Below are 56,542 nucleotides of genomic sequence, written 5' to 3' on the forward strand. Positions count from 1 at the left end.
CGGCTGCTCGTTTAGCAGCGTGCCGGCCCTCGGCACCTGCGCCGTGCCCGGCATCGGCACTTGCTGCGCCCACGCCGTGAGCGCGCTCGCACAGGCGATACTCGCGCCCGCCGCGCGCAGCACACGGCGCGGGCGCGTTGTCGCACGCGGGGAAGAAGATTCGGGTGTCATGGCGTCGTTCACTGCTGCATCCTCATCGGGCGGACCGGTTGCATCGGCTTTCAGCGCGCGACCGAGAGCCGCCAGTTGCCCATCAGATCGAAGGGCGCCCAGTAGAACGGATGGGCGAACTTGCTGTCGGCGAGCACGGCGAGCTGCGCGTCGCGCATCGCGTCGATGGCTTCCTCGCCCTTCGTGAGCGAGCCGTAGAACGTGCGCATGGTGAGCGCGGTCGATTCGTCGGCGACGGGCCACATCGACACGAGCAACGCCGACGCGCCCGCATAGAAGAACGCGCGCGTGAAGCCCATGATTTCGTCGCCGCGCTCTATGCGCCCGAGCGCCGTCTCGCACGCGGACAAGGTGACGAGCGCGACCGAATCGAACTTCAGGTTGTAGATGTCCTGCGCGAGCATCGGGTCGGGGCCATCGGCGGGCTGTTTCGCGGGCGCGAGCAGCACGCGCGAATGCAGCGGATCGATGGTGTCGGCCTGCGCATGCGTCGCCACGTGAACGATGCGGCCCCCGGGCGCGTTGTCGCTGAAGCTCTTGCGCGTGACGTCGCCTTGCAGAAAGGTCTCGCGTTGCGCGAAGAGCGGGCCGATCGAGCGGACTTCCGCCTCCGCGCCCGGCAGATCGAATTCCGGCGAGATGCGCGGATTGCCGAACGCGACGAGATTGCTCGCGATGCGCTGTTGCCGCCGCACGAGCTGCACCGCGATGCTCGCCGATGGCGCGAGCGCGAGCGCATGCCGCTGAATCAAAAATCCATCAGCATTCCTGAGCGCCTGAAACGGCATGTAATGCAGCGCGCCGTTGGGCACGATGACGAGCCGTTCTCCGGGACGCAGGCCGAGCGGCTGAACGAGCAGCGCATCGAGCTTCGCGCCGTAGGTGAGCGCCTGCGGACGGCCGCGGACGATGGCGTTGCGGAAATCGCTGACAGCGAGCGTCATGTCGCGACGCGGAATCGGCAGCGTGAAGCCCTGAATGCCGTCGCGCCGCACGACCCACGCGATCATCCTGTCGGGCAAACCGTGATATTCGACGATCGCCTCGCCGGGTTTGAGCGCGCTCGTCACGTCGTCGAGCGAGAGCGCGCGCCCGTTCAACTGCGTCTCGTCCACGCCCGACGCGAGCCGGTTGCGCACGACGTCGAGCAGCGCGCGGCTGCGGCTCTTCTCGGAGAGGCTCCACGCGAGCGCGTAGTCGCCGTCCTCGACGACGAGCGCGATCGTTTCCTCGAACACCGTCTGCGTATCGGAGAAAAGCCCGGTCTTGAACTCGTCGCTGCGAAAGCGCGCGCGGATGGTTTCCGAATCGTCGAGCGCGGCGAGCCACGCTTCGCGCGCGTGGCGCCGGTCGCCGAGCGCGAGGTACGCGCGGCCCATGCCCTCGTGCGCCCACAGGTTGTCGTAGCTCGCGTCCGAGCCGCCTTTGCCCGCGCTCGCGGAAAACGCGTCGAGCGCCGCCTGCGGCTTGTTTTCCGCGAGCAGCAGATTGCCTTCGATACGGCGGCGCAAGGGCGCGAGCAAGCTGTCCACCACGCCTGACGTCGTATCGAAGGTCGCGCGCGCGCCGGCCGCGTCGCCGGTTGCGATCTGCGCGTTGGTGATCGAGAGCAGCACCATCGGCCGATACCGCGCCGAGGCCACCGCGAGCGCCGCGCGATATTGCCCGAGCGCCGCCGCCGGATCGCCGCGCCGCGCCGCGATATCACCGAGCACCTTGTGCGCGGGCGCGAGCACTTGCTCCGGGCTCTTCTCGCCGGCCGCGATGGCTTCGTTCGCGTAGCGTTGGGCATCGTCGAGATCGCCGGCGTAGCTGTAGGCGATGGCGAGATCGCGGCGTGACAGCGCGCCGAGATGGGCGTCGTCCGTCTGCCGCGCGACGACGAGCGCCCGCGACGCCGCCTCGATGCTCTCGCGGAAATCGCCGCGCTCGGCCGCCGCCACCGACATGCTGCAGTACGCGTAGCCGTCGAGCTTGACCTGATCGCGCGCGAGCAACAGCCGCCCTTCCTGCGACAGCGTTGCGATGGTTTCCGCGTCGCGCACGCGGGCTTCGGCCTGGCGCGCGGCCGGCGTGAGCGCTTCATCCGGCGTGGCCGCGTGCTGCGCGGTCTGCGCGTGGACGCTCAAGGTTGCAACAAGCGCGAGCGCCGCGCATATCCACTCGATCGGTTTCACGGATGCCTCCTCGCAGGCCGTCGCCTCGCATCGGCGCAACTGAAGCGGCCGGCGCGGTGCCATCACTAGACGAAACACCGCGCGCGATTTGAAAAGCGCGGCGGCTTCGTTCGTCTGTTGCTGTGTACGAAGCCACACACGAAGCCACGCCCGATCCGATGATGGACAGCCCACGTCCGCGCTTATTTCCGTACCTTTGCGCGCTGCTGCTTTGCGCGCTCGCGGCGAGCGCCTGCAAGTCGCCGCCGCCGCCGCCCGCGCCGACGATCGTGCGTTTGAGCGTGACCGCGCTCGGCGGCGTCAACCCCGATCGCTCGGGCCGTCCGTCGCCGGTCGTCGTGCGCGTGTACGAACTCAAGACGACCGCCGCTTTCGACAGCGCCGATTTCTTCACGCTCTACGGCCGCGACCAGGCGACGCTCGGCGGCGATCTCAACGCGAAAAACGAATACGTGCTCAGGCCCGGCGACAGCCGCAGCGTCGAGCAGACCGTGCAGCCGGGCACGAAGTTCGTCGCGGTCGTGGCGGCGTATCGCGACATCGAGCGATCGCGCTGGCGGGCGAGCGCGCCCGTGCCGCCCAACCAGACGACGCTGATGAACGTGCGCATCGACGCCGCCGATGTATCGATCGCCGCGCAGCCCGCGCCGCCGCCATCGGGAAAGAAACAGGCCGCGAAGTGAAGGCGCGCGGGTTTGCAAATTCGCCGCGCTAAATCGTTCTTTGAGCGGAGCGTCCGGATTCGCCGGGCGTAAGCGCGACGCTATCGCCGCGAGCCCACGCCCACACGAGGCACCATGACCTGGCACCAACGCATGATCTGGTCCGAGGGGCTGTTCCTCGAACCGCAGCATTTTCAGCAGCACGACCGCTTCATCGAGCATCTCGTGCGCTCGCATACGCGCGCGACCGAGGCGTGGTCGTGGGGCTGGGCTGCCGTGATGCTCGACGAGATCGCGCTCGGGCTCGGCAAGATCGCGCTCGCGTCCGCGTTCGGCGTGCTGCCCGACGGCACCGCGTTCTCCTTTCCCGACGACGCGAGCGCGCCGCCGCCGCTCGACATTCCCGCCGACGCGCGCGACGAGATCGTGCTGCTCGCGCTGCCGCTCGCGCGCGCGGGCGCAAAGGAGTTCGACGCCGACGGCCGCATCGACGGTCCCATCGACGGCTTGCGCTTTCGCACGACCGACACCTCCGTCGCCGATGTGACGACGAGCACGGACCGCGTCGCGCAGATCCGCGTCGGCGCGCCGAACCTGCGGCTCATGCTCGCGCGCGACGCCACGGACGCCTTCGCGACCATCGGACTCGCGCGCGTGCTCGAACGGCGCGCGGACAATCGCGTGCTGCTCGATCCCGCCTACATCCCGCCGATGCTCCACGCGCACGCCGACCCGCGCCTGCTGGGTTACGCGCAGGAGCTTGCCGCGCTCGTGCATCAGCATGCCGACCGGCTGGCGAGCCGCCTCGCGAATCCGGGGCGCGGCGGCGTCGCGGAAATCGCCGATTTTCTGTTGCTGCAAACGCTCAATCGCTTCGAGCCGCAGTACGCGCATCTGCTGCAGGTGCCGCTCCTGCATCCCGAGCGCCTGTATCAGACGACGCTCGCGCTCGCCGGGGATCTCGCCGCGTTCGACGAGCGCCGCCGCGTGCTCGCGTATCCGCCCTATCGTCACGACGATCTCGCCACGTCGTTCGAGCCGCTCATGCGCGACGTGCGGCAACTGATCGGACAGGTGCGCGAACCCGATGCCGTCGCGATCGAATTGCAAAGCCGCAAGCCCGGCGTGCGCGTCGCGCTCATCAACGATCTGGAACTCGTGCGCAGCGCCGGCTTCGTGCTCGCCGCGAACGCGCAGATGCCGGGCGAAGCGCTGCGCACGCGCTTTCCGACGCAGGTGAAGATCGCGCCCGCGGAAAAGCTGCGCGATCTCGTCAATCTCGCGCTGCCGGGCATCGGCCTGCGCGCGATGCCGGTCGCGCCGCGCCAGATTCCGTTTCACGCGGGCTTCTCCTACTTCGAGCTGGATCGCGGCGGCGAGCTGTGGAAGGAGCTGGAGCAGACCGGCAACCTGGCGATGTATATCGCGGGCGATTTTCCGGCGCTCGAACTGGAGTTCTGGGCCATCCGGCGCTGAGGTCATTGAAGTCATTGAAGTCATTGAGGTCATCCAACGACATGACGAACCACGACGATCCCTTCGCCGGATTCGAATCCGACCAGACGATGATCAAGCCCAATCCCGGCGCGCGGCGGCGCGGCGCGGGCGGCGGGAGCACGCAAGGCCCGTTCGCGCCGGGCGCGGCGACCGGCTCCGATGCGCGCGCTTTCGACGCCGCCTTCGCGCCCGGCGGCGCGGTGAATCCGCTGGTCGCGGCGTGCGCGCCGCTCTTGCAACTCGCCGTTCGCATCCGCGCGATGAGCGCCTGCGCCGATCCCGCCGCGCTGCGCGATGCGCTCGCCGCGGGCGTGCGCCGTTTCGAGGACGAAGCGCGCACGAGCGGCGTCGCGGCGGAACAGGTGACGGCGGCGCGCTACATCGTCTGCACGATGATCGACGAAGCCGCCTCGGGCACGCCGTGGGGCGCGGGCGTCTGGGCGCGGCAAAGCCTGCTCGTGACGTTTCACAACGAGGCGTGGGGCGGCGAGAAGGTTTTCCAGTTGCTCGCGCGGCTCGCGCAGAAGCCCGCGCAACATCTGCATCTGCTGGAACTGGCGAGCATGGTGCTCGCGCTCGGCTTCGAGGGACGTTATCGCGTGGCCGCGCAAGGCAGACAAACGCTCGACGCGATCCGCGCGCGGCTTTATCAACTGATCCGCAAGGAGCGCGGCGAGCCCGAGCGCGCGCTGTCGCCGCACTGGCAAGGCGTGCCGACGGCGCGGCGCCGCGCGACCGACGTGCTGCCGGTGTGGGTCGTCGGCGCGTTCGCGCTGCTGCTGCTCGCGCTCGCCTGGCTCGCGATGAGCTTCCAGCTCGGCAGGCTGTCCGACCCGGCGTTCGACACGCTCGCGTCGATCCGCGCGGGCGCACAACGGCCGCTCGTCGTGACGCAGGCGGCGAAGCCCCGGCTGGCCGAATTCCTCGCGCAGGAAATCCGCGATGGCCTCGTCGCCGTCGATGACCGCGTCGATCGCTCGGTCGTCACGCTGCACGGCGACAACGTCTTCAGGCCCGGCAGCGCCGATGTCTCCGCACAGATGCGGCCGTTGCTGGCGCGCATCGCGGCGGCGCTGAACGCGGTGCCCGGCAACGTGCTCGTGACGGGCCACACCGACGACCGGCCGATCCGCTCGGCGCGCTTCCCGTCGAACTGGGAGCTTTCGCAGGAGCGCGCGGCGAACGTGCGCGATTTGCTCGCCGCGACGGTCGCGCCCGAACGCCTCAAGGCCGAAGGCAAAGGCGACGCCGATCCCGTCGCGCCGAACGACTCGCCCGCCGGCCGCGCGCGCAACCGGCGCGTCGAGGTGACGCTGTTCGCGAAGCCCGGGTCCTGACATGAAAAAGCTTTTCTCGATCCTCTTTCATCCGGTGCTGCTGCTGATCGTCGGGCTGCTGCTCGTTTCGGCCGCGATCTGGATCGCCGGGCCGCTGCTGTCGTTCGCGCATGGCTATCCGCTCGAATCGACGACGGCGCGCTTCATTGCGATCGGCTGCATCGTTCTTTTGTTCGTGCTGCGGCGGCTTTGGGCGGCGTGGCGCGCTCGGCAGACGCAGGCCGCGCTCAACGCCGGGCTCGCCGCGCCTCGCGAAGCGCCGCGCCGCGAAACCGCCGCGCCGAACGCGGGCGAAGCGGAAGTCGCGACGCTCGGCAAGCGTTTCGACGAAGCGTTGACAGTGCTGCGCGACGCGCGCATCGCCGCGTCCGGAAGAAAACCAGGCTGGCGCGACTGGGTCACGCTTTCGGGCCGGCAATATCTGTATCAGTTGCCGTGGTACATGTTCATCGGCGCGCCGGGCGCGGGCAAGACCACGGCGCTGGTGCATTCGGGCTTGCGCTTTCCGCTCGCGGAGCGTTTCGGCACCGACAAGATTCGCGGCGTCGGCGGCACGCGCAACTGCGACTGGTGGTTCACCGACGAAGCCGTGCTCATCGACACCGCCGGGCGCTACACGACTCACGAGAGCGACCGCGAGACGGATCAAACCGCGTGGCAAGGCTTTCTCGCGCTCCTTAAAAAGACGCGCCCGCGTCAGCCGATCAACGGCGTGCTGTTGACGCTCGCCGTCCCCGATCTGCTCGCCGCGACGCAAGCGAGTACCGGCGAGAGCGCGGCGATCTTGCGCGCGCGCATGCGCGAGTTGATGCAGGCGTTCGGCACGCGCTTTCCGGTCTATGTGCTCGTCACCAAGACGGATCTGCTCGCGGGTTTCACGGAGTTTTTCGCGGACATGTCGAAGGAAGAGCGCGCGCAGGTGTTCGGCTTCACGTTCCCGTACGATCCGAAACGCCCGCTCACCGAAGCCGATTTCGGCGCGCGTGTCGACGCCGAGCTTGACGCGCTCGAAGCGCGGCTCGTCGCGCGCCTGGCCGAGCGCCTGAACGCGGAAAGCGGACTCGCGCAGCGCGCCGCGATCATGAGTTTTCCGCAACAGTTCGCGGCGCTGAAACCGCTCGTCGCCGAGGCTCTGCGCGCGACCTTCGTCCAGTCGAAACACGACGATGCGCCGCTCCTGCGCGGCGTCTACTTCACGAGCGGCACGCAGGAAGGCACGCCGATCGATCGCGTGCTCGGCTCGCTCGCGCGCGCGTTCGGCATCGAGCGCGGCGTGCAGCCGCCGCGTCCGTCGAGCGGGCGCAGCTTCTTTCTGGAGCGGCTTCTGACGCAGGTCGTGTTCGCCGAACAAGGAATCGCCGGATCGAATCTGCAATGGGCGCGCAAAAAGCATCTGTGGCGGCTCGGCGCTTATGCGGCGATCGCGGCCGTGACGCTCGGCGCGCTCGCGCTCTGGGGCACGAGCTATCTGCGCAATCGCGCGTATGTGGCGGACGTCGGTCACACCGCGCACGCGGCGAAGGAAGCCGTGGCGGGAACCTCGGCGGCGGGCACGAATCTCGTCGCGCTGTTGCCGTTGCTGTCGGCGGTGCGCGCGCTTGCTTCGACGCCGCAAGTCGATGCGCACAATCCGCCGCTCGCGATGCAATGGGGCCTGTGGCAAGGCGCGAAACTCGACGCCGGCGCGACGGGCGCTTACGAGCGTCTTCTGACCGATCTGTTCCTGCCGAAGCTCGCGGCGCGCATCGAGGAACAGGCGCGCGGCGCGACGCCCGCGAATCCCGGCTACGCGTATGAAGCGCTCAAGGCGTATCTGATGCTGAACCAGCCCGATCATCAGGATGCCGATGCGCTCAAGGCATGGATTCTCACCGACTGGGACCGCTCGCTGCCGCGCGAGGTCGGCAACGAGGAACGCGCCGCGCTCAGCCGGCATCTCGATGCGCTGTTCGCGCGCGGCGTCGTGCATCCGAATCTGCCGTTCGACGAGCGTCTCGTCGCGCATCTGCGCGGCATGCTCGCCGCGAGCACGCTCGCGCAGCGCGTGTACGGGCGCGTGAAGCAGCAAGGCGTCGGCGCGGATTATCCGGAATTCACCGTGGCGCATGCGGGCGGACCGAACGCGTCGCTCGTCTTCACGCGTTCGAGCGGCGCGCCGCTCACGCGCGGCGTGCCGGGGCTCTATTCGTTCGACGGCTATCACAAGGCGTTCCTCAAAGCCGTCGATGAAACCGCCGCGCAACTTGCCGCCGACGAGCCGTGGGTGCTCGGCATCCGCGACCAGAGCGGCCTGCCGCGCGGCGATCCGGCGGCGATGCAGCGCCTCACCGAAGACGTGCGGCTGCTCTATCTTCAGGATTACGCGCGAATCTGGAACGACTTTCTGAACGATATCCGCGTCGTGCGCGCGGACACGCTTTCGCAGTCGGCGCAGATCGCGCGCATCCTGTCCGCGCCCGACTCGCCGCTCGCCGCGCTCGCGAAGGCGGCGTCGCGCGAGACGACGCTCGGCGCGAAGCCCGAAAGCGAAACGACCGTCGTCGATCGCGCCAACGACAAGATCGGCGCGGCGCGCGAGAAGCTGCTCAAGGTCATCCGCGGGTCCGATCCCACGCAGATCGCGCCGGTCGCGCCGGGCGCGCAACTGGAAAGCATCGTCGATGACCGGTTCACCGGCCTGCGCGCGCTCGTGACGAGTCCGGGCGCGGGGCAGGCCGCGCCGATCGCGCAGACGCTCGCTGTCATCAACGACGTCTACACGTATCTCAGCGCCACCGACGAAGCCCTGCAGCAGAAGACCGCGCCGCCGCCGTCGGACGCGCCGGCGAAGCTGCGCACGCAGGCCGCGCGCATGCCCGAGCCGATCCGCTCCGCGCTGCTCGATCTGGGCAGCCAGGGCGCGGCGCAGTCGCAGGAGGCGCGGCGCGTGAATTTGTCGGCGGATCTGAAGGAGTCGATCTCGGCGTTCTGCGTTCGCGCGGTGAGCGGGCGCTATCCGTTCAATCCGAATTCGGCGCGCGACGTGCTGCCCGAGGACTTCGGCACGCTGTTCGCGCCGGGCGGCAAGTTCGACGATTTCTTTCAGAAGAACCTCGCGCCCGACGTCGATGTTTCCGCGAAACCCTGGGCGTTCAAGAAGTCCGATTCGTCCGCGTCGCAGATCAGCCCGGCCGGACTCGCGCAGTTCGAGCGCGCCGCGACGATCCGCGGCGTGTTCTTTCGCGGCGGGGGCAAGACGCCCGCGCTCGCGTTGCAGTTCAAGCCGCTCGACATGGACCCGGCGATTCTCTCCTTCACGCTCGATGTCGACGGGCAGGTGCTCACCTACGCGCATGGCCCGCAGATCGCGACGGCGGTTCAGTGGCCCGGCACGCGCGGCTCGGGACGCGTGAGCCTGCAACTCACGCCGCCGCCGACGAGCGGCGCGAGCAATCTCGTGTTCGAGGGACCGTGGGCGCTGTTTCGCATGTTCGACCGGCTCGACGTGCAGCCGACCGAACAGCCGGAGCGCTTCATCGTCACGTTCGATGTCGAAGGGCGCAAGACGCGCTTCGAAGTGACGGCGAACAGCGTCGAGAATCCATTCCGGCTCGCCGATCTACGCGCGTTCTCGTGTCCGGAGCGGCTATGAACGACGCAGAAGGCGAAACGCTCGCGGACGGCGGCTCGGCGATCGCGGGCTGGTACGGCAAGCTGCCCTCGCTCGGCGATTTCGCGGCGCGGCGGCTCTCGGACGCGTTCGTCGCGCCGTGGGACGCGTGGCTCGCGGAGCGCGTCGCGCAAACGCAGCTCGCGCTCGGCGACGCATGGCTTTCGACGTATCTCACCTGCCCGGTGTGGCGCTTCTTCGCGATGCCGGGCGCCATCGCGCCGACGCTCGGGGCGTGCTGGACGGGCGTCGTGATGGCGTCGGTGGATCGCGTCGGGCGGCATTTTCCGTTGACCATTGCGGCCTCGCTGCCGGCGGCGCCATCGACGGGCGGTGAAATCGCCGCGCTCTGGCAATGGCTTTCGGCGATCGAAGGCGTGGCGCTCGCCGCGCTCGATTTCGATCACAGCATCGAGCGCCTTGACGCGCAACTCGCCACGCTGCCGGTGCCGCAGCCCGTGTGCGCCGGCACGCGCGCGGCCGTGTTGCACGAACCGTGGATCGCGCAGTCGGCCGCGACGCTGCCGGACGCGCTCGCGCGCACGCTCGCGCCGCTCTGGCAGACTGAAATCTACGGCATGAGCATGTGGACCTCCGCGCAGACGACGCCCGCTCCCGCCGATACCGCCAACGCGCAAGATCTCACGCCGCGTCCGTTCACGATCTGGCCGGTGTACGGCCTGCCCGACACGGCGCTTTTCACCACCCTGTTGCGGGACTTCGGATCATGAATGCGACGGGCGGGCTACCGGAAGAAGGCGGCGGCGCGACCGGCAACGGCGGCAAGACCGAAACCAATCCGGGCGACGCGGGCGACGACAAGACGGTGATCGTGAGCGGCGCGCGCGCGCCTTCGGCGGACGCGCCACCCGCGCACAGCGTCCTGCCGCCCGGCACGCGGCTCGGCGAGTTCGAGATCGTCCGGCTCATCGGCGAAGGCGGCTTCGGCATCGTCTATCTGGCGTTCGATACCTCGCTCGACCGCTACGTCGCGGTGAAGGAGTACATGCCGGCGGCGCTCGCCTCGCGCGTGGGCGTGACGCAGGTTCAGGTCAAATCCGGGCGCTACGAGCCGATGTTCCGCGCCGGGCTCAAGAGCTTCATCAACGACGAGGCGCGGCTGCTCGCGCGCTTCGATCATCAGTCGCTCGTGAAGGTGTACCGCTTCTGGGAAGCCAACGGCACTGCCTACATGGCGATGCCCTACTACAAGGGCGCGACGCTCAAGGACACGCTCAGGGCGATGAAAAAGCCGCCCGACGAAGCCTGGCTGCGCGCGCTGCTCACGCCGCTCATCGACGCGCTCGCGGTGCTGCACGCGTCCGATTGTTTTCATCGCGATATCGCGCCGGACAACATCATCCTGCTGGAGGAAAGTCATCGGCCGGTGCTGCTCGACTTTGGCGCGGCGCGGCGCGTGATCGGCGACATGACGCAGGCGCTCACCGTGATTCTCAAGCCCGGCTACGCGCCGATCGAACAGTACGCCGATGTGCCGTCGATGAGGCAAGGACCGTGGACCGATCACTACGCGCTCGCCGCGCTGGTGTATTTCGCGATCACAGGGAAAACGCCGCCGCCCTCGGTCGGGCGCGTGGTGAAGGACAGCTATCAGCCGCTCGCGAAACTGGCGGCGGGGCGTTATTCGGACCGCTTTCTGAAGGCCATCGATCATGCGCTCGCGGTCTCGCCCGCGCATCGGCCGCAGACCGACCGGCAGTTCGCCGCCGAACTCGGCATTTCGCTGGACGACGCGCAGGCCGCGCGCGCGAGCAGCGGCGCGCTCGCGAGGACGGCGCGGCGGCGCATCGGCTGGGCGCTCGGCGCGGCGTGTGTGCTCGCGCTGGCGGGCACGCTCGGCTGGCTCGCGCCGAAGTTCGGCTCACGCGTGCCTTCGGCGGATCGCGTTGCCAGCGAGACGAGCGCGGTGGCGGTTGTTGCTTCGACGGCTTCGGCAGCTTCGACGGCGTCGGCGCCTTCGGTCGTCGCGACCGAAGCGCCGCCCGCGCCCGCCGCGCTGCCGCCTTTCACGCCCGATGGCGAATTCGCGCGCATCGTTTCGCTCGCCGATCCGTCGTTCGACGTCAAGGTGGACGTGCCCGTCGCGCGCGCCGTCGTCGACCACGACCTGTTGCGCTTCGCGCTCACGAGCAATCGCGACGGCTATGTGTATGTCTTCGTCGTCGATCCCGCGAATCAATATCTCCAACTGTTTCCAAACGCGCTCGACAGCGACAACCGCATCGGCAGAAAAAAGCGTCTCGTGCTGCCGCGCCCGAACTGGCCGATGCAGGCGGGCGAGCCGGTCGGCGCGAATCATTTCGTGGCGATCGTGTCGGCCGCGCCGCGCGAATTCCCCGCGCTCGGCCTCGCGCACGATGCCGTCTTCGCCAGTCTCTCGACCGAGGCGCAGCACGCGGCGGCCGCGGAGCGCACGCTCACCGCATCGCCGTTCGCGGGCGTGCCGGCGTGCGACGTCAAAGCGCCGTCGTGTCCCGTCGCGTATGGCGCGGCGACCTTCAAAATCGACGTCGTCCGTTCGTCTAGATAGAGGATTTGAAGCGAAAGCGAAGCAGGCAGCGCTTCGGCCGCGAGACGAGGGCACCATGGCATCACGAACGAGCGGCGCCGCCGCGCAGCCGGGCACGACGTCCGGCGAATCCGTTGCAGAGCCGCCGGCGATCAATGCCGTGACGAGGCGCCCGCGCCCCGCCGTTGCCGCCTTTGCACTGGCCACGGCCGCGCTCGCCGGATGCGCCGGCTCACCGCCTTCACCCTCCACCCGAGCGAACGAAGCCGCCACCTCATCCACGGCGAGCGACGACGCGCGCATGGTCAGCGCGTCGGGCGGCGAGCCGGGCGTCGTCGCTCCGATGCCGGCGAGTCCATCCGCGTCGGTCGGCCTGAACGCCGCCCCTTTCGCGACAAAGAACGCGCTCTATACGCCGGTGCCTTTTTCCAGCTTGCCGGGCTGGGCGACCGACAACGTCGCCGAGTCGTGGGACGCGTTCCGGCGCAGTTGCGGCGTGCTGAGCGGCAAGCCGGCGTGGGCGGCGCCCTGCGCGGCTTCGCGCGGCGTGAATGCAGCCAACGCCGCCGCCGTGCGCCGCTTCTTCGAGGACAACTTCACGGTCTATCAGATACTCAACGTCGACAGAACCGCGCGCGGCGTCCTGACCGGCTATTACGAGCCGATTCTGAAGGGCAGCCGCGAACGCCGCGCGCCGTATCTCTATCCGGTCTACGGCGTGCCGACCGACATGCTGTTCCTCGACGCGCGCCGTCTTCCACCGGGCGCACGCGGCACGCCGGTCGCGGCGCGCATCGAGGGCCGCAGCGTGATTCCGCTCTCGACCGTTTCCATGAGCGGCAAGATCTATACGCTGCGCGTCGGCGACAGCGTGCCCGACATCCGCGACAAGAAGCTGCGGCTGCGTCGCGAGGGCGCGGATATCGTGCCCTACTACTCGCGCGCCGATATCGAGCGCGGTTTGAGCAAAGCGCCCGTGCTGGCCTATGTGGAAGACCCCGCGATGCTCTACTCTATGCAATTACAGGGCGCGGGAAAGATAGTCCTGCCCGACGGAAGGAGCGTCATCCGTCTCGCCTATGCCGAACAAAATGGCTTCGCGTTCAATCCGCCCGTTGCCAGCGCGGGAAGCAAGGGTCGCAAGATTCTGGTGCGCGGCGTGGAGCTCGATCTGGAAGAAGGCACCGTGAGCACGCAGAACGGAAGAAACGATGTCGGCGGCGCGGCTTCGGACGACGCGCCGCAGTCCTCGCTGCTGCGCGGCGCTCAGGATGCCGACGCGGATGACGCATCGGCGGCCGTCCACGGCGATGCCGGCGGGCCGCCCCAGTCACCGCTTCTGCGCGGCTTCACGCTCGCGAAGAGCGCCGCCGCGCCCGCCGCGCGTCCGGCGCGGGTGAGTGCGCCAACGACTGCGAGCGCAGGCATGACGCCGTCCGCCCGCGTCACGGACAAAGGCGCGACGCCATCGCTCGCGGGCGGCGCAGCACTCGGCTATACCTTCGCGGCATCGGACCCGAGCTACGTGTTTTTCCGCACGATTCCCGATTCGCCGAGCGGTCCCATCGGCGCACTCGGCGTGCCGCTTTCCCCGGGCCGCTCGGCGGCCATCGATCCGCGCACGACGCCGCTCGGCGCGCCGGTTTTCGTCAACGCGAGCGAGGGCGGACCGGCGGGCGCATCCGTCACGCGTCTTCTGATGGCGCAGGACGCGGGCGGCGCGATTCGCGGAGCCGTGCGCGCCGACTATTTCTTCGGCACCGGGCCACAGGCCCAGCAGCAGGCGAGCCGCATGAAGCAGCCCGCGCAGATGTGGGTGCTGTTGCCCAAGGGCCTGCGTATCTCCGCGAAGGAAACCGGCGTGCGCGTGCGAGGCGGTCCCGCGATGCCGCGCGCGGATTGCGTCGTGAGCGATCCCGACCTGTGTGTCGACGATGCGCAATGACCGACGCCAACGGATAAAAACATGAAGTTTCTCGTCGCCGATGACCACGAACTGATCCGCCAGGCCGTCAAGTCGCTCTTGCGCGGCATCGATCCCGACGCGCAGTTCGACGAAGCCGATACCTGGGAAACGCTCGCGGCCGCCGCGCGTCCGGAAGCGAATCACGATCTCGCGATCGTCGATCTGCACATGTCCGGCATGGAAAGCGCGGCGTCGCTCTCGGCGCTCCTGAAGGCGAATCCTGCGCTGCCGCTCGTGGTGCTGTCGGCGGAAGAATCCGTCGATGAGATGCGCGCGGTGCTGGCCGCGGGCGCGCTCGGTTTCGTGCCCAAGCGCGAACCCGCCAACGTGATGGTCAAGGCCATCGAACTCGTGCTCTCCGGCGGCGCGTATGTGCCGATCGAAGCGCTGAGCCTGATCGATCCGTCGCCTTCGCGGCTCGCGCGTCAGAGCGCCGCCGAGCGAGCGCGTCCGGTGACGAACATGCAGGCGACCGCGCTCGCGCCGCATCATCTGCACCTGATGGAAAACCTGTCGCCGCGCCAGCGCGAGATCATGCGGCTCGTGCATCGCGGCTGCACCAACAAGATGATCGCGCGCGAGTTGCAGGTGGCCGAAGGCACGGTCAAGGTCCATCTCTCGGTGATCTTTCGGGCGCTCGGCGTGCATAACCGTTCCTCGGCGATCGCGCTCATCAACGGCTGGCTGCAGAGCGGGCGCACGCTCTGAGCGGCGCGCTTCGCTCAGGCGGCTTCGTCCTGCCCGCGCGGCTGGAGCAGCATGTCGAGCGTGCGGCGCAGGCGCGTCGGCGTCACGGGCTTGTGCAGGACCGGCAAGCCGGCGGCCACGAGCGCGGCAAGCCCCGGCGAACCCATGTCGCCCGTGATCACCACGCTCGCGGGCTCGCCGTGTCCGCGCCGCCGCAATGCTTCGCGCACAGCCTGCAACACCTCCGCGCCGGTCTCGTGGCGATCGATCTGGTAATCGCATAGCAGCACGTCGGGCACGAAGCCCTCGGAGATCGCGCGCACCGCCGCCAGCTCGTCGCGGCAGCCGCGCACGCTGCATCCCCAGCGGGTGAGCAGCGCACCCAGCGCGTCGAGATTCGCGGGATCGTCGTCGACGCACAGCACGCGGCGTCCCTCGATACACCCGAGCACCGGAAGCGGCGCGCAAAGGCTCGACGTGATGAGGTTCTCATCGCCGATTCTGACGGGCACGCGCATTGTCGTGCCGCGTCCGGGCGACGAGCGCAGCGTCGGCTCCGAGCCGAGCAGCCGGCTGAGGCGTCGCACCGTCGCGAGACCGAGGCCGTGTCCCTCGCGAGGACCGTGATGATCCAGCGGCGCCTGATAGAAATCCTCGAAGACGAGCGTGTGCTCTTCGGGCGCGATGCCGATGCCCGAATCGCGCACCTCGACATGACAGCGTTGCGAATCGCCGCCGTGGCGCACGCCGATCCATATCGAGCCGCGCTCGGTGTAGCGCACCGCGTTCGACACCAGATTGCCGATCACGCGTTCGAGCAGCACGGGATCGGTAAAGGCGACGCACGGCGTCGGCGCGATGCGCAACGCCAGTCCCTTCGCGGCGGCGGCGGGCCGGAACTGCCGCTCGATGCGCGCGAGCAACTCCGAAAGACGGAAATGCTGCGGGATGACCTGCGTCACGCCGCTTTCGATACGCGCGAGATCCAGCACCTGATTGAAGAGCTGATTCAGCGCATCGACGTTGGCGATGATGTGCTGCGCGGATTCATCGCGCTCCTGCGCGCTCGCGCCGTTATCGGTCAGCGCCTGCGCGAGCAGGCCGATCGCGTGAAGCGGCTGGCGCAGATCGTGACTCGCGGCCGCGAAGAAACGCGTCTTGGCGAGGCTCGCTTCCTCGATCACGCTTTTCTGCAGCGCGATGGTGTGCGCGAGCCGCTCCTGCTCGACACGCGCCTTCACGATGCCGCGAAAAAGACCGCGATACTGCGAGCCGGACAGATGAATCGCGACGACGCACACGGCGAGCACGACGCCCAGCGCGAAGCGGCCATCGGCGGGCTGCATCAGGCTCAATACCGTGACGGGCAGAAGCAGCGTGAGCACCGCGCTCGACAGGTTGAGCAGATTCAATCCGTTCGCGCCGTATGCGAGCGCGGCCAGCGTGACGAGCAGAACCGCCTGCGCGGCGACGAAACCGGCCGATTCGTTCTCGAAAGCGAAGCAGATGGCGACGCCCGGCGCCGCGTGAAGCAGCACGTTTCGCAGCGCGTGCAGGCCGATCCAGCGACGCGCGCCGAAACGCAGCGGATCGCGGCGGCGCCAGGCCCAGAGACAGATCGAGACGCCATTAGCGATCCCATGAAAGATCGCGCAGCCTAGAACGAGCCACCCGGCGTGCGGACGCAAAACCAGCGCGGGATAGAGCAGCGCGATCGCGCAGCAATGCGCGATGAAAGACGCGGGGTCCGCCGCATAGAGCGCACTGGCGAGGTCCTCGTCGATCTCGCCATGCTCACGATCGCCATGCATCTGCCATCCCCTTGTTGCGTTGATTGCTTCGGGTTGGCTCCGGCACGCTGGCGACGTTGCGAAACATGCAACGGCTATTCCCCTGCCTGACCGGTTTACCCGAAAGTTCTAGTCGACGGATATGACTAACTTCATATTGGTCGTTTCATAGGAGAAAACCATACTCATCACGTTGCCACCGATTTGAGGGGATTGACACGTGGAGACCTTGATAATGAATCCCGTCGCAGAGACGGGTGCGCCCTCGATGCTCACCGACCTTTGGCGCCGGCGCACGCATCTGTCGCAGGACGAAATGGTTTCGATCTATAACCTCGTGAAAGGCGCGTTGCGCGGTTATCACCCGCCCGAATTGCAATCGCTCAGAGAAGACAAGGAGGAACTCGTCGCGCAGTTCATCTACGCGAAAGTGCTGCGGCTCGAACCGGGCCACGGCGAATCGCACGCGAGCGAGCACAGCGCGCCGTCGAGCGGTTATGCCGTATGTACGTATTTCAGGCGCTTTCTTATCGATTGCCTGCGCAGCGCGAGCAATCAGCGCGACGTGTCGATGGAGATCGACGGCATCGTTCAACAGATCGACGAGCACGCGCACGCCGCCGACGATCCCGTCGCCTCCGTCCTGATGCAATACGGCCTCGACGAAGCGCGCGTGCGCCGTCTCGCGCGCGGCTTCATCGAAGCTCTGGACAAGTACGAACAACTGGTTCTGGCGGGCACGCTGGGCTGGTGTTCGGAGGACAAAGGCGGCTTGTTCGGGCTGGCGACGCGGCATCACATCCCTTCGTACCACTATCGGGCGGTGAGGCTCGGCGTGACGCTCAAGAAGTCGGCGCAAAGCGCGGATTTCGCCGCGACGAAGATCGGCAGATGGATCGGCGGCACGCTCGGCATTCCGATCAGCGCCGACAATCAGGCCGCGATTCTGCTCGTGCTCAATCTGCTCGCGGTCGAATCGGCTCAGGGAATAACCTGATGGCGGGATGAAGCATCAGCGGTGGCCGGTCAGCGCGAATTCAGTCGTCTTCACGGCTTGCGCGAGATAGTCGACGAACGAGGCAATGCGCGCGGAGATCGCCGTGTTGCGATAGTAGACGGCGTTGATCGGCTGCCGCACTTCCTGCGTGTGACGCGCGAGAATCTGCACGAGCTTGCCATCGCGCCGGTCGCGCAGCGTCATGAAGTCAGACAGGCACACGATGCCCGCGCTTTCGAGCGCGAGATGCCGCAGCGTCTCGCCACTCGACGAAGCAATCGCCGGCGTGATCCGATAAGGTTCTTTATCGCGTCCCGCAAGCGGCCAGACGTTGAGCGATTCCGGCTGCGTGAAGCCGAGCAGCGAATGATTCGCCAGCTCGTCGACGCGCTTCGGATGGCCGCGCGTCTCCAGATAATGCGGCGTCGCGAGCACGCGAATCCGGCTGCTGCCGATCGGGCGGCTGTGCAGCGTCGAATCCTTCAGCTTGCCGATGCGGATCGCGACATCGGTGCGGCGCTCCAGTAGATCGATCACGCCTTCGTTGCTGTTCAGTTCCAGTTCGACATGCGGATAGCGCTCGCGATATCCCGCAACCAGCGGCACGATCACGTGCAGCATGAAGGGCGTCGCGGCATCGACGCGCAATAGGCCCGAAGGCCGCTCGCGGCGCGCGGCGATCTGCTCTTCGGCGCTTTCCACGGCATCGATGATCTCTCGCGCGCGCTGCAGAAAACTCTTGCCCTCCTCCGTCAGTTCCAGGCGTCGCGTGGTCCGGCGCAAAAGCGTTGTCTGCAGCTTTTCTTCGAGCCGACCGAGCGTTCGGCTCGCCCCCGAAACCGTCTGATCCAGTTGCTCCGCCGCCGCCGTGATCGAACCCGTGTCGACGACGGTCGCGAAGGTTTGAAGCTCGTCGAGAGTGACTTTCATAGTTGACTTCGATTCAAGAGTTCTTCGTTTATAAACCGCCATTTTCGCAAAAATAAAGCCGCCGTTCCGTGCCCGGAAAATACGCCTTCCACGACGATCTCCCGACGCGTCCCTAGGCTCTTTCGGCCAAAGCGTCGTTCGCATAAGACGCGCGGCTTGCCGAGTCGCCCGCAAGACACTAAGACATACTGAGTGAGTACTTTCGGCGTCACGAGGCAAAGGAAGGTGCATCATGAGCAAGAACATCGTTTTCTGCGCGGATGGAACCTGGAACGGTCCGAACACCGATCACGACAACGACGGCATTCCGGATACCACCAACGTATTCAAGGCGTTTCTGCTGTTATCCGGCGAGCCGGACCCCGCCTCCACGCTGCTCGCCTCCGAGCAGGAAATCGCGGAGCCGGGGCCGGAAGGACAGGTCGCCAAATATCTTCATGGCGTCGGCGATTCGCGCAACGTCATCACGAAACTGGTGGGCGGCGCGTTCGGCGACGGCCTCATCGCGCGCATCGTGCGCGGCTATACCTTCGTATCGCGCAACTACCAACCGGGCGACCGCATCATCCTGATGGGCTTCAGCCGCGGCGCGTACACGGTGCGCGCGCTCGGCGGAATGATCGCGAGCGTCGGCCTGCTCGATACGAGCCGCTACGACGCCGACGACAAGGCGCTCGCGTATCGCATGGGCATTCTCGCGTGGCGCAAGTATCGCGAGTCGAGGCCGCCGGCGCACGGCTCAGGCGGCCTGAAGGGTCTGCTGGAGAAGATCGTCAATTTCGAGCCGTCGCTCGCGTTCACGAGACTTCAGCCGGACGACACGGTGCCCGTCGATGAAATCCGCGCCATCGGCGTATGGGACACGGTGGGCGCGCTAGGCATTCCGCTTTATCTCGACAGCGAAGACTCGACGGTCGATCTGTTCCGCTTCGCCGACACCGCGCTCAGCCCGAAAGTGAAGTTCGGCATTCACGCGATCAGCCTCGACGAGCAGCGCGGCGATTTCACGCCGACGCTCTGGGATACGCGCGCAGGCATCACGCAGGTGTTGTTCGCGGGCGCTCACGCGGACGTGGGCGGCGGCTATCCGAATGGCGAATCGGGTCTGTCGGATATCGCCTGTGAATGGATGTTGAAGCGCCTGGCCGATCCCGCCATCGGCATGCGTCTCAAGACGCCGCCGTGGACCTTGCAGCCGGATTTTCTCGGCAAGGCGCATTCGCCGTGGACCGAAGCGCCCTTCTCGTTGCGTCCCTCGGGCCCGCGCGGTCCATTCGCCTTTCCGCAGGACATTGGCGCGCATGTTTCGGTCGCGCAGCGCCTGGGCCTCGTGATGGTGGCGGGCAGGCCGGTGCCGGTTCCGAATCCGTATCTGCCCGCCGTGCTCGGCACGCTCTTCACCACGCACACGAGTTGGATCACGTCCTGAAAAATTTTCGGGCCCGGGACTTTCGTACCCGGGCCCGCTTCGCTAGTGCCACTTCGCGCCCTTATGGCGATTTCGGCCAACGACGTCCCACAGCTTGCGCGCCTGTTTCTGCACCGACTTCGCGTGTTCCTCGTGGTGAGGCTCCGCGTCCCCGGGCGCAACCGTCGCGTCGCGTTTCGGCCGCTTGAACATATCGGCGAATCTCATCGCAACCTCCTTTTGCGGCAAGCACACCGCAAAAACAGTTTACTCCGGCTGGCGGCCCGCATCGCAAGGTTTCAGCGACGTTTCGCGAAGCGATCTTTCAAACCGCCGACGTCATGCCGCGCGGTTGCGTCAGCATCGCCGGCTGCAGGATTTCGTCGAGTTGCAACTGACTCAACAGCCCCTTTTCGATGACGATCTGCGCCACGCTTTTACCGGAAATGAGCGCTTCCTTCGCGACTTCCGTCGAGTGCGTGTAGCCGATATACGGATTGAGCGCCGTCACGATGCCGATAGAGTTTTCGATGATCGCGCGCAGCCGGTCGCGATTCGCGCTGATGCCATCGACGCATTTCGACGCGAGCGTGAGGCACCCCGCGCGCAAGTGGGCGATGCTTTTGAAAAGGCTATGCGCGATGATCGGTTCGAACGCGTTGAGCTGAAGCTGGCCCGCCTCGGCGGCGAAGCTCACGGTCACGTCGTTGCCGATAACTTCGAACGCGATCTGATTGACGACTTCCGGAATCACCGGATTCACCTTGCCCGGCATGATGCTCGATCCGGCCTGCACCGGCGGCAGGTTGATTTCGCCGAGTCCCGCGCGCGGCCCGCTCGAAAGCAGACGAAGATCGTTGCAGGTCTTCGACAGCTTGACCGCGACGCGCTTGAGCACGCCGGAAAGCTGCACGAAAGCGCCGACATCCTGTGTCGCTTCGACGAGATTCGGCGACGTCGAGAGCGCGATGCCGGTCACATCGCTCAAATGCCTGCACGCGAGCGGCGCGTATTGCGGATGCGTGTTGATGCCCGTGCCGATCGCGGTCGCGCCGAGATTGATTTCGCAGATCAGCATGGCCGCTTCCTTCAGACGCTCTTCGTCCTCGCCGAGCATCACGGCGAAGGTGCTGAACTCCTGGCCGAGCGTCATCGGCACGGCGTCCTGAAGCTGCGTGCGACCCATCTTCAGATCGTCGCGGAATTCCAGCGCCTTGCGTTCGAACGACGCGCGCAGCACGCCCATCGCGTCGATCAGTTGCATGATGCCCGCGTAGGTGGCGATCTTCAGCGCGGTCGGATAGACGTCGTTGGTGCTCTGCCCGAGGTTCACGTCTTCGTTCGGATGCAGCACGCCGTATTCGCCACGCGCATGTCCGAGATGTTCGAGCGCGAGATTGGCGATAACTTCATTCGCGTTCATGTTGGTCGAGGTGCCCGCGCCGCCCTGAATCACATCGACGACGAAGTGCTCGTGCGCCGTGCCCGAGCGCACTTGCCTGCATGCCTGCACGATGGCCTGCGTTTTCACTTCGCTCAGAAGACCGAGGTCGTGGTTCGCGAGCGCCGCCGCTTCCTTCACGCTCGCCAGCGCATTGATGAGATTCGGGTATGCGGAAATCGCGATGCCCGTGATGGGGAAATTCTGCAGCGCGCGCAGCGTGTGAACGCCGTAGTAGGCGTGGCCGGGCACGGCGAGATCGCCGAGCAGGTCGTGTTCGATACGTTCGGTGGGTGCAAGCATGGATTCCTCTCAGGTTCTATAAATGTCGATAGTTCGATGCGGACGTTCACTTCGCTTCGCTTTCCAACTGGCCGAACGAAGGCGCGTTCATGGCCGCGCGGCGTTCCAGCCGTGCGACGCGCTTGCCTTCCCACTTCGCGATGGCGGCCGTCGCGATGCTGTTGCCGATCACGTTGGTCGCGGTGCGCCCCATGTCGAGAATCTGGTCGATAGCGAGCACGAGCACGACGCCCGATGGCGGCAGATGGAACATCGGCGCGACGGCCGCGACGACCACCACCGAGCCGCGCGCGACACCGGCCATGCCCTTGCTGCTCAGCATGAGCACGAGCAGCATGACGATCTGCGTGCCGATCGGCATGTCGATGCCGAACGCCTGCGCGATGAAGATCGCGGCGAACGCCTGATACATCATCGAGCCGTCGAGATTGAACGCGTAGCCGAGCGGCAGCGTGAAGCCGACCACTTTCTTGTCGACACCGAACTCCTCCAGCTTCTCGGTCAGTCGCGGATACGCGGCCTCGCTGCTCGCCGTGGAGAAGGCGAGCATCGCCGGCTCGCGGATCGACTTGAGCAAGGTCCAGACGGGTTTGCCGAGGAACGCGTATCCGACGAGGATCAGCGCGGCCCACAGGAGCGCGAGCCCGGCATAGAAGCTCGCGACGAGCTTGCCGTAGGTGGTGAGCACATCGAGGCCATGCACCGTGATCGCCGATGCCAGCGCGCCGAACACGCCGAAGGGCGCGAGGCGCATCACGTAGTCGGTGAGCTTCAGCATCGCGGGCACGAGTCCTTCCACGCCGGCGATAAGCGGCGCGACGCGCGCATCCGACTTGATCACGCTCAGCACGATCCCGAGCAGCACGGAGAAAACGAGGATCTGAAGGATGTCGTTGCGCGCCATCGCATCGAGCAGGCTTGTGGGAAACGCGTGCGTCACGAAGTCCTTGAAGTTCAGGCCGGCGGTGTTGAGGCCGGTGGCGACGTCGGCGCTCGTCTGCGTCATGTGCAGGCCCGCGCCGGGTTGCAGCAGGTTCGCGAGCACGAGGCCGAGCGCGAGCGAAAACAACGACGCGCACACGAACCACGCGATCGAGCGCAGGCCGATTCTGCGCACGTCGCTCGTGCCTTCCATGCCCGCGAGTCCCGACACGAGCGTCGCGAAGACGAGCGGCGCGATGATCATCTTCACGAGCCGCAGGAAGATATCCGTGATGATGGAAAAGTAGTCCGCGATAACCTTGGCTTGCGCGGCATCCGCGGCCATGCGATGACAAACGTAGCCGACAGCCACGCCGAGCACCATGCCCGCGAGGATATAGAGGGTGAGCCGATTCTTCATGTGTCTCCGTCCTGGAATGGCGCACGAACGGTCGGTCGGAACCGGCGTGCGCTCGCTAATGGCAGGCGCATCGAAGTTCGACGCGCCGCTTTTTTGTGTCAGGACGGAATCTTATGGAAAGCAGAAAAAACGTGAATGCTAGTGCTGCATACCGCTATGCAAGTTTCGCATAACGTCTGAACGGCCTTGTTCGGCGGGGCGCGGAAAGGGAGGTTAGGCGCAATACGGTTGGCGAGCGGTTGGCTTCATCATGCGAGCCGCTCGCCTTCGGTTAGCTCACCGGGCGCAGGTAGGTGAGCAACATGTCGAGATGCATTGCGGAAATTGTTTGCTGACGGTCCGGCTCGGCGTAGTTGCGGCCCGTGAACATGTCGATGGTGAAGCGGTTGGACACGATGTAATAGCCCATGCCGACGAGCGTCACGTAAAAGTCCAGCGGATCGACGCCCTGACGGAACTGACCCGCCGCCGCACCACGTTCGAGCGCCGCGCGCAGCAGGTCGACCACCGGCGAGATGGTCTCGCGCAAGTGGCTCGAACGCTCCAGATAACGCCCTTCGTGCAGGTTCTCGTTATTGATAAGGCTCAGCCATTGAGGGTTTTCCCGCAGATGCGCCCAGATGGACTGGGCCAGTTCGCGAATCGCGTCGGCCGGTTGCAGGCCGGACAAATCGAGGCCTTGCTCGCGCTGCGAAAACTGCGCGTACATCGCTTCGAGCACGGCGACGTACAGCCCTTCCTTGCTCGCGAAGTAGTAGTAGAGCATGCGCTCGTTGGTGCCCGCCGCCGTGGCAATGGCGTCGACCCGGGCGCCAGCAAGGCCTAGCTTCGTGAACTGTTCCGTGGCGGCTTCGAGAATGCGCCGCCGTGTGCCTTCCGGGTCTCGTTTTACTCGTTGTTGTTCGCTCATATATTTGCGGGCTACGGATGGAATTGCGACTGTCATTGATGGTTGGCATTATGCCGACCGTCACGGGCCTGGACATAGATTCGAGTATACGTAATGTTGCCGCCTTGACGATGAGAAAATGAAGCATTAGTGGAATTACCGCGCCGGTAAATGACGCAAGCCGGTAGAGCGCCGCGTGCACGTTAGAACACTGGCTGCCGACGACCGCGCAGTCACACATAGAGATCCAGGAATGAACGCGACCCCGCCACTCAATCGAAGACTCGAACAGGCTCGACGCCTGCTCGCTCTCGCCCAGACGGGACTGCACTACACGACCGCCGTCTTCGACAAGGAACGCTACGAAGAAATCGCTACGATCGCGCATGAGCAGATCGCCGAAATCGCCTCGATGGAAGCGGGCGAGGTGGCCGATCTCTTCGCATTCGAGTCAGGTTATGCCAATCCGAAGCTCGACGTCAGGTGTGCGGTGTTCAACGCGTCCGGGCAAATTTTGCTCGTGCGCGAAGCGGCCGATGGACGATGGTCGCTTCCCGGAGGCTGGGCCGACGTCGGCTTGTCGCCTGCGGAGAACGCCGCCAAGGAAGTGCGCGAGGAAAGCGGTTATACGGTCGATATCGTCCGACTGCTTGCCGCGTGGGATACGGCGAAGCATCCGCATCCGCCGTCGGTCTTTCACATCTGGAAGCTCGTTTTTCTCGGTGAGATCGTGCAGACCGGCGATGTGATCGGCGTGGAAACCGATGCCGTCGAGTTCTTCAGGCTCGACGACCTTCCGCCGCTGTCGCTGGGCCGGATCATGCCCGCGCAAATCCGGCGTCTCGACACGCTGCGACGCGGCGGCGAGGTCGAATTCGACTGAAGCACTTCGAGCGCGCTTCGCTGTCGGCAGAATCGATGGCGAAGCTTTTGGTGCCGGTGCAAACGCAAGACGGTTAGTTGCATATGAAACGCGCTTAAATTAGTTGGTAATCCGATGCAATCCCTCTAGCCGATAACCGACGCTTCCTGATGCGCCTTCGTCAACTCCGCCATGCTGTTGAAGCGGAAGTCGATCTTCGGCTGAGCGCCCGGGTCCATCGTCGCGCCAAAGCCGGGCTGCGAATGACGACGATAAATCCAGCACGATGCAAGGCCGAAGCCGTTCGCCGGCCTGTGATCGTGGAAAAGGCTTTCGGCCGTATGCAGGATCGATTCTTTCCGGATGCCGCGTTCGCCCAGCTTTTCCAGCATGTATTCGAAATTGCGCGGCGAAGGTTTATACGATCCGACATCCTCCGCCGTAATGATGGCGTCGAATTCAACCTGTAGTCTCGCATTGCTATGGGCAAAGCTTTCGTTATCGACGTTAGAAAGAATCACGAGCTTGTAATGCTGTTTCAGATAGCGCAGCGCATCCGCGGAATCCGCGAACGCGGGCCAGTTGCGAATCGAACGTCCATAGGCAATGCATTCTTCCTGGGTGAAGGAAACGCCCCACTCTTCAGCGAGCCGCTTATACACGATAGCCAGCAACTCCTGATAGCGCTTGCCCGGCGTGTACTTCTGCTGCGACGACTCGTGACGCGCATGAGCTTCCAGAACTTGGTCGCGCGTCAACGGGGGCTCGACGCGATCCAGTAACGGGCGCAGTGCTTCGAAAATCCCGGTTTCCCAGTCGATCAGCGTGCCGTAGCAGTCGAAAGTCAGCGTGTCGAAGTCGGTCAGTTTCACAATCGCTCCTGTCAGTCGAAAAAAATGTTATGGATAACAGCGTCCCGTGCCGTGATGTTACATAACCGTGCGTTTTCGAGTATTCGTTACCCGGAGTTGGTGTATCGTCCGTTCACCGCTTCCGCTCAAACACGCTATACGCCAGTTTATGATCCTATGAAACTTCGGGTCGTCTTTGGCGATCGCGCGAGCATCGCATTCGAAGAGAAGACGCGAGCGCTCGCCGTGAGTTGCCGATCGATTCAATCAACCGCTTCACGCAATCGACCTCTTCAGATGCCCAACAACACACCCGAACCACAAGCCGTCTGTAATCCGATTTCCCGCAGCGCGATCTTCATCGTCGCCACCGTGGCGCGCGGCGAAGGAGCAGCCGATGTCGTGCGCTCATGGTGCGGCGACATCGCGGCGCTCGTGCGCGCGGTCGGCACGCGCGCGCCGACCGCGAACCTGTCCTGCGTATGCGGCTTCAGCGCCGATGCCTGGGACCTGCTCTTCGGCGCGCCCCGCCCCGCTTCGCTGCATCCGTTTCGCGAGTTCGGCTCGGGCGATCGCCGCGCGATCGGAACGCCCGGCGACATCCTCCTGCATATCCGCGCGGATCATATGGATCTGTGTTTCGAGCTCGCGTCGCAGATGCTCGACAAACTAGGCGATGCGGTCACGGTCGTCGATGAAGTGCATGGATTTCGTTACTTCGATCTGCGCGACATGGTGGGCTTCGTCGACGGCACCGAGAACCCGACAGGCAAGAGCGCGGCGCACTACACGATCGTCGATGACGAAGATCCCGGTTTCGCCGGAGGCAGCTATGTGATCGTGCAGAAGTATCTGCATAACCTGGGTGCGTGGAATGGCCTCACCGTCGAGCAACAGGAATTGATCATCGGACGCGAAAAGTTATCCGATGTCGAACTGGACGATTCTATCAAGCCATCCTGCTCGCATAGCTCGCTCACGACGATCGAGGAGAATGGCAAGGAAGTGAAGATCCTGCGGCATAACATGGCGTTCGGTCGTCCAGGTGCAAAGGAGTTCGGCACGTATTTCATCGGCTATGCGCGCACGCCCGCGCCAATCGAACAGATGCTCGAAAACATGTTCGTCGGCAGGCCGCCGGGAAATTACGACCGCTTGCTCGACTACAGCCGCGCGGTGACGGGCGGCCTGTTCTTTGTGCCGTCCACTGATTTGCTCGACGCGCTTCCCGACCGCGACCCAAATGCCGCGACATCTTCCGCCAGTGAGAACCCGCCTGAAGATGTCCGCGCAGGAACATTGAACATTGGCTCACTCAAAGGAAAATCACAAGATGAATAACTTGCATCGAGAGCTTGCGCCGATCTCGGGCGCGGCATGGTCGCAGATCGAAGCCGAAGTCGCGCGCACCTTCAAGCGCGCGCTCGCGGGGCGTCGCGTCGTCGACGTGAAGAGTCCGGGCGGCGCCGCGCTATCCGGTATCGGCACCGGACATCAGACGAGCGTCGCTTCGCCGAAGCAAGGCGTCGCGGCGAAGCTATACGAAGTGAAGCAACTCGTGCAACTCACCGTGCCGTTCACGCTGCAGCGCGAAGCGATCGACAGCGTGGAGCGCGGCTCGAACGACGGCGACTGGCAGCCCGCCAAGACCGCCGCGAACGAACTGGCGCTCGCGGAAGACAGCGCGATCTTCGACGGCTTCGCGGCCGCCGGCATCACGGGCATTCGCGAAGGCAGCTCGAATGCGCCGACGTTTCTGCCCACGGACGTCGCCGATTATCCCGCCGCCATTAGCCAGGCGCTCGAAAAGCTGCGGCTGGCCGGCGTCGACGGTCCCTACTCCGTGCTGCTCGGCGCGGATGCCTATACTGCACTCGCCGAAGCGAGCGATCAAGGTTATCCGGTCATCCAGCACATCAAGCGCATCGTGAGCGGCGATCTCGTATGGGCGCCCGCGCTTCAGGGCGGCTGCGTGCTCTCGACGCGTGGCGGCGATTTCGAACTGCATCTCGGGCAGGACTTGTCGATCGGTTATACGAGCCATACCGACACGGCCGTGCAGCTCTATCTGCGCGAAACGCTCACCTTCCTGATGCTGACGAGCGAGGCGTCCGTTTCCATCGCGGCGGGTGAATAGCAGCATCGGAAGACACATTTTCTTCATGGAGCACGATCATGCCCAGTCAATCAAGCGGCTTGAGCGACGAGTTCATCGCAAAGCAGCGCGAGCGTCTTCTCGCGCTGAAGCGCGAATTGCTCGCTGGCGAGGAAGGCACCGTCGCGAGCGAGCGTCGATTGCGGGAAGAGCGCGGTGACGAAGCCGAAGAGTACGAGGACGATGCGCAGCGCATGGAGCAGGACATCGCGAATCAGGCGTTGCGCAACGTGAACGATGGGCGCATCGGCGAGATCGAACGTGCGTTGCAGAAGATCGCAGAAGGCACGTATGGCCTTTCCGACGAAAGCGGCGTGCCCATTCCGAAAGCACGCCTCGACGTCATGCCCGAAGCCGTACTCACCGTCGAAGAACAGGAGAAGCGCGAAGCGGGCCAATGAGCTTGCGAGGCGTCCGCCTCAGTTGTCGAACGTGCCCCGGTACTCGGGCGCGGCGTCGCTGCGTGTATTCATTTCGAACATCACGCCGCCCGGCGCGCGGCAAAAGAAACGCGAGCCGCGCCCGTTGTTGAAGATGTCGGTCTCCATCGCCACGCCTTCCGACCTGAAGCGCTCGTAGAGGTCGCGCACGTCATCGAGGCTCGGCAATTCGAAGCCGACGTGAAACGCGCGCGGCCACGCCGGCGCGTCGTCGTTCGCGTGATCGATCACGACATCGAAGCCGGGACACTTGAGTATGTAGGAGCGGTCCCACGTTCCCGCTATCGTGAAGCCGAGATATTGCTCGAAGAAGCGCGCAGTCGCGGATGTATCGGCTGAAGGAAAACTGAGGTGATTGAGTTTCATGCTTTGGGTCGAGTCTTTCATTCGTCGGTCTCTCATGGATTGATGGGCGACGGCTGTGTGCCGTTACCGCCCGAGGACTTCAGAATATAAGCAAAAGCTCACATTCGACTACTCGCATTGCTGATAGCCGCCGAAAGCGCGCCGCGACGCCGCTTGCATCGTCGAGTCCGGTTCGATTGCTCGCATTTACGCGCCGCCACTTCTCGACATATAGCCGAAAACAGCGGCCCGAACGCGGCGTTCGAGGTTATCGAGGTCGCGCTCGCCGCGTTCGCCCGCTGCGTCGACCATGCCTTTGACGATGGCGAGCAGATCAGCCGCGGCCACATCGGGATACGGATGACGCGGCGCGGCACGACCGACGACCGTCTCGACCAACGCCTCCATTTCCCCCTTCGCGACTTCACCGCGCAACGCCGGACGCCCTTCCGCGATGTCGAGCAGGCGCGCGAGCATCGGACGCTGTAACTGCTGGCGCACGGACGCGCCGATCAGATATTCCAGCGCCGCCTTGCCGCTACGTTTGGTGAGCGCAATCGACGCGTCCTCGTAAAAGCGCGTGCTTTCACGGCGAATCAGCGCGACGACGAGCGCGTCCTTGCCCGGAAAGTATTGATAGAGCGAACCGATGCTGACGCCCGCGCGACGCGCGACCGCATTCGTGTTGAAGCCTTCGAAGCCGTCGCTTTCGAGCACCTGCGCCGCCGCCTCGACGATGGAAGACACCGTCGCTTCCGAGCGCGATTGCGCCGGCGCTTTTCGCAGGCGAAACGGTTTGTGCAATGGACGCTGGCTCATTCATTTCCTCTCGCGAATTGCTGCGCTGATTGTACAAAGCCCGGTCAAGCATGTTTCCAGTCGACCTGATAACCTCGTGCGAAATCTTATCGAAGGAGCGGGAAGCATGAGCGCATCGACCGAATACGTGCCGCCGGCCGTGTGGACCTGGACCAAGGAAAGCGGCGGACACTTCGCCAATATCAATCGGCCGATCTCCGGACCGACGCATGAAAAGGCGCTGCCGGTGGGCCGTCATCCATTGCAGCTCTATTCACTGGCCACGCCCAACGGCGTGAAAGTTACCGTGTTGCTCGAAGAGTTGCTTGCGCTCGGTCGTCGCGATGCCGAGTACGATGCGTGGCTCATTCGCATCGGCGATGGCGATCAGTTCGGCAGCGGCTTCGTCGAGGTCAATCCAAATTCGAAGATTCCCGCGCTTGTGGATCGCAGTGGCGCGACGCCCGTGCGCGTCTTCGAATCCGGCGCGATCCTGCTCTATCTCGCAGAAAAATTCGGCGCATTCGTGCCGACCGAGCCGGCCAAACGCGCCGAGTGTTTATCGTGGCTTTTCTGGCAGATGGGCAGCGCGCCCTATCTCGGCGGCGGATTCGGCCACTTCTATGCTTATGCGCCGAGCAAGATGGAATATCCGATCGATCGCTTTGCAATGGAAGTGAAGCGTCAACTCGACGTGCTCGACAAGCGTCTCGCGAATAGCACTTATATCGCGGGCGACGAATACACCATCGCGGATATAGCAATCTTTCCGTGGTACGGCGGCCTCGCTAACGGCTGGTTATACAACGCCGCCGAATTCCTCTCAGTGCATGAATACAAGCACGTGCGCCGCTGGGCCGACATGATCGGCGCGCGTCCCGCCGTGCAGCGCGGCCGCATGGTGAACCGGACTTTCGGCGAGCCTTCGAGCCAGTTGCATGAGCGCCATGACGCGTCCGATTTCGACACGCGCACGCAGGACAAGATCGCCGTGGAGAAGTAACGAATGGAACTGCGTTAGCGGCGCAACGCTCAATCATGCGGGAAGAAATCGACGAGAGCCGTCTAGCGAGTCGCTCGCCGTTGCAATAGACACCGCGCCAGTCGGCTCGATGAAATGCGATTCGTTGAGCACAATGCGTGCGGACCCTTGCGTCACGAAGAGCAAGCGGCATGTCGAAACGGGCACGGTGCGGGAGCCGTCGATAACCCTCAACGCCGCGACGCCGGCATCGCGGCGGACCATAACATTGAAATCTAGAACTGACTCGTCGAGCAGGCGGCCATGTAGTTTTCGTTCTCCCGCGAACGCGAGTGACGAAAATCGGCCGGCGACCGTATTCGAGACAGCGCCGTCCGATACATCGATCAGGTCCATGCCCGAACCCCGCAGGATCGCGAGGATTCTATCGATACCGGATAAACCGAGAACGCACCATCGGCATTCACATCGGCGACGCTCACGCGTAGCGCGAAGTTATCGGGATCGTTGCGCGCGGGGACTCTGAGCAAGTCGCGCGTCGTGCCTCGCCGCGTTCATGAAACCATGCGGCGCGCGTGCTTACCGATCACGTTGGTCAGGAGACGCACGATGGTCAACGCGGTCATGTTCCGCACGTCGAGCGCGGGATGATGCTCGACGAAGTCGATGCCCGCGAACTGTGTTTTCATGCAGAGATGCCGGATTTTGACGTCCGGTCTGTGCATAGGATTGATGCCTCAGAGTCCGCAGCGGCGCGGTCGTTGGCATCGATGGATTTAACCTTCTGAATATCCACACGCGACAGTTTGCGGAACCAGGCTCGCTTCTTTGAAAGGCTCACCGATGAAAAGCTAGATGGCAAAGCGGGCGCCTATCAAACCGATGTCAACTCAAAGCTGGCCATGCAAAGATATCGCCTGACATTCGAGGGAAGGAGCGTTTTTAAGTGCGGTAGACGTACACTCGCGTGCCAACGGGACTTGTCTCCCATAGTCGCTTCATGACAGCCTCCGAACCGACTCCCATACAGCCATGACTTGCACCCTCATATCCTTGGTTTTGAAAGTCATATGAGAGGTGAAAAGCCTCACCAGCGTGCTTATGGTGATCCTTATCCCACGAAATAAACATTGCATAGGGCATAGGTGTTCCATAAGTATTGGAAACGTGGTTACGGCTCTTATATGCAATATGACCATGACCTTCCCCCGTAGCATATCTTTCGCCGCGCGCATCTCCTGGGCGCACATGGTACGACCACTGCGCAGTGCCGTTTTTATACACAGTCGCGACATACGTAGTCTTATCTACGCAGATAATATGCTTGGCCTTAAAGCAAATAAAGGCGCGCTGTCGGGTGCCGATGCCGTATCAAAGCTGAAACCGGCTGGCAAAACGGGACCTGTCGTCTTACCGTCGTGAGGTTCGATAACCGGATTAACAGAGTATGAAGTACTGGCTTGAGCCTGAATCACGCGAATTGCATCTGCAACAGACAGACCTTTCCACGGATCTGGAGCCGGCGCGGGACCAGGCACCAACTCTTTAGCGGATAGGTCTGCCGCCGCCTTCGAAGGCATAACACTAACGCCTGCGGCCAACCCAACTGCAGCTAGGGCAGCAATAACGCCCACCGTACGCCATTGCCAATGGCGCGTACCCAGGCGAGAACTATTCACTCCTTTCTCCGCTCAATCGAAATCATATTAAGGTGGTCGCGCAGGAGATATTGCCGTAGGCATCCAGGCACAGATTCAAAACCGGGCGATAGCGAAGTCGTGCGCGGCTCATTTCCGGCCGCTGACCAGCCATGCAAAAGAACCACCCGACCGTGTCATATTTCGTTTTCGTGGGGATTTGCCTAAGGCGATAAATCAATTGAAGCGATACGGCTATCCAAGCTCTTGGTGGAATTATCGACTAACCTCTTCTGACCGTTCTGCGACATTTCGCAGCTTTTATGGTCATAATCATCGCCAAGTCGGCGGGCTTCACGATGCCGTCGGGCACGAACGCGACGTACTGTCGCGGAGCCGCCCCAGCACAGTTGTCACGTATACCGAATCGGACAGTCGTGCATGCGCAAGCTGCCCAGCGTGGCGATCCTCTATTTACGATCACGGAAGAAGAGTCGAGGTAACACACAGGGCGTCGCTATGGGACGCTATAGAGGAACCGTGCGCGATCACGTTGCCCGCGCCGTCGATCTGGCCCGCGAGCGGCTGTATGTCCACCGTGCCGCGCCCTGCGCCGCCCCGTCCTGACGCGCCGCCCCCACCCTGCCGAGGTACGCGGTGACGCATAGCGCAGCGCCACGCGCGTTCGCGCAACTACCGAAGCGCCTAGACCCGAGACAGCCGGCGCCGATGCATAAAATCGCACGAACGTCATCCGTTTTTTAAAAATGGTTTCTTCATTGCAGTGCGCAAAAACTGGATTGACGCCGCCCCGCTGATGCTGTCACGATTCGTAGGCCATACGATCCGCCATAACTTTTCGCGTCCGGTTTTGTAAGACGAATAGCGGATAGTTTGCAAATGAACTTGCTACAGCAGCCCTATAACGTGATAGCCGGCACACGGGAGAACGTCCATGCTGAACGCTCGGGTTGGCGCCAGGTCCGCGGATAACGTCCGGATCATTGCGGCTTTGGTCATGCTGGTGGCGGCGGGTTTTCTCGCGATCCGCATGGTCATCATCTATCACTATTCGCTCAGCTACGCGGCCGATCATCCAAAGGCCTTCAGCGATTTCAATTTCTACTATTACGCGTTCAGCAGCGTGCTGAATTCGCCGCACGATCCATCGCTCATCTATAACAACGAACATCTGGTTGCGTATCTGTCGACGCTCGGGGCCAATCTCGACGATATCCTGATCTATTGTTATCCCCCGCAGTTCGCGCTGATCTTTTCGCCATTCGCGCTATTGCCGTCGTTCGCCGCGAAGCTCGCCTGGGTCGCGATGTCTGTCGTACTGTGCATCATCGGCGCGGTGCTTCTCGCGAAGATGGCGTATCGCGGCGAAGACAAGCGCGTGACCGCACTGCTCATCGGCGTGACGCTGCTGAGCTTTCCGGTTCTGCATGACGCGTATCTCGGGCAATCGAATCAGCTTCTCTTCTTTCTTCTCGCGACGCCGTTCTTTCTGATCGAACGCGGCAATCGTTGGCTCGCGGGGCTCTTTCTCGCGTTCGCCGTCGTCTTCAAGGTGACGCCGCTCGCGATCGTCGGCTTGTTGCTCTTGGGGCGTGAATGGCGCACCGTGATATCGACGGGTGTCTGCGCCATAGCAATTACGCTCTTCACCGCGAGCCGGCTCGGCTTTCGCGTAATCTGGGAGTATCTGACCGTCGAGATCGGGCGCGCGCAGACGTATATCCTCGGCGCGGGCGGCTTGCCCGGCAACAGTTCGGTGCGCGGCGCATTGCAGACGATATCCGAAAAGCTCGGCACGCCCGCATCCGAAGCGACGCTTCACGCGACATCCACGATCTTCGCCGCGATCATTTGCGTGTTCGCGTGTTATCTCGTCTTCTTCCGCCGCCGCGACAGGCGCATGGACTACGCGCTCGCATGCATGACGATGCTCCTCGCCGCGCCAATCCTCGAACCGATCCACATGGTCGTCGCGTTGATTCCCATCGTGATTCTTATGGGCACGGCGCTTGAGAGCCACGACCTGCAACTGTCCGCGATCCCGCCGCGCATCGAAATGCTGCTTCTCGCGATTGCCGTGCTCCTGCTGTTCTTCATGGAGCGATCCGCGATGTACACGGTCTCCGCGCTAATTACCTACGTGCTGTGCGTGGCGCGCTATTTCGCGCCGGCTTCGGCACTCCGGCGCGATCGGCATGCGGAATCGGAAGGCCCAGGGTCGGTTCGCATTTAAGACAGCCATGCGGTTGCACCGTAAAGGGCCTTCGCACAGCACACAGGTCAATTCAAAGGCTTAACGCCGTCATCAGTTTTGTTTATCGCGTTTTCGAGCGCGATCATCTCATCATCGTGTGAAATTTGCTCCGCGACTTTGTGCCGGGCTCCGTCCCGCAAGGCTCGCGGCGATTCTAGCTGCAATAGCGGCGCACGGATAAGAAACCCGACAAACGAAACCACTTCCGGCATTTCTTTGGAAGTAGAAACGGCTGCGCGCAAAACCATAAATAGAAGAAGGGACCGTTCGAAAACTTGCCGTACACAAGATGTTTTTTCTGCTGTCCGGTTTACTTCTACATCAGAACAAAGTAACCTTTCCTCGCTGACTTAATCCCGGCAACGCACGCTCAGAGCGTAAAGCGTTTCGCGCCACCGTCAGAAATTTTGACGTCACCCAAGTTATATCGCTGCACCTGTTACCGACGATCAGCGCGACTCGAAGTCCGCGGATCATCATCGAGCGCTAGCCATTCCGAATGTATGTCGATCCCGCGCGCGGATTTGCTTTAGCGAATCTGCACTGGCTCGGCTCTTCCGGCGCATCCATCCGCGTCGGATATGGCACTCATCCTGAACACAATCATTCGGATTACTAAGCCATTCTTTCAACCATTCCTGATGTGCGCATCTCCGTTAGTTATGCAAATTGTTATGAAGAATAGAATCGCCTCTTTCATTCCCCGGTCCGTCGCGGCGGCCATCGTCGCAAGCATGATGCTTGCCGCCTGCGGCGGCAGCGACAACCCCGCCGACAGCGCCGCGACCGGCAAGAGCGCTGCATCGCCTAAGTCCACCGCGAAAGCCGCGAGCGGCAACGGTTCGATCTTCTATGGCGCGAATGGCCATAACAGCAACGGCGGCGCATACGACTTCACGAGCGTGCAGACGCAGCTTTCGCAACTGCAGGAAATGGGCGCGACGATCTATCGCAATGACGTGTACAGCCAGACATCGGCGAACATGGTTGCGAAGATCGCGAAGACGATGGAAGAAGGTGGCGTCACCATGTATCCGGTGATACTCATGAACCTAAACTACAACAGCGAGGACGAGGCCTACAAGGCAGGTTATACGCTCGGCCAGCAGACCGCCAACAGCTATCACTATAAGTACTACGAGGTCGGCAACGAGTTGGAAGCGAAGGCGCTCATCGGCGATGTCGACGGCACCGTCTGGTATCAGTACAACAACTGGTCGTACACGCTCGCGCGCGGCGCGATACGCGGAATGATTGCAGGCGTGAAGTCGGTCGATGGTTCCGCGAGGATCGTGCTTGGCGGCACGTGGTTGCACACCGCTTTCTTCCAGATGCTCGCCGACGGTTCGCAACCCGACGGCACCTGGGGTCATCCGGCCGTGACCTGGGACGTCACGTCGTGGCACTGGTATTCGAATCAGGGCGACATGACGCACGCATGCGGCGGCACGGGATGCCATGACGTGCTTCAGTTTCTGCACGACATGGGCAGACCGGTCTGGATCAACGAGTTCGGCGTGCGCCCCGAACTGGGCTCGTACAGCCAGATCGCGACCTACATGACCGGCAGCCTGATGATGACGCAGTTCGCGAGCCTTGCGTCGAAGTACAACATCCAGTCGATTCAGGCCTTCGAACTCTATGACGACAGCGAAGGCGCATACGGTCTTCTCGAAGCCGACGGCGTCACGAAGAAAGCAGCGTATTGGGCATACAAGGACTTCGTGCAGAACAACCCGATGTGATTCCATCGGCGGTAAGAAACGGAAAGGCGGGCACGTTCAAGCATTGTCGCGAAGGCGTCGTTATTGCGGCTTTGCAGAACCCGATAACAACAAGGCCAGCGATGCAGATCAACAGTGCTACCACCGCCGCCTATTCGAACGCCGATACGCCTTCACCGCGCCGCCTTTCCCCTGCTGATAACACGGCCGACGATACCGCCGTCGCACAGCAAACAGACCAGCCGTCATCGGTGAAATCATTCGCTTATGGCGCGCTCGGCCTCGAACGCCCGGAAGTACAGGCAACCGATACGAACGGCTTCTATACCGCGGGCAAATGGGTGGCGGCGGCCGCGACCATCGGCGGCATCGTGTCCCTGTTCGTTTGATGCGCGCTTGACGCATTCCTTCGCGAATTAATACCTCGAAATAACTCGCTGGTTTGGCGCTTTGCTCCGCATATCGAATGGCGGCGCATCGCGGGAAGATATCGATGCGTGATGTCCGCAGACACGCCGCTCATCTTCTTTCGACACGACGCCAAGTTCATGCAAGCTCGATCTTCACTCGAACGCCGCTTCCCCTCCCTGCGCCGCGCGCTCCTCGCCGTGTCGCTCATGTTGCCGATGCTGTTTCACGCTGAAGCACGATGACCGCGACGATCGAAGCACCGAACACGATGCGTGTGCGCATCGTGCGCTAAGCCCGAGCGATAGCAAGGATATGTTCTGCAAGCTCTTCGCTCGTGCGCTCCTTGCCATCGGCGCAAGCGCGCTTTCCGGCTGCACGTGGACGCTGATCACGGCCGCCGATGCCGCAGGCTCGCTCGTCCAAGCGGGCTTCACGGTCGCTTCGAACTATTCGTCGCCGACATCGGTGACGGGCTCGCCCGCCGCGCTGCAATCCGTGTGCATCGAACTGAATCAGAGTGTCGCGACCGGCGACTTCGTGCCCGCGCTGCAGGTCGCGTTGCAGCGGCGCGGCGTGAACTCGGCGGTCTATAACCCTGGCACGTCGCCGCCCGGTTGCGAGGCGATGTTCGTCTACGCCGCGACCACAAGCTGGAACAAGCGCGCGTTCGGCAGCGAGCCGATGCCGTATCTGTCGGCGATAGATCTGACAATCGTGCGGCAAGGACAGATTCTCGTAACCGCGCGCTACGACACCAATGGTCTGAACATGGACCGCTTCGCGAGCGCGCGGCAAAAGCTCGATGCGCTGGTCGACCGCATGGTGGTCTCGCGCACACAGTGAAGAGCGCTTTCCTTACGGCATCTTTCCGATGCGATTTCACGCGTGCAAGCGGTGCTAATCTGCCGACGCAGTAGTTGTTGACCGATCCCTCTTGCGGCTCGCCATCGTTTTTCTGGCGAGTCGCCTTTTTTCATCACATGATTCCGGTCGTCCGCTCGCGAAGCGGATGCCAACAGCGCATGCGCAGCCCTGCGTCGCGTATTCCACTACGAAGCGAGCGCCACTGCGCCGCGCCGTTTCCGACACCGTCCGCTCACGGACACATCACACTCGCCGCTACGTTCGATCCCGAGGTCGACGAACCGTTTTCGAACGATCTCGTAGTTCATCCATACAACCGGCGGCAAGCAATCGTCGCTTTGCGACAGGAATGCTAGGATCTCTACTTTCAAGTGGTAGGACCAGTGAGGCGAACCATGCTCGATAACAATCAGGAAGACGCATTGCAGATCGCCGACGTCGTCGCCGGGCGCATCGAAAGCCTGATCGTCGACGGCGTGCTCAAGCCGGGTCAGGCGCTGCCTTCCGAGCGGCGTCTGACAGCAAAACTGGGCGCGTCACGCTCGGCTGTGCGAGAAGGCCTGAAGGTGCTGCGCACGCGCGGCATCATCGAGACCTCGCACGGACGCGGCTCGTTCGTCGCCGCGCTGACGACACAACCCGCGCTCACACCGATGATGCATCTGCTCGGCTCGCAGCCGCGCACGCTTTACGACATCTTCGAAGTGCGGGAGATGCTCGAAGCGGAATCGGCGCGTCTGGCCGCACTGCGCGGCACGCAGGCGGATTTCGCATTGATCACGCGGCGATATGAGGAGATGCTCGCCGCAAACGAAAGCGACGTGGCCGATTCGACTCGCGCGCGGCTCGATTACAATTTTCATCTTTCGATCAGCGAGGCGTCGCACAACCCGGTTCTCGTCCACACGCTGAGTTCGCTCACCGATCTGCTGCTCAGTTCCGTCTTCGCTTCGGTGAACAACCTCTACCATCGCGAGGCGCAGAAACGCGTCATCGACAAGCAGCACGCCCGTCTCTACAAGGCGGTCCTCGGCAAGCAGCCCGAGCAGGCGCGCAGGGCAGCGGCCACGCACATCACCACGACGACCGTGTGCATGCGGGAAATCGAGGCGGAGGAACAGCGTCTGGTGCGCGCGACGCTGCGTCTGAAGGGCTGGGAATGACCGCGGCCCGGCGCGCGTTGCACAGGCGTGCGCGAACGCGGACGTCCGCATCGTCGTTGATTCACGCGTGACGATTCGCCTGGCACGACAAAAATAAGTGGTCGGACCAGTGGTTCGAGCTCTCGACAGTCTCTTACTGGCACGGAACAATGCGCAGCAGCATAGCCAGTAGCGGCATAAGCCGCACGATTCAGGAGACTTGATGATGAACCCGCACAGCCCGACAGGCGCTCAAACCGCAACCGCCGAATTCGAAAACGCGACCTACGCGAAAGTAGCCTGGCGGCTCTTGCCCTTCCTTTTCATCTGCTACGTCGCGGCCTATCTGGATCGCGTGAACGTCGGCTTCGCGAAGTTGCAGATGCTCAATGACCTGAAGTTCAGCGAGTCGGTGTACGGGCTCGGCGCGGGGATTTTCTTCATCGGCTATTTCATCTTCGAAGTGCCGAGCAACATCCTCTTGCATCGCGTGGGCGCGCGCGTGTGGATCAGCCGCATCATGGTGACGTGGGCCGTGGTGTCGGCGGCGTCGCTCTTCGTGAAGACGCCCGCGATGTTCTATACGCTGCGCTTTTTGCTCGGCGTCGCCGAGGCCGGATTCTTTCCGGGCATCGTGCTGTATCTCACGTACTGGTTTCCGGGCACGCGACGCGGCCGTATGAACGCGCTCTTCATGATCGGCATTCCGGTGGCGGGCGTGGTCGGCGGTCCGTTGTCGGGCTGGATCATGCAGGCGTTCAACGACATACAGGGCCTGTCGAACTGGCAATGGCTCTTTCTGATCGAAGCAGCGCCCTCGCTCGTGCTCGGCATCATGACGCTGTTCATGCTGCCCAACGGCATTCGCGCGGCGTCATGGCTGAGCGAACAGCAAAAGCAGCTTCTCGAAGACAACATCGCACGCGAAGAGCCCGCCGGCGCGGACCATTCGCTCAAGCACATCGTGTCGAACGGCCGGGTCTGGCGTCTCGCCGCGATCTACTTCTGCTGCATGATGGGTCTGTACGGCGCGAGCTTCTATCTGCCGACGCTCATCAAGACGGCGGGCGTGAAGGACGCGCTCGACATCGGCCTCTACACCGCGATTCCCTATGCAGTCGCAATGGTGTCGATGATCCTCGTCGCGCGCTCTTCCGACCGTCGCAACGAGCGCCGCTGGCATCTCGCGCTGGCGGCCGTCGCTGCCGCGGCGGGCTTCTATGCAAGCACGCTCCACACGGGCAACCTGGCGCTCGCGCTGGTCACGCTGTCGGTCGGCACGGCGGGCGTGTTGTCGATGATGCCGGTCTTCTGGACCTATCCGAGCAGCGTCATGACCGGCACCGCCGCCGCAGCGGGCATCGCGATGATCAATTCGATCGGCAATCTCGCGGGCTTCGTGAGTCCGTCGATCATCGGCTGGATGAAGGACGTCACGCACAGCACGAACGCCGGTCTGGTCGTCGTCGCGGGCGCGCTCGTCGTCGGCGCGGTGTTGACGCTCACGCAGCGCGCGACGGCTACGTCACCGTCCGAGCCTTCGTCGTCGGAACCGCGTCGCGCGTGAGGTCATCATGTCCGCCACCGCTCCTTCCGCGCTCCCGTTCGGCACGTCGCGCACGAGCCTGCTCGCATCGCTCGGCGACATCGCCGGCACGCAAAACGTGCTCACCGGCGACGCGCAAACGCGCCGCTATCGCACCGGCTATCGCTTCGGCAGCGGCCGCGTGCTGGCGGTCGTGCGGCCCGGCACGCTCGTCGAACAATGGCGCGTGCTCGCCGCATGCGTCGCCGCGCGCGCGATCGTCATCACGCAGGCATCGAACACCGGTCTGACGGGCGGCTCGACGCCCGACGGCGACGACTACGATCGCGATATCGTCATCGTCAGCACGACGCGCATCAGGCGCGTGCATCTGATCCGAGACGGCAAGCAGGTGGTCTGCATCGGCGGCGCGACGCTCGATCAACTCGAACGCGCGCTGAAGCCGCTCGGACGCGAGCCGCATTCGGTGATCGGCTCGTCGTGCATCGGCGCGTCGGTGCTGGGCGGCATCAGCAACAACTCGGGCGGCTCGCTCGTGCATCGCGGCCCGGCCTATACGGAGATGGCCGTGTTCGCCGCCGTCGATGCATCGGGCGTGCTGCGCCTCGTGAATCATCTGGGCATCGATCTGGGCAGCACGCCCGACGAGATTCTGTCGCGCATCGAGAACGGCACGTTCACCGAAGCCGACGTTCGCGATGGCGCGGCTGCGTCGGATCACGAATACGCCACCCATGTGCGCGATATCGATGCCGCCACGCCCGCGCGCTTCAACGCCGATACGCGGCGTCTGTTCGAAGCATCGGGCTCGGCGGGCAAGGTGATGACCTTCGCGGTGCGCCTCGACACGTTCGCGGCGGAGCAAGGCGCAAAAGTGTTCTACGTCGGCACGAACGATACGAGCGTGCTCACCGATATCCGCCGCCACGCGCTCGCGAACTTCACGCATCTGCCGATCGCGGGCGAGTATCTGCATCGCGATGCGTTCGATGTCGCGAAGAAGTATGGCAAGGACCTGTTCCTCATCATCGACAAGTTCGGCACGCAGCGGCTGCCGCTCTTCTTCGGCCTGAAGACGCGTTGCGACGCATGGTTCGAGCGCCTCGCCTTCACGCCGAAGCATATGAGCGATCGCGTGCTGCAATGGCTCAGCGAGCGTCTTCCGGAACATCTGCCCGCGCGGATCGTGGCGTATCGCGAAGCGTATGAGCATCATTTGATGCTGAAGGTGCCGGCGGCGGGCATCGACGAAGCGCGCGCGTTCCTGGCGAAGCGTTTCGCGGACGGCGGCGGCGCATATTTCGAATGCACCGATGAAGAAGGCCGCAAAGCCTTTTTGCATCGCTTCGCGGCGGCGAGCGCGGCGGTGCGCTATCGCGCGGTGCATCATCGCGAAGTCGAGGATATCGTCGCGCTCGATATCGCGCTACGACGCAACGATCGCGACTGGTTCGAGCGGCTGCCGGAGAAGATCGAGCGTCCGATCATATTGAAGCTGTATTACGGGCACTTTCTGTGTCACGTGTTTCACCAGGACTACATCGTCAGCAAGGGCAACGACTGCATGGCGCTGGAGCACGAGATGCTCGAATTGCTCGATGAGCGCGGTGCCGAGTATCCCGCCGAGCATAACGTCGGACATCTCTATGAAGCGAAGCCGCAGCTCGCCGAGTTCTACAAGCAGATCGATCCGTGCAACTGCTTTAATCCCGGCATAGGCAAGACATCGAAATTCGCGGCGTATCGGGATGATGCGGTCGAGGCGACAACTTAAGCGATCAGCTTCGCCCGCAGCATCGCCACGTCCGCGGTGCTTACCGACAAGCCTTGCGCGAGATAGTTGTTCAACGTGCAGAACCCGTCATGCATCTCGTCGAACGCCGCTTCGATCGTCGCGCTTTGCGCCCGATAAAGCGGCGCGACGGTCTGCACATTCGTTCCGAGGCGCGCCGCATGCGCCTTCATGCGCGCGTCGATCTGCGTCTGCGCCGCGGTGTTCGTCAGCAGATAGTCCTGGATGATCACATCGAGCGGCACGTCGGCGATGGCGAGCAGCAGCGCCGCCGCCCAGCCCGTGCGATCCTTGCCCGCCGTGCCGTGAATCACCTGTGCGCCCGACACGCGCGCGAGCCGCGTCAACAACGAGCCGAACTGCAAACGCGCGGCCGGGTCCGTCACGAGTTGACGCTGCCGTGCGCTCATCCATGCGCTCGCGGCCGCCGCATCGACGGGCATCACGCCGGATGCGTCGAGCGGCGCGACCTCGTGCGTCTCGCGCACCGCATTCGCCGGCACGCGATCGGGCGCAAGCGATGCCTCGGCCACTACGCGAAGATCATGCACCGCCCGCAGCGACAAACGCGCGAGCAACGCAGCGCCGGCATCGTCGGGCGTGAGCGCGCCCGAGCGATAAAACACGCCGCGCCGCAAGCGCCCGCCATCGACGGTCGGATAGCCTTCGCCCACGCCGGCCACATCGCGGAAATTTTCGACCGTGGAGAGCTGCGGCGTCTCCGTCACGTTTTGATCTTCGCCCGCGCCGCCGCACGCCGAGAGCAGCGCGCTCGCGCCGAACGTGGTCGAAAGCAACGCGACGCGCGCGCCGCCACGAATGAAAGCGCGGCGCGACAAAGGCGTCGGACACATGGACGAAGCAGGCATCATGTTTCTTCAAAGGGAATGACGATGCGCACGATCAGCCCGCCGCCCTCGGCATTGCTGACCTCGCAGCGACCGCGTTGCTCGCGCGCCAGACGTTCGACGATGGTGAGTCCGAGCCCGCAATGCCCGTTGCCGCCGCGCGCGGGATCGAGCCGCACGAAGGGGCGCAGCGCTTCGTCCATGCGCTCGTCGGGAATGCCGGGTCCGTGGTCGCGCACTTCGATCAACCATTCGCCGTCTCGCCGCGCGGTGCGAATCTCGACAGGCGGCTCGCCGTATTCGAGCGCGTTGTCGACGAGATTGGTCATCAGCCGGTCGATGAAGGTGCGCGGCAAGCTGAACGCATCGCCCGCTTCGAGCGACAGCGCGAACAACGGAACGTCGCCGTCCTCGGGCGATGCGAACTGCTCGGCGATGAACGCATCCACACGGGTCGTCGCGCTCTCCGCAGACGACCGTCCCGCGAATTCGAGAAACTGCTGCACGATGCGCGTCATCGAATCGATATCGCGCAGAAAATTCGCGCGCTCGCGCTCGTCCTTCGCGAGCACGCTCGCGCGCAGCGACAGGCGCGTGAGCGGCGCCTTCAGATCGTGCGCGATGCCGGCGAGCATCACGGCGCGGTCGTCGTCGGCGTCGGTGAGTTTTTTCATCATCTGATTGAACGCGCCGATCAGTTCGCGCAATTCGCGCGGACCGTTTTCCTCGACGGGCACCGGCCGCTCGCCGCCACCGAAGCGCCGCGCGGCCTGCGCGACGCGCGTGAGCGGCCGCTGCAATTGCCACGTCCCGATGAGCGAGAGCACGAGCGCGCCCGCGAGCAGCACGACGCCTTCGGTGATGAACGGCGCGGGCGGCGGCAAGTCGATCGGCGCGACGATCCACACGTTGCTCGACGGATAGCGCACCCATAGCCGCGATTTGTTGTGGCCGTCGATATCGATCGCGATCCGCGTTCCGGGCGGCAGCCGGCCGGCGAGCTGGCGCGCGAGATGTCCGTGGCGCGTCTTCGCGGGATCGCGCAGCGTCAGCGGCTCGGGCATGTTCCACACGGGCACGATATGCACGCGCGTCTCGCGCATGAGCCGCCCGCCGAGCGCGACGTCGTTATGCGCGGCCTCCAGCACGATGAGCAACGCACGCGCGTAACCATCGGCCTCCTTGTGCGGACCCTGCACATGGAGAATCGCGAACCATCCGCCCTGCAGCGCGAGCAGCACGCAGATCGACACGATCGCCATGCGTCCGAACAGCGAATCGATGAAACCGCGCACTCTCCGCGCGGATTGCCAGAAACCCGAACGCATGCGACTCAGGCTCCGATCCAGTCGGATGCGGGATCGTCCGCATCGGGCACGAACACGTAGCCCTGCCCGCGCACGGTTTGCACATGGCGCGGATGCGACGGATCGGCTTCGATGAGGCGGCGCAAGCGCCAGATCGGCACATCGAGGCCGCGATCGCGAAAAGGCAGGTCGTCGCGATGCACGAGATCGTGGATCAGCACGCGCGACAGCACCTTGTACGGGTTCTTGACGAAGACCTTGAGCAGCGCGAATTCGCTGTCGCGCAGCGCGATGCGCTCGTCGCCGCGCAACAGCGAGCGCGATACGAAATCGACTTCGAAGCGCCCGAAACGCTCGCGCGGCGCGGGCTCCGGACGGCTCGGCGCAGCCGTGCGCCGCCGCAGCACCGCTTCGATGCGCGCGAGCAGCTCATGCGGATCGAAAGGCTTGGCGAGATAGTCGTCCGCGCCCGATTGCAGTCCCGCGATTTTTTGCGCAACGCTGTCGCAACCGGTCACGAAGATCACCGGAATGTCCTCGCCCGCCGCGCGCAGATCGCGCAGCGCGCGCAGGCCGTCGGTGTCCGGCATCATGATGTCGAGCACGACGATGGACGGACGTTCGAGCTCCAGACGCCGACGCAACCCGGCGCCATCGTGCAGCACGGAAACGTCGATGCCTTGCTCGTTGAAAAAGCGGCGCAGCAGATCGCGCACCGCGGGATCGTCGTCGACGATGAGAACCGATGTAGCCATCCCAAAATTCTATTCGTACACAATTGCCTTACAGCGCCTCACGCGCGCGGCGCTACGTTACGGATTCTTACGGGACCGGTCTTTCGCGCGATGAAGACGCGGCGCACGCGCGTGCCATTCCCGCGACAACCCGGCGCGCGCGTGAACCGCGCGCAAAACGCGGCTGAAACACGCCGTAACGGAAAGAAATGGAAAGTTGGCAAGCGTCGCGAGGGCTTCGGCCTTGCGCTTAGAATCCGCGAATGACTCCACATGTACTGATGGTCGACGACGACCCCGTCGTGCGCGATCACGTTCGCGACTATCTGCAACAGCACGGCTTCGACGTCTCCGTTCTTCATGACGGCACGGAACTGAAGCGCCGCGTGCGGGCCGAGCGTCCCTCGATGATCGTGCTCGACGTGATGATGCCCGGCAAGGACGGCATCAGCGCGCTGCGCGAATTGCGCAATGCCCGCGACGATATCCCCGTGATCCTTCTGACAGCGCGCTCGGATGTGCTCGATCGCGTGATCGGCCTGGAACTCGGCGCGGACGATTACCTCGGCAAGCCCTTCGATCCGCGCGAGTTGCTGGCGCGCATCCGCTCGATCCTGAGACGCCGCGAGAGCACGCCGCCCGACACGGCGAGCGCGCCCGAAATACGCCCGGCCTATCGTTTCGGCCCGTTCGAAATGGACTTCGGCGCGCGCGAACTTCGCCGCGAGGGCGAACGCATCACGCTGCGCTCGGGCGAATTCGCGCTGCTCAAGACGCTCGTGAAGAACGAGATGATCGTGCTCACGCGCGCGCAGCTCAACGAGAAGATGCGCGGCAACGGCGCGCATCGCGATCGCAGTCTCGATGTCGCGATCTGGCGTCTGCGCCGTCTGCTCGAAATCGATCCGTCCGAGCCGCGTTACGTGCAGACCGTATGGGGTCAAGGTTATATCTTCGTACCGCACGGCGATCCGACCGCGGCCGGGCGCATCGCGGCGCACGCGGGCATCTAGCGGCGCGGCGTCATGCTCAGAAAGTCAGCACGCTCATGAAGAGGCGTTGCAGCCAGCCCATCGTCGTGGAATCGGCGAGCATGCCCACGCCCGCCTGCTCGATGCGCGCGTTCGCCACCTTGTTCGACGCGACGTAATTGCCCGCCTCGATATCCTTCGGATTGACGATGCCCGAGAAACGCAGCCGGTCCTGATTGCCGCTCATCGCGATGATCTTGTCGCCCGCGACCACGAGATTGCCGCCCGGTAACGTGCCGATGACCGACACCGCGAGCGTGCCGCTCATCGCCGATAGATTGCTCGTGCTGCCGTTGCCCTTGAACGACGTGTCCGCCGAACCGACATTGAAAAGGCGCGCAAGCCGCGCCGCCGCGCTGCTCGACTTGTCGGCGGCCTCGGCGCTGATGCTGCTCGCGCGACTCGCTTTGGCATCGGCGGAATTGCTGCCTTGATACGACTCCGCGAGACGGATCGTCAGCACGTCGCCGACCTTTTGCGCGCGCGACGTTTCGTACAGCGAGCCCGAAGCGCCCGCCTGATAGATCGCGCCCAGCGTATTGACGTTGACCGGCTGCGCGACCGTGGGCGCATACGTGGGCATCTCGACGATCGAGCGCGATCCCGCCGACGAACACGCCGCGAGTGCGAGCGCGAACGCCGCGCATGGCAATGACGCCAGTTTCATGAACAATCCTCTCCTATGAATCAGGGCGTGTCGTGTAGGGCGGCGAGACGCCATCGGTCGGTCGCGTCGCGCAGCCACGCTTCGTAGGCCTTCAGGCGATAGATCACGCGCGCCGAAGCCGCCGCGCCGTTCGCTTCCAGCGTGATCGAACTGCTCGCGTTCTCCCAGATGCGCGTCCGATAACCGTTCGCGCGTTCGACGCGGCTTCGGCCGAACTTCGACGACAGCGCGTCGGCGAAGTCATCGGCCACGCGCGCATCGATCACGAACGACATGCGATACAGACGCGGCGACGGATCGCCCGGCATCGCCATGAAGCGCAGCACGTGATCGCGCGCGGGCGCGCCATCGACAACCGCCATCGATTCGCTCCAGCCGTTTTGCGTGCGATGCGCCCACTTGCACGCGATCGACAGGCTGTGCGCATCGCGCAGCACCATGCCGAGCGATGCCGCTTCGAGGTCCGTGTCGCATACGGCGACGCTGCCGGGCGGCGTCGCGCGCGCGGGCTCGTCACGGCGGAACGCGTCGAGCGCGATACCGAGTTGCAGGCCGCGAAAGTCGAACGGCTTCTGCGCTGCGGCGAATGCGGGCATCGCCATGCAAACGAGCAACGCGCAACGAAGAGACGTTCGCTTCATATCAGTCGATGGCAGTGGCGCAGGCGTCGAAAGGCGTGGACGCGGCATGCCCCACGACCGGCACGACCTTCAGCAACGCCGATGTCGCGCGGCACGGCAACGCGGCGAGCGCGCAGCCGTCGAGCATGAACGGGCACGCCGCCAGCGCCGCGCACGCGAGCGCGAGACGAAAAGACTTGCGCATGATTTACGCGGTCGTGTCGACGTGATTGCCGAGATGCGCCGGATTGCTCGGCGACGTCTTCGCGGCGGGCGTGCCGGTGTCGACCGTGGGCGTGTCGGCGGCGTGCTTGATGGGCAGCGTGTGCGGCACCGTTTGCGCCGTATGTTGAGTGGTTGGGCTGCTGACGTTCATGCTGCGCGCTCCTTCGGGATGAGAGACCGTTGCGGATTGCAACGCGAGCAATCATCCGCGAGCGCGCGAAGTCGCGATCATGCGAGCAACACGCCCTTTTCCCGAGTGCTTACTCGCGCTTACTCAGCCGTTACCAGTTCTTTCCAATGTTATGGATCGGGATGCTGCGGCGCAGCGCGGCGCGCGAGATGGTATGACTGTTTCGATAGCAAAAGCGGGTTAACGTGAATTAAAAGTGGTCGAATACCTTCATATAGTCAATCTATCTCGGCGCCCTTGACCGGATAGCCTAAAACCCAAATACCGGAAAGGCATCGGGATAAATAGAACAACGAATTAACAGGTTATTCCATAATCATTCGAATAAGCTCGGATACATAGCCAACGGATTGGAGGAACCACTGACATGAAACGCCGCACCGTGTTAGTTGCGATGGCCGCCGCGCCCTTGAGCGCAATGCTCCCGCTTCCCGCTTTCGCGCAGAAACCTATCGTGCTCGGTTTCGCGCAGGTGGGCGCCGAAAGCGAATGGCGCACCGCCAACACCGAGTCGATCAAATCGAGCGCGAAGGACGCCGGCATCGACCTGAAGTTCTCCGACGCGCAACAGAAGCAGGAGAATCAGATCAAGGCTATACGCTCGTATATCGCGCAAAAGGTCGATGTAATCGCCTTCTCGCCCGTTGTGGAGACAGGCTGGGAAACCGTGCTCGTCGAAGCGAAGAACGCGAAGATTCCCGTCGTGCTGACGGATCGCGCGATCAGCAGCAAGGACGACACGCTATATGTAACCTTCATCGGCTCCGACTTCACCGAGGAAGGCCGCAAGGCGGGCCGCTGGCTCGTCGAGAAGGAGAAAGGCAATTCGGGGCCGGTCAATATCGTCGAGTTGCAGGGCACCGTGGGTTCGGCGCCCGCCATCGATCGCAAGAAAGGCTTCGAGGAAATCATCAAGTCCGATCCGAAGTTCAAGATCATTCGCTCGCAGACCGGCGACTTCACGCGCGCGAAGGGCAAGGAAGTAATGGAAGCGTTTCTCAAGGCCGAAGGCAAGAAGATCAACGTGCTCTACGCGCATAACGACGACATGGCGATCGGTGCGATCCAGGCTATCGAGGAAGCGGGCATGAAGCCGGGCAAGGACATCATCATCATTTCCGTCGATGGCGTGAAGGGCGCATTCGAAGCGATGATGGCGGGCAAGCTCAACGTTTCGGTGGAATGCAGCCCGTTGCTCGGGCCGCAACTGATGTCGGTCGTGAAGGACGTCAAGGCCGGCAAGCCCGTGCCCAAGCGCATCGTCACGCAGGAAAGCATCTTCCCGATGGAGGTCGCGGCGAAGGAATTCCCCAATCGCAAATACTGAGCCCCGATGACATCGCCAGTACTGGAGTTGCGCGGCATCGACAAGCGCTTCGCCGGCGTCCATGCGCTGCAGGACGTGAACCTCACGCTCTATCCGGGTGAGGTTCACGCGCTCATGGGGCAGAACGGTGCGGGCAAATCGACGCTCATCAAGGTGCTGACCGGCGTCGTGAGTCTCGACGCCGGCGAGATTCTGCTCGACGGCCACGCGATACGCCCCGACTCGCCGCTCGCCGCGCAGAAGCTCGGCATCAGCACGGTGTATCAGGAAGTGAATCTGTGCCCGAATCTCTCGGTGGCGGAAAACATTTTCGCCGGCTATTTTCCGCGGCGCGGCGCGCTGGCCGGTTATCGCATCGACTGGGACGCGACGCACCGGCAAGCGCGCGAATTGCTTGCGCGCATCGGCCTCGATATCGACGTGACGCGCGTGCTGACGAGCTATTCGGTCGCGGTGCAGCAGATGGTCGCGATCGCGCGCGCGCTGAAACTGTCGTCGAAAGTGCTGATACTCGACGAGCCGACTTCCAGTCTCGACGACGACGAAGTGCGCCGCCTCTTCGACGTGCTGCGCCGCCTGCGCGACCAGGGTCTCGCGATTCTCTTCGTCACGCACTTTCTCAATCAGGTCTACGCCATCTCGGATCGCATCACGGTTCTGCGCAACAGCCGGCGCGTGGGCGAATGGCCCACGGGCGAACTCGGCACGCAGGCGCTCATCGCGGCGATGCTCGGCCGTGAACTCGCCGCCGCGCAAGCGCGCCAATCGCCGCCCGACGACATAGAAACGGCCGCGCAGGAAGCGGCGCTCCTCGACGCCACGCGCCTCGGCCAGAAAGGTCAGCTTCAACCGCTCGATCTGCGCGTGCGCGCAGGCGAAGTGGTCGGCGTCGCCGGCTTGCTCGGCTCGGGACGCACCGAACTCGCGAAGCTGCTCTTCGGGCTCGAAAAGCCGGACGAAGGCGAGCTGCGTATCGATGGCGTGCCGGTCTCGTTCACGACGCCCGCGCAGGCGATCCGCCACGGCATCGCGTTTTGTCCTGAAGAGCGCAAGGCGGATGGCATCGTCGCGGAGCTTTCGCTGCGCGAGAACATCGCGCTCGCGTTGCAGGCGCGCATGGGCGCGCGGCGTTGCCTCACGCGAGCCGAACAGAACGCGCTCGCCGAACGTTTCGTGCGCGCGCTCGGCATCAAGGCCGCGACGCTCGACATGCCCATCGGCCTTTTGTCCGGCGGCAATCAGCAAAAGGCGCTCATCGCGCGATGGCTCGCGACCGAACCGCGCCTCCTGATTCTCGACGAGCCGACACGCGGCATCGACGTCGCCGCCAAACAGGAAATCATGGACGAGATACTCCGGCTCGCATCGACTGGCATGGCGGTGCTGTTCATCTCGTCGGAGATATCGGAGGTGGTGCGGATCGCGAATCGCATCGTCGTGTTGCGCGACCGGCGCAAGGTCGGCGAGCTTCCCGCTGGAACCAGCGAAGATATGGTGTGCGAAATGATCGGAGCCGAACATGGATGACACCGCGCGCCGCATGACCCTTCGTTCGATGATGGAGCATCGACTCGGCTGGCCGATCGTGACGCTCGTGCTGCTGCTCGCGTTGAACGCGGCGTTCAATCCGGGCTTTCTGCACGTCGAGTGGCGCAATGGGCATCTCTACGGCAGTCTCGTCGATATTCTCAATCGCGCCGCGCCGCTCGCGGTGGTCGCGCTCGGCATGACCATCGTGATCGCGACACGCGGCATCGACATCTCCGTGGGCGCGGTCGTCGCCATCGCGGGCGCGGTCGCCGCATGGGCGATCGGCGGCTCGATCGCGGGCAACGTCACGCGCTTTGCGTTGCCCGTCGTAATCGTTGCCGCGCTCGGCGTCGCGTTGCTATGCGGCCTGTGGAACGGCTTGCTGGTCGCGCGCGCGGGCATGCAGCCGATCATCGCGACGCTCATTCTGATGGTCGCGGGACGCGGCATCGCCCAACTCATCACGAACGGCCAGATCATCACGATCTACTACACGCCCTACTTCTTCTTCGGCGGCGGTTATCTGCTGGGCTTGCCCACGTCGATATGGATCGTCGCGCTCGTGTTCGTGCTGCTTTATCTCGCGATCACGCGCACGGCGCTCGGCCTGTTCCTGCAGGCGATCGGCATCAATCCCACGGCCGCTCGCGTCGCGGGCGTGCAGGCGAGAAAACTCACGCTCGGCGCGTATGCGTTCAGCGGCTTGTGCGCGGGCGTCGCGGGCATTCTCATCAGTTCGAACGTGAAGAGCGCCGACGGCAACAACGCGGGCCTCCTGCTCGAACTCGACGCGATTCTCGCCGTCACGCTCGGCGGCACCGCGCTCACCGGCGGGCGCTTCACGCTCGCGGGCAGCGTGATCGGCGCGCTCATCATCCAGACGCTCACGTATCTGATCTATTCGCTCGGCGTGCCGCCGGAGGTGAATCTCGTGGTGAAGGCTATCGTCGTGTTCGCGGTGATGATGCTGCAATCGGGCGAGTTCCGCGCGACCGTCGTGAAGTTCGCGCGCCGCCCTGCCCTTGCGGATCGAGAGGTGCGCCGATGAGCTCGCCGCTGCCCAAGCCTCCGGGCGTCACGCTCGCGCATCGCCGCGACGCCATCGCACCGGCGCGCAGAGTCTCGACGAGCCGCTATCTGCCGCTCGCCGCGACGGTCACGCTCTTCATCGCGATATCCGTGCTCGGCTCGGTGATGTACACCGGTTTCTTCTCGCCGCAAGTCTTTCTCAATCTGCTGATCGACAATGCGTTTCTGATCGTCGTCGCGGTGGGCGAGACCTTCGTGATTCTCTCCGGCGGCATCGATCTTTCCGTGGGATCGGTCATCGCGCTCACGACGATGGTCTCCGCCGCGCTCGTCGAGAAAGCGGGCTGGCATCCGCTCGTCGTGATCCCGCTCGTGCTCGCGATGGGCACCGCGTTCGGCACCCTGATGGGCTGGCTGATCGCGCGCTTTCGCCTGCAGCCGTTCATCGTCACGCTCGCGGGCATGTTCCTCGCGCGCGGGCTGTGCTATCTCATCAGCATCGATTCGATCAGCATCATCGATCCGTGGTACGCGGCCGTATCGCAGATTCGCGTTCCGGTGATGAGCGGCGCGTCGCTGTCGCTCGGCGCGGTGATCGCGCTCGTGGTGCTTGCCGCCGCCGTGTTCGTCGCGCACTACACGCCGTTCGGCCGCACCATCTACGCGGTCGGCGGCAATCCGCATTCCGCGCTTCTGATGGGCTTGCCCGTGAACGCCGCGACCATCGGCGCCTATGCGTTGTCGGGCTTCTGCTCCGCGCTCGGCGGCGTGCTGTTCACCTTCTACATGCTCTCCGGCTACGGCCTGCACGCGATGGGCCTCGAACTCGATGCGATCGCATCCGTCGTCATCGGCGGGACGCTGCTCACGGGCGGCGTCGGCTATGTTATCGGCACGTTGTTCGGCGTGCTCTTGCTCGGCATCATTCAGACCTTGATCTCGTTCGATGGCTCGCTCAGTTCGTGGTGGACGAAGATCGCGGTCGGCGCGCTGCTGCTCGTGTTCTGTCTGTCGCAGCGCGCATTCGGCGATCGCGCGGCGGCGAAGCGCTGACGAAGACATGGACTATCGCCATCCACAACCTCGCAAGAGCATGCACGCGCGCATCGTGCAGGAGCTCGGCATCGATATCGTGAGCGGCAAGCTCAGGCCCGGCGATCGTCTTCCCGCCGAGGCGAAGTTATGCGAAGCCTATGGCGTGAGCCGGCCCGTGCTGCGCGAAGCGACGCGCGTGCTGGTCGCGAAAGGACTCGTGCTGTCGAAGCCGCGTCTGGGCAGCGTCGTGCGTCCGCGCGACGAATGGCACACGCTCGATCCCGACGTGCTCTTCTGGACCATCAACAGCGTGCATGAAGGCGAGTTCTTCCAGTCGCTGCTCGTGGTGCGCAGGATTGTCGAACCGGCGGCGGCCGCGCTCGCCGCATCGAATGCAACGGAAGAGGAAGTCACGTGCATCCGCGACGCGTACGAGCGGATGTCGCAAGCACCCACGCCCGAGGCGTTGCTCACGCCCGACCTGGAGTTTCATCGCGCGATCATGTCGGCGACGCATAACGACTTGCTGATGTATATCGGGCACATGTTATCGCTCGCGCTCTCGGAATCGATCAAGCTGACGAGCCGTCATCCGGATACGCATGCGCTGTCCTTGCCGCGTCACAAGGCGATTCTCACCGCGATCGCGAACCGCGATCCGCTCGGCGCGCGTCACGCGAGTCTCGTGCAGCTCGACAATGCACTCGCCGATGCGCAAAGCGTGTTGTCGGCGGTTTATCAGGAGTGAGGCTGCTCAAGTGCTGCGCCGCCATGCGTTGTCCTTCAGCGCGTTCGCGAGCATATCCACGGACCACGCTTCATCTAGCGCCTGACGCAAAAGCGCCTGCTGACTCTTCGGCGCAAGGCCGCCGATGGGCGGATCGCGATCGAGGTTCGTCGGGAATGCATAACCTTCCGCGCAAGATGCGATAACCGTGTCGATCTGCGCATCGCTCATGCGCCGCGTCGATTTGAAGTCGAGCAGCACCGGATAGACCGACTCGCACATGCGCGCGCGATCGAGTGTTTCCATCGCGCGTCCATAAGCCGATGAAACCTGCAGCAGATTCGCCATGCGCTGCACATCGCGCGTGCGGTTCGCGCCCGCCGCATGAAAGAGCGCGGGGCTGAAGAAGAGCGCGTCGCCTTTTTCGAGCGGCAATTGAACGTAGTGCGCTTCGAAGTACTCGCGGAAGTCCGCGCGACGCCACGCCAGATAACCTTGCGCATAGCGTTGCGAAAATGGCAGCAGCTTCGTCGGACCGCTTTGCACGGTCATGTCGCTATGCGCGACCGCGCCTTGCAGCGTGAGAAACGGCGACATCGCATGGACATGCGCCGGATAGCGCCGCACTTCGTCGGCAGTCTGGAAGCCGAGGTGATAATCGCGATGCGCCTCTTGCGCGTCTCCGCCCGGACGCACGACATTGACTTGCGATGTCATCTGAAAACCGGGGCCGAGCCATGCAAGCGCCGCGCATTCGATGAACGGATTCGCGAAGTAGCGCGCGAACACACGCGGCGCCTGCAGGCATAACTTTTCCTGAGCGTTCCAGATGCGATCGTTCGCGCCCGCCTTCGCGAAGTGATCGGCCGCGCTCGAACCTCGTTCGCGCTCTTGCCGGATTATCGATTCGAAGATCGCGGTGGCCTCGTCGATGGGTTCGATGTCAGCGTATGCACGCTTGAGCACGAACACGCCCGCGCCGTCTCGCAAGACCGTCGCCCATTCCGCCTGCAACGCCATACGCTTCGATGGATCGTTCAACGCGTCGGCGAGCGCGCCGCAGTCGTAGAGCGGAATGTTGCGCTGGATGTCCCGCGCGAACGTCAGCTTGTGTTGCGTGTCGCGCTGCAGCAGGCTCGCGAATGCATCGAGCGAGCAATCGCTCTCCATGTACCAGTTCGTCTCGTTCATGTCTCGCTCCGTTTTTAACAAGCATAGCGGCAGATGCGCAATGCGTGGAAGTCGGAGATAACGGCGGCCAAGCCGCGCACGATTTTCGTCACCGAGCAATGTTCACCTCAACGGATCGTGGCCCCCAATTCATCAGCGAGTACCGCCAGTGCGAATGATGAAGTGGTTCCGCTGATGTGCATGCGGCGCGTGCTTCGAGCGCCGCGCGACTAGCGATTCGGCCGGCGCGGCACGGGCAGGAAATGCAGCAAGGCTTTGAGCGTATAGATGACGATCACGGTCCCGGCAAGATCGCCCACGAACATTGCAAAGAATCGCGAGACGATATTTTGCGCATCGCCCTGAAGATAAAACCAGATGTTATGCAGCAGCGGGCCGGCTATCGCATAGGCTATGGTAAGAATCATCAGTCTGCCCGCCGTCAGATTCGATAGCGACGCATCGAGTCCATAGATCTCACGCGCGAGACGATACACGGCATAAGGCGCGACGGTCGCGATAATGCCGCCGACAAACGATCTCACCGGATCGTTGGGAAAGAAATAAAAGAAATCGACGAGCCAGCTTGCGAATAGCAGTCCCAGCGCGCCATCCACTCCGAGCAGCAGCGTGCTGAGCAGACGAATACCGGCCGGGAGATAAATCCAGTTCACGCCTCGCACGAACTCTGAATGAGTAAAGATTTCCTGATTGGCCCAGAGCGAAGCTATGAAGATAAGCGCAGTTCCGACGACAGAACCCAGGCGCAATTGAAGGGTAGACATTGGCGGCGTGCCAGTGGGCGGCGGCAAGGACGCACATCTTACCGTAGCACCGCGCAGCGCTCATGCCTCGCGCATCGTCCGCATATGGTGTTCCGATAACTCACCGTGATTCGCGGATAGTTCGAGTTTCGCCGCAATGCGCTCCAGCTCGTTCAGAAGCGATTCGAGTCGCACCCGCTGAATGGGCGCGATGGCGGGCGCATGCTGCAATTCCTCGATGCGCTCGCGCCAGTACGACACGGGCCACGCCGCGCTGCGATGCCAGTGCCGCGAGCGGATCATCCTCGCGAGATGATCGATCTCCTGCTCGATGAAATGCGCTGTGATGTAGTTGTAGTCGCGTTCCTGAACCACGCCCTGCCCCCGGAAAATCGCTCGGGCAAAGAGAAATGTACTCGCTCATTCGCTCTTTATTGCGCCCTCGATCGATGTTCTATCTTATCACTTACTTATCAGGGTGATAAATACAATACCGCTTACGGTTTGCCTTCTATCGCAAGTGCTATGATCGGCTCGTCCCCTTCAAACAGTTTTTCATGGTCAAGAAGAGCGCATTCGATGCCTATTTCCGCTTCCTGAATCTGGCTCAGGCGGTACAGGCATTGCCCTCGGTGCCGAAGCTCGACGCCGCCGAGGAACGCTTGCTCGAAGCACTCACGGCGTCCTGGCACGCGGGCCATACGCTGACCGTTACGGAGACGATGGCGCTGTCGGTGGCGGGTGCGCCGGCTACCGTGCATCGCAAGCTGACGAATCTCCGTAAGCAAGGGCTCGTATCCGTCGACGAGAGCAGCGACGATCTGCGCGTCAAGACGGTCGCGCCAACGCGAAAAGCATTGGAATACTTCGAGAAGCTCGCGGCATGCCTCGACGAGGCAAATAAAAAGCGCTGAACAGCGCCCTCGCAAGTTAAGCGTCGTGCTCAGAACCGGTCGATCATGCCGATCTGCACGCCACGCACCGGCGCGCCGGGATAAGCCGCTGGAATCCCGACGACGTTCACGCCACGCAGCGTGAAGGTCGCGTCGCCACGATTGCGCAGCATCGCACCGCTCGCATAAAGCAGCACCTTCGGCGAAAGGTCGTACTCGCACGCGACGCTGAACTGGTCCGCGTCGTTGTCGCCGCCCGAACGGTCGCGCGCATACGCGTAGCCGAGCGACGCGCGCAGGCGCGGCGTCGCGGCATAGCGCATCGAGACCGAAAGGCCGTCGTTGTGATAGCGCGGCGTTCCACCATCGCCATTGAAATACGACACGAAGGCCGTCGTCTTGCCCATGCGATACGACACGCCCCCGAGATTCGCGCGCAAGCCAGCGTCGCCTTGCGTCTGCTGATGCGCGTAGGAAATGCGCAGCGGCCCGTTGTTATACGCGAAGGTCTCGTAATTGCCCGATAGCCCGTTGCCGTCGCCGCTGTCGCGCAGCGCGACCATGAGCGTCGTCGTGAAGCCGTGAAAATCGGGCGACAGATACGTGATGCCGTTATTCGTATAAGGCGTGATCTTCGACAGATTGTTGAGCCCCGACGCGATCGTGCCCGCGCCGAAGGCGTCGAGCCCGCCCTTGAACGGGATATAGATCGGCGAATACTGGCGGCCCATGCGTAGCTCGCCCCACGGCGCGCCGAGCCCGATCCACGCCTGCCGGTTGAAGATGGTGTTGGCCGTCGCGAAGGTGCCGTCGGCGGAGCTGAAGCCGCTTTCGAGATCGAAGAG

Annotated in this window: 53 protein-coding genes and 1 pseudogene (1 of these 54 cut by a window edge); 29 read left to right on the plus strand and 25 right to left on the minus strand. The window is 63.8% G+C overall.

Translation table 11 applies throughout. The annotated features are described in order from the left end of the window. On the minus strand, positions 1 to 183 hold a 183-nt coding region (locus tag AWB82_RS37145; protein WP_143756760.1), incomplete at its 3' end, for a hypothetical protein. A 38-nt stretch (positions 184 to 221) separates the two neighbouring features. Beyond that, positions 222 to 2,348 carry a CHAT domain-containing protein gene (locus AWB82_RS17705; RefSeq protein ID WP_086969575.1) on the minus strand — a complete coding sequence of 709 codons (2,127 nt, stop codon included), beginning with the start codon at positions 2,346 to 2,348 and terminating at the stop codon, positions 222 to 224. A 122-nt stretch (positions 2,349 to 2,470) separates the two neighbouring features. Here AWB82_RS17705 and tssJ point away from each other — a divergent pair, with 122 nt between their 5' ends. From tssJ to AWB82_RS17745, 8 genes are all read left to right on the plus strand, one after another. Continuing rightward, the gene (tssJ, locus tag AWB82_RS17710; protein ID WP_235023335.1) at positions 2,471 to 3,031 is read left to right on the plus strand and encodes a type VI secretion system lipoprotein TssJ; all 561 of its coding nucleotides are present in this window, start codon (positions 2,471 to 2,473) and stop codon (positions 3,029 to 3,031) included. A gap of 114 nt (positions 3,032 to 3,145) precedes the next feature. Further along, positions 3,146 to 4,486, plus strand: coding sequence for a type VI secretion system baseplate subunit TssK (gene tssK / locus AWB82_RS17715; protein ID WP_086969432.1), 1,341 nt, complete (start codon positions 3,146 to 3,148; stop codon positions 4,484 to 4,486). Positions 4,487 to 4,527: 41 nt separating this feature from the next. Then, complete coding sequence (locus AWB82_RS17720) at positions 4,528 to 5,844, plus strand: DotU family type VI secretion system protein (RefSeq protein WP_086969434.1); 1,317 nt, start codon at positions 4,528 to 4,530, stop codon at positions 5,842 to 5,844. Position 5,845: 1 nt separating this feature from the next. Beyond that, positions 5,846 to 9,475, plus strand: a complete 3,630-nt coding sequence (gene tssM / locus AWB82_RS17725; RefSeq protein WP_086969436.1) for a type VI secretion system membrane subunit TssM — start codon at positions 5,846 to 5,848, stop codon at positions 9,473 to 9,475. Next, positions 9,472 to 10,224, plus strand: a complete 753-nt coding sequence (tagF, locus tag AWB82_RS17730; RefSeq protein WP_086969437.1) for a type VI secretion system-associated protein TagF — start codon at positions 9,472 to 9,474, stop codon at positions 10,222 to 10,224. The genes tssM and tagF overlap by 4 nt, the downstream gene beginning before the upstream one ends. Then, positions 10,221 to 12,044 (plus strand): serine/threonine protein kinase, encoded by a 1,824-nt coding sequence (locus AWB82_RS17735; RefSeq protein ID WP_086969439.1) that lies wholly within the window; start codon positions 10,221 to 10,223, stop codon positions 12,042 to 12,044. The genes tagF and AWB82_RS17735 overlap by 4 nt, the downstream gene beginning before the upstream one ends. A gap of 55 nt (positions 12,045 to 12,099) precedes the next feature. After that, on the plus strand, positions 12,100 to 13,968 hold the full coding sequence (locus tag AWB82_RS17740) for an MltA domain-containing protein (protein ID WP_086969441.1): 1,869 nt from the start codon (positions 12,100 to 12,102) through the stop codon (positions 13,966 to 13,968). Between the two features lie 21 nt (positions 13,969 to 13,989). After that, positions 13,990 to 14,697, plus strand: coding sequence for a response regulator transcription factor (locus tag AWB82_RS17745; protein ID WP_086969443.1), 708 nt, complete (start codon positions 13,990 to 13,992; stop codon positions 14,695 to 14,697). 14 nt (positions 14,698 to 14,711) lie between these two features. Here AWB82_RS17745 and AWB82_RS17750 read toward each other — a convergent pair whose 3' ends face one another. Next, positions 14,712 to 16,487: an ATP-binding response regulator gene (locus tag AWB82_RS17750; protein ID WP_086969445.1), complete on the minus strand. Its 1,776-nt coding sequence runs from the start codon at positions 16,485 to 16,487 to the stop codon at positions 14,712 to 14,714. A 214-nt stretch (positions 16,488 to 16,701) separates the two neighbouring features. On the opposite strand from AWB82_RS17750, the gene AWB82_RS17755 reads away from it, so the two are divergent. Continuing rightward, the gene (locus AWB82_RS17755) at positions 16,702 to 17,463 is read left to right on the plus strand and encodes a hypothetical protein (protein WP_086969447.1); all 762 of its coding nucleotides are present in this window, start codon (positions 16,702 to 16,704) and stop codon (positions 17,461 to 17,463) included. A gap of 15 nt (positions 17,464 to 17,478) precedes the next feature. On the opposite strand, the gene AWB82_RS17760 is transcribed toward AWB82_RS17755, so the two are convergent. Continuing rightward, positions 17,479 to 18,393, minus strand: a complete 915-nt coding sequence (locus AWB82_RS17760) for a LysR family transcriptional regulator (RefSeq protein WP_086969448.1) — start codon at positions 18,391 to 18,393, stop codon at positions 17,479 to 17,481. Between the two features lie 232 nt (positions 18,394 to 18,625). Between AWB82_RS17760 and AWB82_RS17765 the strand changes: the two genes are divergently transcribed. Further along, positions 18,626 to 19,822, plus strand: a complete 1,197-nt coding sequence (locus AWB82_RS17765) for a DUF2235 domain-containing protein (RefSeq protein WP_086969450.1) — start codon at positions 18,626 to 18,628, stop codon at positions 19,820 to 19,822. Positions 19,823 to 19,864: 42 nt separating this feature from the next. Here AWB82_RS17765 and AWB82_RS37960 read toward each other — a convergent pair whose 3' ends face one another. The 4 genes from AWB82_RS37960 to AWB82_RS17780 form a co-directional block, all read right to left on the minus strand. Next, positions 19,865 to 20,029 (minus strand): hypothetical protein, encoded by a 165-nt coding sequence (locus AWB82_RS37960; RefSeq protein WP_200818133.1) that lies wholly within the window; start codon positions 20,027 to 20,029, stop codon positions 19,865 to 19,867. Positions 20,030 to 20,126: 97 nt separating this feature from the next. Next, positions 20,127 to 21,545, minus strand: coding sequence for an aspartate ammonia-lyase (gene aspA, locus AWB82_RS17770; RefSeq protein WP_086969452.1), 1,419 nt, complete (start codon positions 21,543 to 21,545; stop codon positions 20,127 to 20,129). Between the two features lie 46 nt (positions 21,546 to 21,591). Next, a complete protein-coding gene (locus AWB82_RS17775) occupies positions 21,592 to 22,887 on the minus strand; it encodes a dicarboxylate/amino acid:cation symporter (RefSeq protein WP_086969454.1) in 1,296 nt (431 codons plus the stop codon). A 271-nt stretch (positions 22,888 to 23,158) separates the two neighbouring features. Next, entirely contained in the window at positions 23,159 to 23,797 is a 639-nt protein-coding gene (locus tag AWB82_RS17780; RefSeq protein WP_086969455.1) for a TetR/AcrR family transcriptional regulator, read from the minus strand. 232 nt (positions 23,798 to 24,029) lie between these two features. Here AWB82_RS17780 and AWB82_RS17785 point away from each other — a divergent pair, with 232 nt between their 5' ends. Then, positions 24,030 to 24,659 carry an NUDIX hydrolase gene (locus tag AWB82_RS17785; RefSeq protein WP_086969457.1) on the plus strand — a complete coding sequence of 210 codons (630 nt, stop codon included), beginning with the start codon at positions 24,030 to 24,032 and terminating at the stop codon, positions 24,657 to 24,659. A gap of 125 nt (positions 24,660 to 24,784) precedes the next feature. On the opposite strand, the gene AWB82_RS17790 is transcribed toward AWB82_RS17785, so the two are convergent. After that, positions 24,785 to 25,510 carry a haloacid dehalogenase type II gene (locus tag AWB82_RS17790; protein WP_086969459.1) on the minus strand — a complete coding sequence of 242 codons (726 nt, stop codon included), beginning with the start codon at positions 25,508 to 25,510 and terminating at the stop codon, positions 24,785 to 24,787. A gap of 276 nt (positions 25,511 to 25,786) precedes the next feature. On the opposite strand from AWB82_RS17790, the gene AWB82_RS17795 reads away from it, so the two are divergent. The 3 genes from AWB82_RS17795 to AWB82_RS17805 are packed head-to-tail and all read left to right on the plus strand — an operon-like array spanning position 25,787 to position 28,045. Then, a complete protein-coding gene (locus AWB82_RS17795) occupies positions 25,787 to 26,830 on the plus strand; it encodes a Dyp-type peroxidase (protein WP_086969577.1) in 1,044 nt (347 codons plus the stop codon). Then, positions 26,823 to 27,626, plus strand: coding sequence for a family 1 encapsulin nanocompartment shell protein (locus tag AWB82_RS17800; RefSeq protein ID WP_086969461.1), 804 nt, complete (start codon positions 26,823 to 26,825; stop codon positions 27,624 to 27,626). Before AWB82_RS17795 ends, AWB82_RS17800 begins: the two co-directional genes overlap by 8 nt. A gap of 38 nt (positions 27,627 to 27,664) precedes the next feature. Then, entirely contained in the window at positions 27,665 to 28,045 is a 381-nt protein-coding gene (locus AWB82_RS17805) for a TraR/DksA family transcriptional regulator (protein WP_086969462.1), read from the plus strand. An 18-nt stretch (positions 28,046 to 28,063) separates the two neighbouring features. Here the strand turns inward: AWB82_RS17805 and AWB82_RS17810 are convergent, their stop codons facing one another. Together AWB82_RS17810 and AWB82_RS17815 are read right to left on the minus strand one after the other, a co-directional pair. Next, positions 28,064 to 28,450, minus strand: a complete 387-nt coding sequence (locus AWB82_RS17810; RefSeq protein WP_086969579.1) for a VOC family protein — start codon at positions 28,448 to 28,450, stop codon at positions 28,064 to 28,066. Between the two features lie 186 nt (positions 28,451 to 28,636). Further along, positions 28,637 to 29,248 (minus strand): TetR/AcrR family transcriptional regulator, encoded by a 612-nt coding sequence (locus AWB82_RS17815; RefSeq protein WP_086969463.1) that lies wholly within the window; start codon positions 29,246 to 29,248, stop codon positions 28,637 to 28,639. Positions 29,249 to 29,354: 106 nt separating this feature from the next. Between AWB82_RS17815 and yghU the strand changes: the two genes are divergently transcribed. Continuing rightward, a complete protein-coding gene (yghU, locus tag AWB82_RS17820; RefSeq protein ID WP_086969464.1) occupies positions 29,355 to 30,230 on the plus strand; it encodes a glutathione-dependent disulfide-bond oxidoreductase in 876 nt (291 codons plus the stop codon). Between the two features lie 33 nt (positions 30,231 to 30,263). Here yghU and AWB82_RS17825 read toward each other — a convergent pair. The 3 genes and pseudogenes from AWB82_RS17825 to AWB82_RS39175 form a co-directional block, all read right to left on the minus strand. Then, positions 30,264 to 30,739, minus strand: a pseudogene (locus tag AWB82_RS17825) (HutD/Ves family protein). A gap of 24 nt (positions 30,740 to 30,763) precedes the next feature. Further along, positions 30,764 to 30,898, minus strand: coding sequence for a hypothetical protein (locus AWB82_RS38840; RefSeq protein WP_268811030.1), 135 nt, complete (start codon positions 30,896 to 30,898; stop codon positions 30,764 to 30,766). 253 nt (positions 30,899 to 31,151) lie between these two features. Continuing rightward, complete coding sequence (locus AWB82_RS39175; protein WP_086969467.1) at positions 31,152 to 31,574, minus strand: L,D-transpeptidase; 423 nt, start codon at positions 31,572 to 31,574, stop codon at positions 31,152 to 31,154. A 1,227-nt stretch (positions 31,575 to 32,801) separates the two neighbouring features. Between AWB82_RS39175 and AWB82_RS17840 the strand changes: the two genes are divergently transcribed. The 7 genes from AWB82_RS17840 to dld all read left to right on the plus strand — a co-directional run bounded on the left by AWB82_RS17840 (position 32,802) and on the right by dld (position 41,582). Next, positions 32,802 to 34,100, plus strand: coding sequence for a glycosyltransferase family 87 protein (locus tag AWB82_RS17840; RefSeq protein ID WP_235023336.1), 1,299 nt, complete (start codon positions 32,802 to 32,804; stop codon positions 34,098 to 34,100). 695 nt (positions 34,101 to 34,795) lie between these two features. Next, on the plus strand, positions 34,796 to 35,866 hold the full coding sequence (locus AWB82_RS17850) for a lipopolysaccharide biosynthesis protein (protein WP_235023337.1): 1,071 nt from the start codon (positions 34,796 to 34,798) through the stop codon (positions 35,864 to 35,866). A gap of 101 nt (positions 35,867 to 35,967) precedes the next feature. Then, entirely contained in the window at positions 35,968 to 36,234 is a 267-nt protein-coding gene (locus AWB82_RS17855) for a hypothetical protein (RefSeq protein WP_086969473.1), read from the plus strand. Between the two features lie 334 nt (positions 36,235 to 36,568). Continuing rightward, positions 36,569 to 37,099: a hypothetical protein gene (locus AWB82_RS17860; protein ID WP_086969475.1), complete on the plus strand. Its 531-nt coding sequence runs from the start codon at positions 36,569 to 36,571 to the stop codon at positions 37,097 to 37,099. 416 nt (positions 37,100 to 37,515) lie between these two features. After that, positions 37,516 to 38,283 (plus strand): transcriptional regulator GlcC, encoded by a 768-nt coding sequence (gene glcC, locus AWB82_RS17865; RefSeq protein ID WP_086969477.1) that lies wholly within the window; start codon positions 37,516 to 37,518, stop codon positions 38,281 to 38,283. Between the two features lie 205 nt (positions 38,284 to 38,488). Continuing rightward, positions 38,489 to 39,829 carry an MFS transporter gene (locus AWB82_RS17870; protein ID WP_086969583.1) on the plus strand — a complete coding sequence of 447 codons (1,341 nt, stop codon included), beginning with the start codon at positions 38,489 to 38,491 and terminating at the stop codon, positions 39,827 to 39,829. A gap of 7 nt (positions 39,830 to 39,836) precedes the next feature. After that, positions 39,837 to 41,582: a D-lactate dehydrogenase gene (gene dld / locus AWB82_RS17875; protein WP_086969479.1), complete on the plus strand. Its 1,746-nt coding sequence runs from the start codon at positions 39,837 to 39,839 to the stop codon at positions 41,580 to 41,582. Here dld and AWB82_RS17880 read toward each other — a convergent pair. Genes AWB82_RS17880 through AWB82_RS17890 form a run of 3 tightly spaced genes read right to left on the minus strand, consistent with a single transcriptional unit; the run spans position 41,579 to position 44,510 of the window. Continuing rightward, a complete protein-coding gene (locus AWB82_RS17880; protein WP_235023338.1) occupies positions 41,579 to 42,469 on the minus strand; it encodes a tyrosine-protein phosphatase in 891 nt (296 codons plus the stop codon). The two genes, dld and AWB82_RS17880, sit on opposite strands and share 4 nt — an antisense overlap. After that, positions 42,469 to 43,776 carry an ATP-binding protein gene (locus tag AWB82_RS17885; protein WP_086969483.1) on the minus strand — a complete coding sequence of 436 codons (1,308 nt, stop codon included), beginning with the start codon at positions 43,774 to 43,776 and terminating at the stop codon, positions 42,469 to 42,471. The genes AWB82_RS17880 and AWB82_RS17885 overlap by 1 nt, the downstream gene beginning before the upstream one ends. Before the next feature lie 5 nt (positions 43,777 to 43,781). Then, a complete protein-coding gene (locus AWB82_RS17890; protein WP_086969485.1) occupies positions 43,782 to 44,510 on the minus strand; it encodes a response regulator in 729 nt (242 codons plus the stop codon). Between the two features lie 242 nt (positions 44,511 to 44,752). Between AWB82_RS17890 and AWB82_RS17895 the strand changes: the two genes are divergently transcribed. Beyond that, positions 44,753 to 45,502: a response regulator gene (locus AWB82_RS17895; protein ID WP_086969487.1), complete on the plus strand. Its 750-nt coding sequence runs from the start codon at positions 44,753 to 44,755 to the stop codon at positions 45,500 to 45,502. A gap of 16 nt (positions 45,503 to 45,518) precedes the next feature. Here AWB82_RS17895 and AWB82_RS17900 read toward each other — a convergent pair whose 3' ends face one another. The 4 genes from AWB82_RS17900 to AWB82_RS37670 are packed head-to-tail and all read right to left on the minus strand — an operon-like array spanning position 45,519 to position 47,183. Then, the gene (locus tag AWB82_RS17900) at positions 45,519 to 46,187 is read right to left on the minus strand and encodes a flagellar basal body L-ring protein FlgH (protein ID WP_086969489.1); all 669 of its coding nucleotides are present in this window, start codon (positions 46,185 to 46,187) and stop codon (positions 45,519 to 45,521) included. Between the two features lie 20 nt (positions 46,188 to 46,207). Next, positions 46,208 to 46,828: a hypothetical protein gene (locus tag AWB82_RS17905; RefSeq protein WP_086969491.1), complete on the minus strand. Its 621-nt coding sequence runs from the start codon at positions 46,826 to 46,828 to the stop codon at positions 46,208 to 46,210. 1 nt (position 46,829) lies between these two features. After that, positions 46,830 to 47,012, minus strand: coding sequence for a DUF6726 family protein (locus AWB82_RS17910; protein ID WP_086969493.1), 183 nt, complete (start codon positions 47,010 to 47,012; stop codon positions 46,830 to 46,832). Positions 47,013 to 47,015: 3 nt separating this feature from the next. Continuing rightward, entirely contained in the window at positions 47,016 to 47,183 is a 168-nt protein-coding gene (locus AWB82_RS37670) for a hypothetical protein (RefSeq protein ID WP_159462598.1), read from the minus strand. Between the two features lie 406 nt (positions 47,184 to 47,589). Here AWB82_RS37670 and AWB82_RS17915 point away from each other — a divergent pair, with 406 nt between their 5' ends. The 5 genes from AWB82_RS17915 to AWB82_RS17935 are packed head-to-tail and all read left to right on the plus strand — an operon-like array spanning position 47,590 to position 52,891. Beyond that, positions 47,590 to 48,549 (plus strand): ABC transporter substrate-binding protein, encoded by a 960-nt coding sequence (locus tag AWB82_RS17915; RefSeq protein ID WP_086969495.1) that lies wholly within the window; start codon positions 47,590 to 47,592, stop codon positions 48,547 to 48,549. A 6-nt stretch (positions 48,550 to 48,555) separates the two neighbouring features. Beyond that, entirely contained in the window at positions 48,556 to 50,076 is a 1,521-nt protein-coding gene (locus AWB82_RS17920; protein WP_086969497.1) for a sugar ABC transporter ATP-binding protein, read from the plus strand. Continuing rightward, the gene (locus AWB82_RS17925) at positions 50,069 to 51,127 is read left to right on the plus strand and encodes an ABC transporter permease (RefSeq protein ID WP_086969499.1); all 1,059 of its coding nucleotides are present in this window, start codon (positions 50,069 to 50,071) and stop codon (positions 51,125 to 51,127) included. The genes AWB82_RS17920 and AWB82_RS17925 overlap by 8 nt, the downstream gene beginning before the upstream one ends. Beyond that, positions 51,124 to 52,161, plus strand: a complete 1,038-nt coding sequence (yjfF, locus tag AWB82_RS17930; protein WP_096031435.1) for a galactofuranose ABC transporter, permease protein YjfF — start codon at positions 51,124 to 51,126, stop codon at positions 52,159 to 52,161. Before AWB82_RS17925 ends, yjfF begins: the two co-directional genes overlap by 4 nt. Before the next feature lie 7 nt (positions 52,162 to 52,168). Continuing rightward, entirely contained in the window at positions 52,169 to 52,891 is a 723-nt protein-coding gene (locus tag AWB82_RS17935) for a FadR/GntR family transcriptional regulator (protein WP_086969501.1), read from the plus strand. Between the two features lie 6 nt (positions 52,892 to 52,897). On the opposite strand, the gene AWB82_RS17940 is transcribed toward AWB82_RS17935, so the two are convergent. The 3 genes from AWB82_RS17940 to AWB82_RS17950 all read right to left on the minus strand — a co-directional run bounded on the left by AWB82_RS17940 (position 52,898) and on the right by AWB82_RS17950 (position 55,179). Further along, complete coding sequence (locus tag AWB82_RS17940) at positions 52,898 to 54,061, minus strand: phytanoyl-CoA dioxygenase family protein (protein WP_086969502.1); 1,164 nt, start codon at positions 54,059 to 54,061, stop codon at positions 52,898 to 52,900. 209 nt (positions 54,062 to 54,270) lie between these two features. Next, positions 54,271 to 54,714, minus strand: a complete 444-nt coding sequence (locus tag AWB82_RS17945) for a hypothetical protein (protein WP_235023339.1) — start codon at positions 54,712 to 54,714, stop codon at positions 54,271 to 54,273. Between the two features lie 171 nt (positions 54,715 to 54,885). Then, positions 54,886 to 55,179 (minus strand): hypothetical protein, encoded by a 294-nt coding sequence (locus AWB82_RS17950; protein ID WP_086969505.1) that lies wholly within the window; start codon positions 55,177 to 55,179, stop codon positions 54,886 to 54,888. A 182-nt stretch (positions 55,180 to 55,361) separates the two neighbouring features. Here AWB82_RS17950 and AWB82_RS17955 point away from each other — a divergent pair, with 182 nt between their 5' ends. Beyond that, a complete protein-coding gene (locus tag AWB82_RS17955) occupies positions 55,362 to 55,718 on the plus strand; it encodes a hypothetical protein (protein WP_086969507.1) in 357 nt (118 codons plus the stop codon). Positions 55,719 to 55,747: 29 nt separating this feature from the next. On the opposite strand, the gene AWB82_RS17960 is transcribed toward AWB82_RS17955, so the two are convergent. Then, a protein-coding gene (locus tag AWB82_RS17960) for a porin (RefSeq protein ID WP_096031436.1) crosses the window boundary here: on the minus strand, positions 55,748 to 56,542 show its 3' portion. It continues 231 nt past the right edge of the window; the window shows 795 of its 1,026 coding nt (coding positions 232-1,026); its start codon lies beyond the right edge, outside the window; it ends in the stop codon at positions 55,748 to 55,750.

Origin of the sequence: Caballeronia glebae, from assembly GCF_001545035.1 — a bacterium.
Classification (GTDB): domain Bacteria; phylum Pseudomonadota; class Gammaproteobacteria; order Burkholderiales; family Burkholderiaceae; genus Caballeronia; species Caballeronia glebae.

Bases quoted from the DNA above. Each gene is read 5' to 3' on its own strand.
- tssM (WP_086969436.1), top strand. From the start codon at position 5,846: ATGAAAAAGCTTTTCTCGATCCTCTTTCATCCGGTGCTGCTGCTGATC.
- AWB82_RS17815 (WP_086969463.1), bottom strand. From the start codon at position 29,248: ATGAGCCAGCGTCCATTGCACAAACCGTTTCGCCTGCGAAAAGCGCCG.
- AWB82_RS17755 (WP_086969447.1), top strand. From the start codon at position 16,702: ATGAATCCCGTCGCAGAGACGGGTGCGCCCTCGATGCTCACCGACCTT.
- AWB82_RS17860 (WP_086969475.1), top strand. From the start codon at position 36,569: ATGTTCTGCAAGCTCTTCGCTCGTGCGCTCCTTGCCATCGGCGCAAGC.
- AWB82_RS17795 (WP_086969577.1), top strand. From the start codon at position 25,787: ATGCCCAACAACACACCCGAACCACAAGCCGTCTGTAATCCGATTTCC.
- aspA (WP_086969452.1), bottom strand. From the start codon at position 21,545: ATGCTTGCACCCACCGAACGTATCGAACACGACCTGCTCGGCGATCTC.
- yghU (WP_086969464.1), top strand. From the start codon at position 29,355: ATGAGCGCATCGACCGAATACGTGCCGCCGGCCGTGTGGACCTGGACC.
- AWB82_RS17745 (WP_086969443.1), top strand. From the start codon at position 13,990: ATGAAGTTTCTCGTCGCCGATGACCACGAACTGATCCGCCAGGCCGTC.
- AWB82_RS17905 (WP_086969491.1), bottom strand. From the start codon at position 46,828: ATGAAGCGAACGTCTCTTCGTTGCGCGTTGCTCGTTTGCATGGCGATG.
- tagF (WP_086969437.1), top strand. From the start codon at position 9,472: ATGAACGACGCAGAAGGCGAAACGCTCGCGGACGGCGGCTCGGCGATC.
- AWB82_RS17735 (WP_086969439.1), top strand. From the start codon at position 10,221: ATGAATGCGACGGGCGGGCTACCGGAAGAAGGCGGCGGCGCGACCGGC.
- AWB82_RS17925 (WP_086969499.1), top strand. From the start codon at position 50,069: ATGGATGACACCGCGCGCCGCATGACCCTTCGTTCGATGATGGAGCAT.
- AWB82_RS17900 (WP_086969489.1), bottom strand. From the start codon at position 46,187: ATGAAACTGGCGTCATTGCCATGCGCGGCGTTCGCGCTCGCACTCGCG.
- AWB82_RS17870 (WP_086969583.1), top strand. From the start codon at position 38,489: ATGAACCCGCACAGCCCGACAGGCGCTCAAACCGCAACCGCCGAATTC.
- AWB82_RS17885 (WP_086969483.1), bottom strand. From the start codon at position 43,776: ATGCGTTCGGGTTTCTGGCAATCCGCGCGGAGAGTGCGCGGTTTCATC.
- AWB82_RS17800 (WP_086969461.1), top strand. From the start codon at position 26,823: ATGAATAACTTGCATCGAGAGCTTGCGCCGATCTCGGGCGCGGCATGG.
- dld (WP_086969479.1), top strand. From the start codon at position 39,837: ATGTCCGCCACCGCTCCTTCCGCGCTCCCGTTCGGCACGTCGCGCACG.
- AWB82_RS17740 (WP_086969441.1), top strand. From the start codon at position 12,100: ATGGCATCACGAACGAGCGGCGCCGCCGCGCAGCCGGGCACGACGTCC.
- yjfF (WP_096031435.1), top strand. From the start codon at position 51,124: ATGAGCTCGCCGCTGCCCAAGCCTCCGGGCGTCACGCTCGCGCATCGC.
- AWB82_RS17780 (WP_086969455.1), bottom strand. From the start codon at position 23,797: ATGAGCGAACAACAACGAGTAAAACGAGACCCGGAAGGCACACGGCGG.
- AWB82_RS17895 (WP_086969487.1), top strand. From the start codon at position 44,753: ATGACTCCACATGTACTGATGGTCGACGACGACCCCGTCGTGCGCGAT.
- AWB82_RS17750 (WP_086969445.1), bottom strand. From the start codon at position 16,487: ATGCATGGCGATCGTGAGCATGGCGAGATCGACGAGGACCTCGCCAGT.
- AWB82_RS17935 (WP_086969501.1), top strand. From the start codon at position 52,169: ATGGACTATCGCCATCCACAACCTCGCAAGAGCATGCACGCGCGCATC.
- AWB82_RS17910 (WP_086969493.1), bottom strand. From the start codon at position 47,012: ATGCGCAAGTCTTTTCGTCTCGCGCTCGCGTGCGCGGCGCTGGCGGCG.
- AWB82_RS38840 (WP_268811030.1), bottom strand. From the start codon at position 30,898: ATGAAAACACAGTTCGCGGGCATCGACTTCGTCGAGCATCATCCCGCG.
- glcC (WP_086969477.1), top strand. From the start codon at position 37,516: ATGCTCGATAACAATCAGGAAGACGCATTGCAGATCGCCGACGTCGTC.
- AWB82_RS17805 (WP_086969462.1), top strand. From the start codon at position 27,665: ATGCCCAGTCAATCAAGCGGCTTGAGCGACGAGTTCATCGCAAAGCAG.
- AWB82_RS17765 (WP_086969450.1), top strand. From the start codon at position 18,626: ATGAGCAAGAACATCGTTTTCTGCGCGGATGGAACCTGGAACGGTCCG.
- AWB82_RS17880 (WP_235023338.1), bottom strand. From the start codon at position 42,469: ATGCCTGCTTCGTCCATGTGTCCGACGCCTTTGTCGCGCCGCGCTTTC.
- AWB82_RS17920 (WP_086969497.1), top strand. From the start codon at position 48,556: ATGACATCGCCAGTACTGGAGTTGCGCGGCATCGACAAGCGCTTCGCC.
- AWB82_RS37670 (WP_159462598.1), bottom strand. From the start codon at position 47,183: ATGAACGTCAGCAGCCCAACCACTCAACATACGGCGCAAACGGTGCCG.
- AWB82_RS37960 (WP_200818133.1), bottom strand. From the start codon at position 20,029: ATGAGATTCGCCGATATGTTCAAGCGGCCGAAACGCGACGCGACGGTT.
- AWB82_RS17840 (WP_235023336.1), top strand. From the start codon at position 32,802: ATGCTGAACGCTCGGGTTGGCGCCAGGTCCGCGGATAACGTCCGGATC.
- AWB82_RS17720 (WP_086969434.1), top strand. From the start codon at position 4,528: ATGACGAACCACGACGATCCCTTCGCCGGATTCGAATCCGACCAGACG.
- AWB82_RS17940 (WP_086969502.1), bottom strand. From the start codon at position 54,061: ATGAACGAGACGAACTGGTACATGGAGAGCGATTGCTCGCTCGATGCA.
- AWB82_RS17890 (WP_086969485.1), bottom strand. From the start codon at position 44,510: ATGGCTACATCGGTTCTCATCGTCGACGACGATCCCGCGGTGCGCGAT.
- tssK (WP_086969432.1), top strand. From the start codon at position 3,146: ATGACCTGGCACCAACGCATGATCTGGTCCGAGGGGCTGTTCCTCGAA.
- AWB82_RS17760 (WP_086969448.1), bottom strand. From the start codon at position 18,393: ATGAAAGTCACTCTCGACGAGCTTCAAACCTTCGCGACCGTCGTCGAC.
- AWB82_RS17855 (WP_086969473.1), top strand. From the start codon at position 35,968: ATGCAGATCAACAGTGCTACCACCGCCGCCTATTCGAACGCCGATACG.
- AWB82_RS17785 (WP_086969457.1), top strand. From the start codon at position 24,030: ATGAACGCGACCCCGCCACTCAATCGAAGACTCGAACAGGCTCGACGC.
- AWB82_RS17915 (WP_086969495.1), top strand. From the start codon at position 47,590: ATGAAACGCCGCACCGTGTTAGTTGCGATGGCCGCCGCGCCCTTGAGC.
- AWB82_RS17775 (WP_086969454.1), bottom strand. From the start codon at position 22,887: ATGAAGAATCGGCTCACCCTCTATATCCTCGCGGGCATGGTGCTCGGC.
- AWB82_RS17810 (WP_086969579.1), bottom strand. From the start codon at position 28,450: ATGAAACTCAATCACCTCAGTTTTCCTTCAGCCGATACATCCGCGACT.
- AWB82_RS17850 (WP_235023337.1), top strand. From the start codon at position 34,796: ATGAAGAATAGAATCGCCTCTTTCATTCCCCGGTCCGTCGCGGCGGCC.
- AWB82_RS17955 (WP_086969507.1), top strand. From the start codon at position 55,362: ATGGTCAAGAAGAGCGCATTCGATGCCTATTTCCGCTTCCTGAATCTG.